49 protein-coding genes and 1 pseudogene (1 of these 50 running past the window's edge) are annotated in these 57,671 nt (G+C 43.2%); 11 read left to right on the forward strand and 39 right to left on the reverse strand.

Features of this window, described 5'->3' with window-relative positions; translation table 11 throughout:
* Nucleotides 1-149: 149 nt before the first annotated feature.
* On the reverse strand, nucleotides 150-419 hold the full coding sequence (rpsO, locus tag IAE45_RS11795; RefSeq protein ID WP_005228072.1) for a 30S ribosomal protein S15: 270 nt from the start codon (nucleotides 417-419) through the stop codon (nucleotides 150-152).
* 216 nt (nucleotides 420-635) lie between these two features.
* Here rpsO and IAE45_RS11800 point away from each other — a divergent pair, with 216 nt between their 5' ends.
* A complete protein-coding gene (locus IAE45_RS11800) occupies nucleotides 636-1,496 on the forward strand; it encodes a MurR/RpiR family transcriptional regulator (protein WP_005228070.1) in 861 nt (286 codons plus the stop codon).
* 72 nt (nucleotides 1,497-1,568) lie between these two features.
* On the opposite strand, the gene IAE45_RS11805 is transcribed toward IAE45_RS11800, so the two are convergent.
* The 7 genes from IAE45_RS11805 to IAE45_RS11835 form a co-directional block, all read right to left on the reverse strand.
* Nucleotides 1,569-2,954 (reverse strand): glycoside hydrolase family 1 protein, encoded by a 1,386-nt coding sequence (locus IAE45_RS11805; RefSeq protein WP_200126409.1) that lies wholly within the window; start codon nucleotides 2,952-2,954, stop codon nucleotides 1,569-1,571.
* On the reverse strand, nucleotides 2,951-5,206 hold the full coding sequence (locus IAE45_RS11810) for a glycoside hydrolase family 3 N-terminal domain-containing protein (RefSeq protein ID WP_200126411.1): 2,256 nt from the start codon (nucleotides 5,204-5,206) through the stop codon (nucleotides 2,951-2,953). The genes IAE45_RS11805 and IAE45_RS11810 overlap by 4 nt, the downstream gene beginning before the upstream one ends.
* Before the next feature lie 6 nt (nucleotides 5,207-5,212).
* Nucleotides 5,213-8,263 carry an alpha-mannosidase gene (locus IAE45_RS11815; RefSeq protein ID WP_200126413.1) on the reverse strand — a complete coding sequence of 1,017 codons (3,051 nt, stop codon included), beginning with the start codon at nucleotides 8,261-8,263 and terminating at the stop codon, nucleotides 5,213-5,215.
* An 84-nt stretch (nucleotides 8,264-8,347) separates the two neighbouring features.
* The gene (locus IAE45_RS11820; protein WP_061053315.1) at nucleotides 8,348-10,000 is read right to left on the reverse strand and encodes an extracellular solute-binding protein; all 1,653 of its coding nucleotides are present in this window, start codon (nucleotides 9,998-10,000) and stop codon (nucleotides 8,348-8,350) included.
* Between the two features lie 21 nt (nucleotides 10,001-10,021).
* On the reverse strand, nucleotides 10,022-10,936 hold the full coding sequence (locus IAE45_RS11825; RefSeq protein WP_008379474.1) for a carbohydrate ABC transporter permease: 915 nt from the start codon (nucleotides 10,934-10,936) through the stop codon (nucleotides 10,022-10,024).
* A gap of 15 nt (nucleotides 10,937-10,951) precedes the next feature.
* The gene (locus IAE45_RS11830) at nucleotides 10,952-11,905 is read right to left on the reverse strand and encodes an ABC transporter permease (RefSeq protein ID WP_008379472.1); all 954 of its coding nucleotides are present in this window, start codon (nucleotides 11,903-11,905) and stop codon (nucleotides 10,952-10,954) included.
* A 55-nt stretch (nucleotides 11,906-11,960) separates the two neighbouring features.
* Nucleotides 11,961-13,319 (reverse strand): alpha-L-fucosidase, encoded by a 1,359-nt coding sequence (locus IAE45_RS11835; RefSeq protein ID WP_200126415.1) that lies wholly within the window; start codon nucleotides 13,317-13,319, stop codon nucleotides 11,961-11,963.
* A gap of 297 nt (nucleotides 13,320-13,616) precedes the next feature.
* Here IAE45_RS11835 and IAE45_RS11840 point away from each other — a divergent pair, with 297 nt between their 5' ends.
* Genes IAE45_RS11840 through IAE45_RS11855 form a run of 4 tightly spaced genes read left to right on the forward strand, consistent with a single transcriptional unit; the run spans nucleotide 13,617 to nucleotide 17,970 of the window.
* Nucleotides 13,617-14,246: a YesL family protein gene (locus IAE45_RS11840; RefSeq protein WP_200126417.1), complete on the forward strand. Its 630-nt coding sequence runs from the start codon at nucleotides 13,617-13,619 to the stop codon at nucleotides 14,244-14,246.
* A gap of 15 nt (nucleotides 14,247-14,261) precedes the next feature.
* Nucleotides 14,262-16,124, forward strand: a complete 1,863-nt coding sequence (locus IAE45_RS11845) for a beta-N-acetylhexosaminidase (RefSeq protein ID WP_200126419.1) — start codon at nucleotides 14,262-14,264, stop codon at nucleotides 16,122-16,124.
* Nucleotides 16,125-16,142: 18 nt separating this feature from the next.
* Nucleotides 16,143-16,640: a hypothetical protein gene (locus IAE45_RS11850; protein ID WP_077452235.1), complete on the forward strand. Its 498-nt coding sequence runs from the start codon at nucleotides 16,143-16,145 to the stop codon at nucleotides 16,638-16,640.
* 25 nt (nucleotides 16,641-16,665) lie between these two features.
* Entirely contained in the window at nucleotides 16,666-17,970 is a 1,305-nt protein-coding gene (locus IAE45_RS11855) for an alpha-L-fucosidase (RefSeq protein ID WP_200126421.1), read from the forward strand.
* A 239-nt stretch (nucleotides 17,971-18,209) separates the two neighbouring features.
* Here IAE45_RS11855 and IAE45_RS11860 read toward each other — a convergent pair whose 3' ends face one another.
* The 8 genes and pseudogenes from IAE45_RS11860 to IAE45_RS11895 all read right to left on the reverse strand — a co-directional run bounded on the left by IAE45_RS11860 (nucleotide 18,210) and on the right by IAE45_RS11895 (nucleotide 27,005).
* A complete protein-coding gene (locus IAE45_RS11860; protein ID WP_081117758.1) occupies nucleotides 18,210-18,710 on the reverse strand; it encodes a GNAT family N-acetyltransferase in 501 nt (166 codons plus the stop codon).
* 152 nt (nucleotides 18,711-18,862) lie between these two features.
* Nucleotides 18,863-20,164: a family 20 glycosylhydrolase gene (locus tag IAE45_RS11865; protein WP_200126423.1), complete on the reverse strand. Its 1,302-nt coding sequence runs from the start codon at nucleotides 20,162-20,164 to the stop codon at nucleotides 18,863-18,865.
* A gap of 19 nt (nucleotides 20,165-20,183) precedes the next feature.
* Complete coding sequence (locus tag IAE45_RS11870) at nucleotides 20,184-22,451, reverse strand: helix-turn-helix domain-containing protein (RefSeq protein ID WP_200126425.1); 2,268 nt, start codon at nucleotides 22,449-22,451, stop codon at nucleotides 20,184-20,186.
* A 129-nt stretch (nucleotides 22,452-22,580) separates the two neighbouring features.
* Nucleotides 22,581-23,471, reverse strand: a pseudogene (locus IAE45_RS11875) (ROK family protein).
* A gap of 563 nt (nucleotides 23,472-24,034) precedes the next feature.
* The gene (locus tag IAE45_RS11880) at nucleotides 24,035-24,571 is read right to left on the reverse strand and encodes a flavodoxin domain-containing protein (RefSeq protein ID WP_200126427.1); all 537 of its coding nucleotides are present in this window, start codon (nucleotides 24,569-24,571) and stop codon (nucleotides 24,035-24,037) included.
* 33 nt (nucleotides 24,572-24,604) lie between these two features.
* Nucleotides 24,605-25,174: a TetR/AcrR family transcriptional regulator gene (locus IAE45_RS11885; protein WP_200126430.1), complete on the reverse strand. Its 570-nt coding sequence runs from the start codon at nucleotides 25,172-25,174 to the stop codon at nucleotides 24,605-24,607.
* 280 nt (nucleotides 25,175-25,454) lie between these two features.
* The gene (locus IAE45_RS11890) at nucleotides 25,455-26,636 is read right to left on the reverse strand and encodes an AI-2E family transporter (protein ID WP_077452243.1); all 1,182 of its coding nucleotides are present in this window, start codon (nucleotides 26,634-26,636) and stop codon (nucleotides 25,455-25,457) included.
* 15 nt (nucleotides 26,637-26,651) lie between these two features.
* Nucleotides 26,652-27,005: a PTS glucitol/sorbitol transporter subunit IIA gene (locus IAE45_RS11895; RefSeq protein WP_086291653.1), complete on the reverse strand. Its 354-nt coding sequence runs from the start codon at nucleotides 27,003-27,005 to the stop codon at nucleotides 26,652-26,654.
* A gap of 118 nt (nucleotides 27,006-27,123) precedes the next feature.
* Here IAE45_RS11895 and IAE45_RS11900 point away from each other — a divergent pair, with 118 nt between their 5' ends.
* The 3 genes from IAE45_RS11900 to IAE45_RS11910 are packed head-to-tail and all read left to right on the forward strand — an operon-like array spanning nucleotide 27,124 to nucleotide 28,711.
* Complete coding sequence (locus IAE45_RS11900; protein WP_200126432.1) at nucleotides 27,124-28,146, forward strand: lactonase family protein; 1,023 nt, start codon at nucleotides 27,124-27,126, stop codon at nucleotides 28,144-28,146.
* Between the two features lie 19 nt (nucleotides 28,147-28,165).
* Complete coding sequence (locus IAE45_RS11905) at nucleotides 28,166-28,516, forward strand: hypothetical protein (protein WP_005233740.1); 351 nt, start codon at nucleotides 28,166-28,168, stop codon at nucleotides 28,514-28,516.
* Between the two features lie 33 nt (nucleotides 28,517-28,549).
* Complete coding sequence (locus IAE45_RS11910; RefSeq protein ID WP_005233739.1) at nucleotides 28,550-28,711, forward strand: hypothetical protein; 162 nt, start codon at nucleotides 28,550-28,552, stop codon at nucleotides 28,709-28,711.
* 43 nt (nucleotides 28,712-28,754) lie between these two features.
* On the opposite strand, the gene IAE45_RS11915 is transcribed toward IAE45_RS11910, so the two are convergent.
* The 10 genes from IAE45_RS11915 to metG form a co-directional block, all read right to left on the reverse strand.
* Nucleotides 28,755-30,302, reverse strand: coding sequence for a bifunctional metallophosphatase/5'-nucleotidase (locus tag IAE45_RS11915; protein ID WP_200126434.1), 1,548 nt, complete (start codon nucleotides 30,300-30,302; stop codon nucleotides 28,755-28,757).
* Between the two features lie 176 nt (nucleotides 30,303-30,478).
* Nucleotides 30,479-31,762: an ABC transporter substrate-binding protein gene (locus IAE45_RS11920; RefSeq protein WP_200126436.1), complete on the reverse strand. Its 1,284-nt coding sequence runs from the start codon at nucleotides 31,760-31,762 to the stop codon at nucleotides 30,479-30,481.
* A gap of 16 nt (nucleotides 31,763-31,778) precedes the next feature.
* Nucleotides 31,779-33,071 carry an MBL fold metallo-hydrolase gene (locus tag IAE45_RS11925; protein ID WP_200126438.1) on the reverse strand — a complete coding sequence of 431 codons (1,293 nt, stop codon included), beginning with the start codon at nucleotides 33,069-33,071 and terminating at the stop codon, nucleotides 31,779-31,781.
* Nucleotides 33,055-33,873: a carbohydrate ABC transporter permease gene (locus IAE45_RS11930; protein WP_005228015.1), complete on the reverse strand. Its 819-nt coding sequence runs from the start codon at nucleotides 33,871-33,873 to the stop codon at nucleotides 33,055-33,057. Before IAE45_RS11930 ends, IAE45_RS11925 begins: the two co-directional genes overlap by 17 nt.
* 4 nt (nucleotides 33,874-33,877) lie before the next feature.
* Nucleotides 33,878-34,759 carry a carbohydrate ABC transporter permease gene (locus IAE45_RS11935; RefSeq protein WP_008379450.1) on the reverse strand — a complete coding sequence of 294 codons (882 nt, stop codon included), beginning with the start codon at nucleotides 34,757-34,759 and terminating at the stop codon, nucleotides 33,878-33,880.
* The gene (locus IAE45_RS11940; protein WP_200126440.1) at nucleotides 34,759-35,832 is read right to left on the reverse strand and encodes an ABC transporter ATP-binding protein; all 1,074 of its coding nucleotides are present in this window, start codon (nucleotides 35,830-35,832) and stop codon (nucleotides 34,759-34,761) included. The genes IAE45_RS11935 and IAE45_RS11940 overlap by 1 nt, the downstream gene beginning before the upstream one ends.
* 469 nt (nucleotides 35,833-36,301) lie before the next feature.
* Nucleotides 36,302-37,804 carry a ribosomal protection-like ABC-F family protein gene (gene abc-f, locus IAE45_RS11945; RefSeq protein WP_140965365.1) on the reverse strand — a complete coding sequence of 501 codons (1,503 nt, stop codon included), beginning with the start codon at nucleotides 37,802-37,804 and terminating at the stop codon, nucleotides 36,302-36,304.
* A 495-nt stretch (nucleotides 37,805-38,299) separates the two neighbouring features.
* Nucleotides 38,300-38,728, reverse strand: a complete 429-nt coding sequence (locus IAE45_RS11950) for a hypothetical protein (RefSeq protein WP_005228008.1) — start codon at nucleotides 38,726-38,728, stop codon at nucleotides 38,300-38,302.
* Between the two features lie 169 nt (nucleotides 38,729-38,897).
* Nucleotides 38,898-41,576, reverse strand: coding sequence for a cation-translocating P-type ATPase (locus tag IAE45_RS11955; protein WP_077452262.1), 2,679 nt, complete (start codon nucleotides 41,574-41,576; stop codon nucleotides 38,898-38,900).
* Nucleotides 41,577-41,838: 262 nt separating this feature from the next.
* A complete protein-coding gene (metG, locus tag IAE45_RS11960) occupies nucleotides 41,839-43,845 on the reverse strand; it encodes a methionine--tRNA ligase (RefSeq protein ID WP_140965366.1) in 2,007 nt (668 codons plus the stop codon).
* A gap of 356 nt (nucleotides 43,846-44,201) precedes the next feature.
* Between metG and IAE45_RS11965 the strand changes: the two genes are divergently transcribed.
* Complete coding sequence (locus IAE45_RS11965) at nucleotides 44,202-44,477, forward strand: hypothetical protein (protein WP_081117773.1); 276 nt, start codon at nucleotides 44,202-44,204, stop codon at nucleotides 44,475-44,477.
* A gap of 50 nt (nucleotides 44,478-44,527) precedes the next feature.
* Nucleotides 44,528-45,358, forward strand: coding sequence for an NUDIX domain-containing protein (locus IAE45_RS11970; protein ID WP_200126442.1), 831 nt, complete (start codon nucleotides 44,528-44,530; stop codon nucleotides 45,356-45,358).
* A gap of 145 nt (nucleotides 45,359-45,503) precedes the next feature.
* Here IAE45_RS11970 and IAE45_RS11975 read toward each other — a convergent pair whose 3' ends face one another.
* Genes IAE45_RS11975 through opp3b form a run of 5 tightly spaced genes read right to left on the reverse strand, consistent with a single transcriptional unit; the run spans nucleotide 45,504 to nucleotide 50,522 of the window.
* A complete protein-coding gene (locus IAE45_RS11975) occupies nucleotides 45,504-46,502 on the reverse strand; it encodes an RNA-guided endonuclease TnpB family protein (protein WP_081117774.1) in 999 nt (332 codons plus the stop codon).
* A 30-nt stretch (nucleotides 46,503-46,532) separates the two neighbouring features.
* Nucleotides 46,533-47,471, reverse strand: a complete 939-nt coding sequence (locus tag IAE45_RS11980) for an ABC transporter ATP-binding protein (RefSeq protein ID WP_010749108.1) — start codon at nucleotides 47,469-47,471, stop codon at nucleotides 46,533-46,535.
* Between the two features lie 14 nt (nucleotides 47,472-47,485).
* Nucleotides 47,486-48,538 carry an ABC transporter ATP-binding protein gene (locus tag IAE45_RS11985; RefSeq protein ID WP_216593164.1) on the reverse strand — a complete coding sequence of 351 codons (1,053 nt, stop codon included), beginning with the start codon at nucleotides 48,536-48,538 and terminating at the stop codon, nucleotides 47,486-47,488.
* Entirely contained in the window at nucleotides 48,538-49,581 is a 1,044-nt protein-coding gene (locus IAE45_RS11990; RefSeq protein WP_005227994.1) for an ABC transporter permease, read from the reverse strand. The genes IAE45_RS11985 and IAE45_RS11990 overlap by 1 nt, the downstream gene beginning before the upstream one ends.
* On the reverse strand, nucleotides 49,581-50,522 hold the full coding sequence (opp3b, locus tag IAE45_RS11995) for an oligopeptide ABC transporter permease (RefSeq protein ID WP_005227991.1): 942 nt from the start codon (nucleotides 50,520-50,522) through the stop codon (nucleotides 49,581-49,583). The genes IAE45_RS11990 and opp3b overlap by 1 nt, the downstream gene beginning before the upstream one ends.
* Nucleotides 50,523-50,606: 84 nt before the next feature.
* Between opp3b and IAE45_RS12000 the strand changes: the two genes are divergently transcribed.
* The gene (locus IAE45_RS12000) at nucleotides 50,607-50,942 is read left to right on the forward strand and encodes a DUF3899 domain-containing protein (protein WP_005227990.1); all 336 of its coding nucleotides are present in this window, start codon (nucleotides 50,607-50,609) and stop codon (nucleotides 50,940-50,942) included.
* Nucleotides 50,943-51,042: 100 nt separating this feature from the next.
* Here the strand turns inward: IAE45_RS12000 and IAE45_RS12005 are convergent, their stop codons facing one another.
* From IAE45_RS12005 to alr, 8 genes are all read right to left on the reverse strand, one after another.
* The gene (locus IAE45_RS12005; protein ID WP_115232830.1) at nucleotides 51,043-52,704 is read right to left on the reverse strand and encodes a peptide ABC transporter substrate-binding protein; all 1,662 of its coding nucleotides are present in this window, start codon (nucleotides 52,702-52,704) and stop codon (nucleotides 51,043-51,045) included.
* A gap of 436 nt (nucleotides 52,705-53,140) precedes the next feature.
* The gene (gene pcp, locus IAE45_RS12010; protein WP_077452270.1) at nucleotides 53,141-53,788 is read right to left on the reverse strand and encodes a pyroglutamyl-peptidase I; all 648 of its coding nucleotides are present in this window, start codon (nucleotides 53,786-53,788) and stop codon (nucleotides 53,141-53,143) included.
* Nucleotides 53,789-53,818: 30 nt separating this feature from the next.
* Nucleotides 53,819-54,739, reverse strand: a complete 921-nt coding sequence (locus IAE45_RS12015; protein WP_200126444.1) for a DUF979 domain-containing protein — start codon at nucleotides 54,737-54,739, stop codon at nucleotides 53,819-53,821.
* Complete coding sequence (locus IAE45_RS12020; protein WP_005233676.1) at nucleotides 54,740-55,423, reverse strand: DUF969 domain-containing protein; 684 nt, start codon at nucleotides 55,421-55,423, stop codon at nucleotides 54,740-54,742.
* 195 nt (nucleotides 55,424-55,618) lie between these two features.
* Nucleotides 55,619-56,686, reverse strand: coding sequence for a 23S rRNA (adenine(2503)-C(2))-methyltransferase RlmN (gene rlmN, locus IAE45_RS12025; protein WP_244353136.1), 1,068 nt, complete (start codon nucleotides 56,684-56,686; stop codon nucleotides 55,619-55,621).
* A gap of 289 nt (nucleotides 56,687-56,975) precedes the next feature.
* The gene (locus IAE45_RS12030; RefSeq protein ID WP_077452272.1) at nucleotides 56,976-57,272 is read right to left on the reverse strand and encodes a hypothetical protein; all 297 of its coding nucleotides are present in this window, start codon (nucleotides 57,270-57,272) and stop codon (nucleotides 56,976-56,978) included.
* Between the two features lie 7 nt (nucleotides 57,273-57,279).
* A complete protein-coding gene (locus tag IAE45_RS12035; protein ID WP_005227961.1) occupies nucleotides 57,280-57,651 on the reverse strand; it encodes a type II toxin-antitoxin system PemK/MazF family toxin in 372 nt (123 codons plus the stop codon).
* A gap of 9 nt (nucleotides 57,652-57,660) precedes the next feature.
* Nucleotides 57,661-57,671 carry the end of an alanine racemase gene (gene alr / locus IAE45_RS12040; RefSeq protein WP_086291642.1) on the reverse strand. 1,111 nt of this gene lie beyond the right edge of the window, so 11 of the gene's 1,122 nt are visible here — the last part of the coding sequence; its start codon lies beyond the right edge, outside the window; it ends in the stop codon at nucleotides 57,661-57,663.

The raw sequence follows: 57,671 nt of genomic DNA on the forward strand, positions 1-57,671 counted from the left end.
GTCGCAGTGATTCCGCTGCTTGGTCACTACGCTCGCTGCTCTCGCCTAGTACTATTCATCATCTGCTCTGTGCGGCTTGCGCCGCCCAGTCGCAGTGATTCATAGCAAAAAAGTGAGATTCGGGTTGAACCTCACTTTTCTTTGTTTGATTAACGACGTAATCCTAAAGCTTGGATTAATTCGCGGTAACGTTGTACGTCTTTTTGACGTAGGTAAGCTAATAAGTTACGACGATGTCCAACTTTTTTCATCAACCCACGGTATGAATGGTGGTCTTTTTTGTGCATACGTGCATGTTCGTTCAAATGGTTGATTTCTTCTGTTAAAACAGCGATTTGAACTTCTGGAGAACCAGTATCTCCTTCATGACGTGCAAATTTGTTGATGATTTCGTTTTTGCGTTCTTTTGAAATTGCCATGTTTTTCACCTCTTTTTCTTTTTCCCCTGCGACTGAGTAAAACGTTGGTGATTCGTTAAACCAAGTAACAGGTACTGTGCTTTTCACACGTAATTACTTTACTTGATTCTAAGTAAAAAAGCAAGTTTATCTACCTATTCTTTTCGTTTCTTTTGAAAGCTCCTCCAAAACTTATGTTATACTTAGGATACTACTCTATCTAAAGGAAGTGTAAGGATGAGCGTTCTTTCCCGAATCGAGAGCATGAAAAATGAATTATCGCTTTCTGAGAAGAAACTCTTCGCATTCATGGAGGCCAATCCTGAAAAAGTGCCGTCGATGACTGCGAGTCAATTAGCAGAAGCCACTGGGATCAGTGCACCAACCGTTGTACGTTTTGCGAAAAAAACCGGCTTTGCTAGTTTGACAGATTTAAAAATACAATTATCTGCCGAATCCGGCTTGCGCCACAATGCCAATGAGCATTTAGGTTATGCCGATGTTGAATTAAACGAGCCCTTTCATGCCATCACCTCAAAATTGAGCCACAATGCCCAGGTGACCATGAATGAGACGGCCCAATTATTAGAAGAACAGCTGATGTTGGCTGCCGCTGAACTGATTGCGACTCGTGAACGCATTTTTGTCTGCGGAATCGGTGCCTCCTCTTTGATCGCACAAGATATCCAACAAAAATGGACTCGTTTAGGCAAGATCGTCGTGTTTGAAAATGACTACAATCTCTTGTTGCCGCAACTTGTCAAAAACGAGAAAAAAAGTCTGGTCTGGGTCATTTCCAACAGTGGACACACGCCTGAGATGGTTCACTTAGCCGAAATCGCTAAAAATCTTGGCGTTCCGATCCTGTCACTCACCCGCTTTGGCAGCAACCCGTTGACGAAGTTGGCGGATGTTCCCCTGCAAGTGTCCCGTTCCAAAGAAGCCAACCAGCGGAGTGCCGCTACCAATTCAATCATCGCCCACCTATTAGCGGTCGATGTCCTTTTCTATGTCTTTTTAAGTAAAAATGAAAAGCTGGCACGCAATATCTACGCGTCACGCCAAGCCATCGCTGATTTTCGTGAGAAGTATTTGTAAAATGTTCATACCCAAAAGAAATCCGCAGGAACATGTTCCTGCGGTATTTTTGCTTCTAATCGGACACTTTGATCAATCAATGGCATTTTTAGCAGCTACTTCTGCCAACCAAAAACTGGACGCTTTGGGATAACGCTCGAAGTTATTCTTCAAATCTACTCGATAAAAACCATAGCGGTTTTTATAAGCGTTCAACCAGCTCCAGCAATCCATAAAGGTCCACATATGGTAGCCGAAACAAGGTGACCCATCTTCGATCGCGCGATGCAGCTGACGCAAATGGTCTTCAACAAAGGTAATCCGATACGTATCATTGACTTGCCCCGTGGCATCCATGAACCGTTCTTCCTCTGACACCCCCATGCCATTTTCGGAAATAAACCATGGCATGTTTTGATAGTCATTCTTCAGACGCATCGCAATATCGTAGATCCCTTCTGGATAGATTTCCCAGCCACGATGAGGATTGATTTTTTTCTCTGGCCAATCGTACCCACGAAACAACTGACGCGGCTCAAAGGGACCGGATGCTGCCTTCTGCGGAAGTGGTGCCTGGATCCGCAACGGTTGATAATAATTGCAACCGATAAAATCTACGGTATTTTCACGAAAAACTTCCGCATCTGCTGCCTCATATTCAGGGGTCAATTGATGCTCCTTGAACAAGCTCGTTAGTTTTTCAGGAAATTGTCCATAAACGACACAGTCCAAAAAACTGCGAATATACAAGAGGTCCGCCCATTCAGCGGCTTCTCGATCAGCCGCTTCTCGGCTTTTTGGATAAACAGGTGACAAATTCAAAATGATACAGATTTCTCCATCAGGAAGTGCGAGTTTACGAAACTCAGCAACCGCCTTCGCATGAGCTAGCAAAGTATGATAACCCACTTGGATCGCCCGCTTGAAATCACGCACTTGCGGCCAATGAGCATCTCCGTAATACCCACATTCAATATGCACCAATGGTTCATTAAAGGTCGCCCATTTTTTCACTAAATCGCCGAATTGTTCAAAAGCAGTTTTTGCATAAAATGCAAAATGGTCAACGGATTCCCTGGCTTCCCAGCCTCCTTTCTCCATCAGCCACCAAGGCATGTCAAAATGAAACAAATTAATGATCGGTTCGATGCCTTGATCCAGCATTTCCTGAAAATATGCCCGATAAAACTTTACTGCCGTCTGATTCAATGTTTTTCCGTCTGGTAATAAGCGGGTCCATGCAATCGATGTCCGATAGGAATTTAAGTTCATGGCCTTCATGTTTGCCACGTCTTCACGGTATTGATAGTAGGTATTTGAAGTGTCGCTTGGTCCGACACCATCGTAAAAGCGTGACGGCTCTAACTCAAACCATTTGTCCCATGTAGAGGGACTTTTGCCGTCAACAGCCGCAGCCCCCTCGGTTTGCGGTGCTGACGCGGCCGCTCCCCATAAAAAGTTTTTTGGAAAGTGAATCATTCTTTTGCTCCTTTCTTAGTTACCTGCCACGTACGGTCAGGGTTGGATCGTTGAAATAAAAATCGATACTGCTGACCTGCTGTTTCGACTTCCAGACAAAACGATGCAGTAACTTTTAAAGAAATTGCCAGCTGCTGCAATGATGCTTCATCGATCACGAGTTGAAAAGCTACTTGCCCTTGATTAGGCACCCATACTTTTTGAAAGCCACACAGGACTTTTTTCCTCGGCACATATGCTTTTGTGTACTCTTTTAGATAACATTGAATGACTTCTTTGCCAGAAACTGCCGAATGATTTTCGAGTGTGCCGCTAACGATAATGCCTTCACCTGCATATTCAGCCGAAACCGCGCTGCAAGTAAAAGAGGCATAACTAAGACCATAACCAAAAGAATATACTGGTGCGCCGTTTTGATCGAGGTAGTCTTTTTGAAACGCTGTGTTGCGATAATTATAACAGACTGGCAGCTGTCCAACCGTATCAGGAATAGAAACTGCTAATTTCCCACTAGGAACCGTTTCGCCAAAAAGAATCCGAGCAATCGCTTCCCCTCCATATTGGCCGGGATAGCCAGCGTAAAGCAGTCCATCGAACAAGTCTTGCAAAGGTGCTAAGCAATGCGGTCGACCGGAAATCACGATCCCAATCAGCGGCTTTTGACTCTTCTTCAACGCAAACAGTAAATCCAACTGGCATTGCGGCAAATCGAGGGTAGCCAAGTCGATGTTTTCTCCACTGGTCATTTCCTGAGATCCCCTTAAGGCGGCACCGTTTTTGTCAAAATCCGTTGTGAAATCACGGGCACTGGAGCCGCCGATCGTCACTAAGATGACATCCGCTGTTTCTGCAATCTGACAGGCTTGCCTTCGTTGAGCCAGTGTGCCACTAGAGATTTCGCAGCCTTTCTCGTAGAAGAAGTCAGCTTGATGCGTACTTAAACTGGTCAAACCTTCCCAAAGGGTCGTACATGTTGTTTCTTCCTTGAATGGCGTATAATCCCCCAGCTGATGATAGAGCTGTTTAACGTGAGGACCGATGACGGCAATCTTTTGTCGCGTTTTCTTCAAAGGCAAAATGCCATTGTTCTCTAGTAAAACAATCGATTCCTCCGCCAATTTCAAGGCAACTTGTTGCGCCTTTTCTTTACGGGGCAATGAAACATGGGGCGTTGCTTCTTTAAACAAGCCAAGTTTTTCTTTCAAAAGAAGCACACGGCGGACTGCATCATCGATCGCCGTTTCCGCAATCAGCCCCTCAAGGACAGCTTCTTCTAACACTGGGAAAACTTCATCCCATAAACTAACATCCACACCGCTGGTCAAGGATTTGGCGGCCGCTTGTGGGCGGCTCCCCAGCCAGTCAGCAATCCGATCCAGCCCGCACCCATCGGCCATCACAATTCCCGTAAAGCCACTTTCTTCTCGTAAAACCTCTTGTAACAAATAAGCATTAGCATGGCAAGGAACACCATCTAGATCATTGTATGCAGCCATACACCCCAAGGCCCCAGCAGCAATCCCCGCTTTCATTGGTGGCAGATGGATCTCGCGGAATTCCCGATCACCGATTGCCACTGGCCCTGCATTGTGTCCCCCCATTCCTGCACCTTGGGCAGCAAAGTGCTTTAACACCGCTAAAACGTTCTGTTTTTCAATCGTTGCTTTTGATCCTTGTAACCCTCTGACGGCTGCTTTGGTAAAGCTACTGGTCAAAAACGGATCTTCACTGAAACATTCTTCTGTTCGCCCCCAACGAGGATCTCTAGCAATGTCCAATGCGGAAACCAAGCCGACATGGGCCCCTTTTGCCCGAATCTCTTGAGCAGTGATGGTTTGGGCCGCTTGATACAGCTCTGGGTTCCAACTAGAACCAACACTAAAATTGACCGGAAACGTCGTCGCTTCCAAACCTTGGTGACCGTGAGGACACTCTTCACTGAGAAGGGCCGGAATCCCCAGCCGAGTGTGCTCCTGCAAATAAGTTTGAATCATAAGGGATAGCTCATAGGACTCCGTGGTCGTCAGGCCGGTTTGCTGATTTCTACCTGACCAAGGATCAGCCCGAAACACGCCGTAGATCCAGCCAAGACTGCCAAAACGAGCTACTTCTTTTTTAAAGGTTTCAGTTAAAATAATTTTTCCATTGTTTTTTTCGTAAACTTCCCAACCATACAGACGCTGATTCAGCTGGCCGATTTTTTCTTTCAATGTCATTTGCCGTAAAAGTGTCTCAATCATATGCTTCTCCATTTCTATTTAGTCTTCTAAATAAAGCATGATGGTCTGGATCTCAAAAGGCTGGAAATGGATTGTGATGCTTTGGGCATCCAGCGGCTCCACCGGCAGTTCAGCGACGGTTTCTTCCAAAAGATTCGTCAAAACCGCTTTTTTGATTCTTTTCTGGCAGCGCATTTGACAGGCGGTGGTTTGATTGTGATATTCATACAACCGCACGATCAGTGCCTCTTCATCTTCGGCTTTTTTCACCGTATCCAGTAAGACATTCTTTTGGTCGACTGCTAGAAAAGCATCCCCTGATAGTTGTGACACCCTTGGAACCGTCAGAACGGGAACATTTAATGCCAATGCTTCTTCCATCGTTTGCGCTTCTTGCCAAGTTCCTTCGTGGGCGTACAAGGAATAGGTAAACTCATGAAGGCCTTGATCTGCTTCAGGATACGGATCGATCGGCGATTTAATCAAAGAAAGCCCGATTTTTTGATAATCCGTATTGAACCCATATTTCGAATCCGTCAAAATACTAACCCCATAATTCCCTTCTGAGAGATCTACCCATTTTTGTCCACAGCTCTCAAAACGCGCTTGGTCCCATGTCGTGTTTTGATGCACAGGCCGTTTTACCTGCCCGAATTGAATATCAAACGTTGCTTCCAATGTGTTAACATCAATCGGCAGCAATGCCTTTAACAGCAGTTGATGCTGATGCCAATCAACCGTTGTTTCAAAATCGATTCTTCCGGTGCCATGGTAAAAATGCAGCCATTGCGTAATAAAAGAATCTTCAAACTGACGTTTGATCTTCAAGGTATCGCGAATCTCCCCTTGCTCAACAACCTCAGCTGAGAGAACTTGCTTCACAGGATAAGGCTTCTTCTGGTAATAAATATCAATGTCCCACGCATCATAATCCATTGGCAGATCTTCGTAAGCCACTAACTGATTCAACCGCTCTCCTTTTGGCACGATTTCTCGCTGCTGCCGTTTGTCAAATAAAGAGATGATGTCAAAGTGTTCGTCAAAAATCACTTTAAAATCAACCGTTTCAAACGATTCCTCCAGCCGCATTGCCACTTGCTTTGATTGAGGCACAGCTGAGACAGGGGTCAGTGTTTTGCAGCTCAATCCAGCCATGGCGGGAATTTTGACTAAGAGCCGGTCATCATAGGTCCGCTGAGTCAGGTAAGCTTCTTTGATCCCTGTCTGATCGTCTAAATAGACCAGACCCGTCCGCTCTTGTCCCAGCGGATTAAAGACATGCCATGACTTAGCTTCGGCTGCTTGCGCCGCTGGAATCAAAGCTTCGATCAGCTTGCAGCCTTTATCAAAGAGCTGTTGATACTCTTGATCCGTCTGATCATAAACTTCTTTGATCGAGCTTCCCGGTAGAATGTCATGGAATTGATTAAATAGCAGCTGTTTCCAAAGTTGTTCTAATTCAGCTTGCGGATAACGATTGATTGCACAAATACTATAAAGTTTTTCAATCGTCTGTAAGAAAAATTCTCCTTGGCGATTGGCCTTCTTGTTTTTGCCAATCGAAGTCAGTGTTCCACGATGGTATTCAAAGTACAATTCGCCGTACCAGACCGGGCCAGTTTTTTCCTTAAAAGAATCTGCCAGTCGATCAAAAAAGCCCCCCACATGATTGCCAGTAATCGTCGGCATATCTGGCAGTGTCTTTTGCAGCCGTTTCTGGACTTCTAGCATCTCTTTCGTCGGGCCTCCGCCACCGTCACCGTACCCATAGGCAATCAAAATTTCGTCGTGCTGATCTTTTTGCTGATAACGTTCAAAACTGCCTTTGATCGTGTAAGGATCTAGCAATCCATTATATGTCGTGTAATAATCTCTGGGACTGTACCCTTCACTGATGGTGGTAATAAAATGCGTCAAAACGCGGCTGCCATCAATTCCTTGCCAGTAGAAAGAATCAAAAGGAATTTGATTGAACTGGTTCCATGACAGCTTCGTCGTCATAAAGTAGGGCGTATTTGTTTTGCGTAAAATTTGCGGTAAGGCGGCTGAATAACCGAAGACATCCGGTAGCCATAAGATGCGGCTATCGACTTGAAATTCCTCTTTCATAAACCGTTTGCCATAAAGGATCTGACGAACCAGCGATTCCCCTGAAGTCAAATTGCAATCAGCTTCCACCCACATCGCCCCGTCAACTTCCCATCTTCCTTCTCGAACTTTTTCTTTGATTGCAGCGTAAAGTTCAGGATAATGTGTTTTCATGGAGAGATACAGTTGTGGTTGGCTTTGAAAAAACGTGTAATCTGGATACTCCTCCATCAATTTCAAGACCGTCTGGAAACTGCGCTCGCCTTTTTCAATAGCTTGCTGTGCCGTCCAAAGCCACGCCAAGTCGATGTGGGTATGGCCGACAGCCGTCACTTTTTGTTTTGGTGTATGCGCTGGTAAGTAACATGACGCAAGCAGTTGCTTGGCTTTTGCGAGACTTTCATAAAATGCCGCTGAGTAGGGCGTACGAAAATCCAAGACATTGGCGACTTGACCAAGGACTTGTTGATAAAATGCTTCGTCACCGCCAAAGGCACGAATGGCACGCCAACTATCAAACAGCGTATAAAAATCAAACCAGAGTTCATTGACGACAGGATCCAATGCCAATAAGTTGATATGCAGTGGGAATGGTTTATCGGAACGGCCCGAGAACAGATCAATCTTCAGTTTGACTGCTTTTTGTTGATATCCTTCAGCCAAAGTGACCTCTCGATGATTGACATCGATAGCTTGGACATAGGTATCGTCCAAATAAATTTTGATTTGGGGATTGGTGGTGTTGTCCCACTCTGAGAGACTTGAATAGACTTGTAAGACGACACAAGGATTCCCTACCCAGTCAGCGGGAACTTGAAAGCTGCCTTTCAACTGATAATAGGTGTTTTTTTCTCCGAAATAACTCCCTTGTTCATACGGTACCCAATCCTCTTGTTTTAAAAAAAGCGGGTCTATTGGCTGTTGATAGCGTACACGGTACTGTTTTAATTTGTAGAAAATTTTTCGGATGCGTTCAAACTCGTAAGGCTGCATAACTCTCATTTTTCTTTTGACTCCTCTATCTATTTTTTGAAAAAAAACGGGTGGAGATTGATTGTCTCGACCCGTTTCCCTTATCGTATGATATTAGTTTGCTTTCCAGCGGTCATAGGCCGTTTGATAGACTTCGACATATTCGTCAATGCCCATTGCTTCGATCGTTTTCACATAATCGTCCCAATTGTCTAATGGCTCGACACCTGTGATAAACTTCGCTTCCATTTGTTCTACATAAGTTGTCAAATCAGTGGCAGTGGCTGCTACTTTGTCATTTTCTTCAATCGTTAAATACAGTAGCGGGAATGGTACTTCAGCGATGTCTTCCATCTTTTCTGCCGTTTCTTGTGCAACCCAATCACTAAAACGAGTATCTGGTTCTTCATCAGCCGTTTTGCGGATATGGTATTCGCCTGTTGTATCAATGACAATGTTTGGTGTAGTCAATCCATACGCCGGCGTGATTTTGCCGCGTTCGTCTTCCGTGTTATCTGTATCAATGCCATCCACATAAACCCGGACTTTTTCGCCATCCGCATTTTCTTGGTACTCCCAAAGAACACCTTCTGGCCCTTGTTCAATATATTTTGTACCTTCTTCCGAATAGAAGTAATCCACCCAACGCATGGAAGCTTCTGGGGAAGGATTGACATTGGTCAATGCAAAAGTTCCGCGGGAGATTCGTGGACTGCCAGGAATCTTGGCTTCTGGTGCCCATTCAGAGGTCAACGGTTGGAACATTGGATCGTTCATTGCCTCTGCCTCACTGCGACCAGTAGTAAAGAAGCTGAAATAGTCGGCAAAAAGCCCTAGTTGATTGTTTTCACCCTTCGCTTTTTTCTGCTCATCGGACTGTCCATAAACTTCTTTATCTAGTAATCCTTCATCGTACAGTGTATTCATGTATTCCAAGAATGCTTTGTAGTTTTCTGATGTCGGTGTGTAGGAGACCACATCATCGTCCACTTGAATCCCGCGAGTCCGTAAGCCAAAGGCGGCCATCAACCAAACACGTGTCGAGTTCATATCGACATCCGTCAATGGAATCTCGTCTGCTTGACCATTTCCGTTAGGATCTTCGTCTTTGAAACGCGTCAACAATTCTTGCAGTTCCTCCGTGGTTTTCGGCAGTTCTGATACGCCTAAATTATCTAGCCACGTGCCGTTGTACCACATCGGGCCTTGCCACCAGATTGAAGTCGCATTCCGCGAGATCATTGGCAAGGAGTAAATGTGCCCATCTGGCGTGGTGATCGATTTTAAAATAGAAGGATCTTCTTGCGTCAGTGCATAAAGATTTGGCATGATTTCTGGCGTGATATACTCCTCTAAGGGAAGTAAAATCCCTTGTGAACCGTAATCGATCTCCATCGAAGCCGTCAGTGCTTGCGAACCAGCACCGTAAACGATATCCGGCAAGTCGCCGGAAGCAAAGGCTAAGTTCAGTTTCGTACTAAAGTCAGCCGATGGCGGTGTCGTATAAGTCAATTTGATACCGGTTTTTTCTTGGTAATCCTGTAGCGTCGGCATGTCTTCCCACTCGGCCATTCCCACACCTGGTGCCATGATATTCAAGGTCAGCTCTTCGCCTTCTTTGATGATTGGAAATTGGCTGTCATGATTGATAGCAACCTCTTTCTTTTCTCCAGTTCCCTCATCTGAAGAATTGCCGCAGGCACCCAAGACGAGGGTACTGCATAAAGCGACACCCGCCATTCCTAAAAGTTTCTTTTTTAATCCCATTTTCTTCCTCCTTTGATTTTTTTATCCTTTAATTGAACCGACCATCATGCCCTTGACAAAATACTTTTGTAAGAACGGATAGACGATGATTACCGGTAACGAAGAAACGATCATGACACCGTACTTGATGACTTGAGCGAGTTGCTGTTTGCTATATAGCATGTTCGCCATTTCTGAAGTCACATTGCTGACGGTATTTGAAGACATATCTTGAAGAATCAAAATTTCTCTTAAAATCATCTGCAGCGGGTACATCGATCGATCAGAAAGATAGATCAATGCGTTAAAGAAGCTGTTCCAATGTCCGACGCCATAGAACAAAGCCATTACCGCAATGATCGGCGTTGATAATGGTAAAACGATCTGCATGAATAGCCGAAAATCGGAACAACCATCCACAATCGCTGCTTCTTCCATCTCTCGCGGAATTGTGGATTGAAAAAACGTTCGTGTAACAACCACATTGTAAACTGAGACGGCCCCCGGAATCACCAATGCCCAAACGGTATTCAGCATGCCTAAGCTGCGAATCAGCAAATAGCTGGGAATCAAGCCACCAGACAGGAACATGGTGACCAGCATAAAATTGGTGAAGGCCCGTCGCCCATAAAAATCTTCTCGCGATAACGCATAGGCACAAGGCAAAGTTACCAATAGATTGATCGATGTTCCTAACACTGTATAGTAGATCGTGTTCAAATAGCCACGCCAGATACTGCTGTTGCCCAATAATGTTCGATAGCCTTCGAAGGTGATTCCTTTTGGCAAAAGCCACATTTCACCTGAGTTTACCAGATGCGGATTTGAGATCGAAGCGCTGACGATATAGATCAGCGGATATAAAACGATCAGCAATGAAATTGCTAAAAACACATAAACAAAGATCAAAAAGATTTTATCAGCACGGGTATCTTTTATTAAAGAAGTTGTTTTCACTTTTGGTCCTCCTTCCTACAATAGACTAGAATTGCTTAAACGTTTGGCAATATGATTGACTACGATCAACAATACGGAATTGATCAGTGAGTTAAACAGGCCGACTGCCGCAGCAAAACTGTACTGCGCATCTAACAGCCCTTGCTGGTATACAAAGGTCGCAATCACATTCGAGGATTGCATATTCAAAGGATTCTGCATCAAGATGATTTTTTCAAACCCAACTGACATCAAGCTGCCGAAGCTCATGATCAATAAGATCACCATCGTGGGCATGATCGTTGGAATATTGATATACCAAACGCGTTGCAGACGAGACGCGCCATCGATCGTTGCCGCTTCGTGCAGTTGCGTATCGACTCCAGATAGAGCTGCCAGATAAATCACCGACCCCCATCCCGTTCCTTGCCAAACCCCGGACAGGACATAAATCGTTTTAAACCAACGGGGATTGGTCATAAAGCTGATCCGCTCGAAACCCAAAAATTCTAATAGGTGATTGATGATCCCTGTTGAGGGAGATAAGAAAGCAATGACCATACCAACCATGACCACCACAGCAATAAAGTTTGGGGCATAAGTGACTGTTTGGGTAATTTTTTTAAACGGGCCGTCTTTGATCTCATTCAAAGCCAATGCCAAGATGATCGGCAGCGGAAAACCGACAACCAATGAATAGATACTGATTCCTAAAGTATTTTTGATAAGTTCCCAAAAATAATAGGAATCGAAGAAACGTTGAAAATGTTTAAATCCAACCCAAGGACTGCCCAAAATCCCTAATGATGGCATATAATCCTTGAATGCAATAATGATTCCATACATCGGTCCATAAGAGAAAATCAAAATAATCAAAAATGCTGGTAACACAAACAAGTACAATTGCCGATTTTTCTTGATCTTCATTTTTATATCTTGTTTCTTTGTTTTAGGTACTGAAACGGTTTGTCTGATTGGCGCTGTTTCCATTCTTCCTTCTCCTTGCTTGGTGTTAGCCTTATCATGAATTGTATTCGTTTTCAAATCAATGTGTATTTTTTTCCCTATGTGTCGAAACGCGAATCCCAACTGCCCCAACGTTCGGGTGGCTGATATCCGACCATAAGAGATACGGTTCATCAGCATTTTTATAGATTGGTAACGGTTTTTTAGTAGCTAGATCAATTAGCTCGTCTTCTTCAGTTGCGCCGATCTCTGTTAAAGGAATCTGTTCGCAAACCACTGCAGCGATACTGCGAAATGCAAAATGAGCCTTGCCGTCTTTTTGATAGGTCAAATGCCATTCATTTGGCCAAGCTGTTGGTCTCGCCCGCGTTTCATAGATGCCTTCACCATATAGCGCCAACCAATGGCCGATTTCTTCTAAGCGTTGGGTCTCTTCGAATGTAAATTCGCCCTCAGGTGTTGGGCCAACACCTAAAATCAAATTTCCCCCTTTGCTGACTACATCAATCAAGGTTTCCAGCAGTTCTTGGCTGCTCTTGAAGGTATCATTCGGCACATAGCCCCAATCATTCCCAATCGGGATATTGCTTTCCCAAACTTTTTTAGGAATTTCCGCTAATGCAGGAATTTTGCGTTCCGGTGTCACATAATTTTCATGACGGCCACCCATCATCCGATCAACGATGATCAATTCCGGCTGTTTCTCACGCGCAATCTCAGCTAAACGATCCATTTGTAGGTCTTCTTTGCCTTGTCCGCACCAACCGGCATCTAACCAAAGAAAATCGACTTTTCCGTAATTGGAAGTAATCTCTGCAATCTGGCGATGCACAAACGACACATAGCGCGCCCAGATTTCTGGATGAAGGTGGGTGTCGTAGCTGGCATGACGGCCTTTGACCGTATCATCATCCAACCAGTAAAAAGGAGAATACCAGTCAGCTTTAGAATAGTAGGCTCCTGTTGCAATCCCTACTTCTCGAAATGCCGTAAACACTTCTTGCAATATATCGCGTTTAAAGGGACTTAATTTCCCACCGATTTTAAACTCTGATTCCATAGTATTGAACATCGAAAACCCGTCATGATGCTTTGTCGTGAACAAACAGTACTTAAATCCTGCATCCTTACAGATCTTGGCCCATTTGCGGGTATCCAGCTTCTTCGGCTCAAATTGATTGATCAACTGCCAATAATCCAAACGTAGTGCTTCGATAGTTTCTCGATAGGGCTGGTTTTCTCTAGCCCATTCATCTTTTTCAGATAATTGCCATGATTCAACGATCCCCGCTTCGGCATACAGCCCATAATGGAAGATCACTCCGAATTTCAAGTCTTGAAACCATTCCAGACGCTGCTTGAGCATTTCTGTTTCTGGGACCCACGCTGCTTGCTCTCTCTCCTTGGCTTCTTCAATATCGCCGCGAATTTTTGTCATGCATTTGCACTCCTTTCTTTGTTCTAAATGTAAGCGAAAAAAAGTCCATCTAACAATATGTAACTTTTTTCACTGTGTTAAACCAAGCAAGAGCGTTTGTAACATTTGTAATGAAGAAAGCTTCCTTCCATAAAAACGTGAGGAGAAATAAAGCGGGTCAAACATATTTGCTGTGTTTTTCCTGTATGAGATGTGTGGTTTTTTTCATCCATACCCACTATCCATGGATCAATGGTACGATAAGAACAATAATTAAAGCGGATACAATATGGTTATCCGTAAGAAAGTGAGGATCTTATGAAACAATCCAATGGTCTTTATCATGTTTCCTATCAAGTCGGTGAATGGCTCCTCCATTGCCTAAAATTGCAGTTTCTTTGGTTCTATTGGGTTTTGCGATACGGGATATTTTTAGGGATTTTTCCTGCCACCGCTACGATCATTCAAGCTTTTTTCGACAGTTTCCAAAAAAAGGGACGACCAGCGGCTTTGAAGTCTTGGTTCAGAACTGTCGTGAAAAAAAATTTCCGTCGCGCCAATCAATTAGGAGCCATGCAAGTGGGTTTGCTGCTTTTCTTATGGCTAGAATTGCGCATCTCTAGTACCTTTATCCAAAATAGCTTGCTTCACTTTTTTTTGCTGCTATTGTTTATCAGTGCCCTTTTGATCAGCTTGTATCTGCTGCCAGTGTATTTGCGTTATGACTTGCCCCTTCTTCACTATTTTAAACAAGCGGTAATACTGATGGTTATCAGTGTTCCCCAAACGATTGCGATGATTTTGGGAATCTTAGTAACTACAATCATTTTGACTTTTTTACCGATTTTATTAGTCATCGGCTTTGTTCCTTTTTTCCTTTTTCCCAATAGTTGGTTCTCTTTTCAAGCGATCCAACGTTCAGAATCATTGCTGATAAAAGAAACTTAAGAAGGGACGTTCGTGATGAAAGACATTTTTATCCAAAGTAATGAAAACCTTGATGATTTTTTTAGTCACATACTACCGGAACTAGCGTTGCGAGAATCACCGCAAGGGCATCCATTACAGCTGATTCAACGGCCCGGTTCTCTGAAAATTTGCCACGGTCCGCTAGAAACAATCATTTACTATCAAGAAAAAGCCCATTTGTTTCGGGCGTTGACCTTGTGGTTGCATGAGGACCGCCCTGTCTATATCCTGGAGGAACACCCTCATTTTGAAGCAATTGGACCAATGATCGATTTGTCCCGCAATGCAGTAATGACCGTTGAAAAACTGCAACGCTTTATTCTATTGACAAGCAAGATGGGGCTTAATCACCTCATGCTTTATATGGAAGACACTTATGAAATTCCAGAGTATCCTTATTTTGGTCATTTACGAGGCCGTTATACACAAGTTGAGTTAAAGAAGCTTGATAGCTATGCGCAATCTATAGGTGTAACTTTGATTCCAGCGATTCAAACATTGGCACACTTAACGAATCCCTTAAAATGGGGATTTGCTAAAAACATTCGGGACACGGAAGATATTTTACTGGTGGGAGAAGAAGAAACGTATACCTTTTTGGAAGCAGCGATCCGTTCGTGTTTTACGACGGATCAGCTACACATTGGCATGGATGAAGCTCACCAATTGGGGAAAGGAAAATATTTGGTATTGCACGGTTTAAAAGACCGTTTCTCAATTATGGCCGAACATCTGCAGCGGGTAGCTATGCTTTGTCAAAACGTGGGTTTTAAGCCGATGATGTGGAGCGATATGTTTTTTAGGATCGGTGCACCTACTGGTGATTATTACGATCCAGACGTGTGTTTTCCAACAGAATTGTTTACTGACCTTCCTGCTGTCAAAATGGTTTACTGGGATTATTACCACCATGATCATGCCTCTTATCAGCGAATGTTTGCGAAACATCGGGAATTAAAACAGCCGATCGTCTTTGCTGGAGGTATCTGGACTTGGAACGGTTTGGCGCCGAACTATGGCAAAAGTTTCGCCACCATGCGTCATGCCTTGCAAGCCGCCAAAGAAAACGATGTTCAGGAAGTCTATGCCACACTTTGGGGCGACGACGGAGCTGAAACACCGTTGATTGCTGCGCTACTAGGTTTGCAATATTTCAGTGAAGCGCAGTTTGGAAACGACCTTTCGTTAGAGAATTTAACTAAAAAATTTCAGCTCTTTCACCAATCAATAGCCAACGACTTTTTACTGCTTGATCGCTTTGATCAAACTGCAGGTGTACCAGAAAATAATCCTCACGGAGAAAACCCCAGCAAGCTGCTGCTCTACCAAGACTTGCTGTATGGTTTGTATCATGAAAACTTAACCGATCTTTCTTTAGCATCCCACTATCAAGCATTGGCTCAAGAGTTGGCCGCTGTGAAAGCAACACGGGACACACAAACGATGTTTGCCTTTTATCAGCAGCTGGCTGATGTTTTGGCACAAAAAGCCTGCATTACCAACCAAATCACCAGTGCCTATAAAAGCAAGGATCGCAGCGGACTGCGCCAAGCAGTCGATGAGCTCAGTGTCTATAAATCCGCCTTGCAATCCCTTTATGAAGCCCATCGTCAAGTCTGGTTTGACTGGAATCGACCTTTCGGTTTTGAGAGTATCGATCTGCGCTACGGCGCCTTGCTGATGCGCTGCGACACGACACTCTGGCGGCTTACTGCCTTCTTGGACGGGGAGCTCGATACTTTGGAAGAATTAACTCAACCGTCCTTACCAATGGTGACCCCTTTCAGCGGCAGTACTTCTGTGGGTCGCAATTTATTTCATGGAATCTATAGTGCGGGGAAAATTTCTGATGTTTAAAAGAAGGAGTGAGAAATTATGAAAACATCCTTGCTGCGCCGAACCATCATCGTGAGTTTACTGGCTGTTGTTAGCCTATTCTTTCTCTATTTTCTAACAACCGATTCTTCTGCTCCAGTTCATGCCCAACCTTCAGAAAAACTGGAGATGACAGGTAATATTACAAATCAAGCAGCGGCGGAGGCTTGTTTGGCAGTGCTGAAAGAAAATTTACAAGCAGCCTCTGACCAAGACGCGACAGCTTATGCCGCCACGCTCGTGGCAGCGGCGCGAGCAGAGACGACCCAAGAATTGGCTGCTTTTTTTGCAGAAGAACAGCTGCAGCACACGCTGCTTTCTTTTGAAGTCGTTAAACAAGAGACAGAATCCATGCTGGTCGCGGCGCAACAGAAAACGATCAGCCCAAAAGATTCTTCCTACCGTGATCACATCACAGAGGCTTACCATACTTTCGTTAAGGAAGCAGATGGCTGGAAAATTCAAGAAACAGTCATGACGAATACAGAATTTCTTTAAGTGAGTGAAAAAGGAGTGATTTTTAATGAGAACGTATAGGAATTGGCCTGCCAACTACCCTGACCCAAACTGGTTTCTCCATGATCGGTTTGGCTTATTCATCCATTTCGGCCTATTCAGTATTGGCGCTCGACACGAATGGTTTATGACGACAGAAAAAATTGAACCTACCACCTATCGCGAGAACTATTTTTCTCAGTTTGATCCTGATCTTTTCAACGCGGAGGAATGGGCTCAAACCGCAAAGAAGGCCGGTTTTCAATACATGGTCTTCACGACGAAACATCATGAAGGCTTTGCCCTTTGGGACACCGCGCTCAGCGACTACAAAGTAACCAACACCCCATTCAAGCGAGACCTCTTAGCAGAACTGCTGCCGGCATTTCGCAAGGTCGGCATTAAGGTCGGACTGTATCATTCGCTGATCGATTGGTATCATCCAGATTTCACGCTCGACGGCCTGCATCCGCAACGAGAGACTATTCAATCCCGTCAAACCAATGACCAGCGGGACATGCGCCGTTATCAAGATTTTTTGGCTGGTCAAGTCACCGAACTATTGACCAATTATGGGACCATTGATTATATGTGGTTTGATTTTCCATATAGTCATAGAGATTGGGGCTGGTCAAAAGGCAAAGGTGCCGCCGATTGGGATAGCGAACGGATCGAAAAAATTTGTCGAAACCTGCAACCGAACATGCTGCTGAATGACCGTTTGGATTTGGGCCGCGGGATTACCACCCCTGAGCAATTCCAACCAGACAAACCATTAGAAGCGGATGGATTGCCTTTAATATGGGAAGCGTGCCAAACGATGTACGAAACGTGGGGCTATGATCGTGATGCTCAGCACTGGAAATCCAGTGAAATGATGACCAAAATGCTGATTGACACAGTAGCAAAAGATGGGAACTTTCTCTTAAATATCGGCCCGACTGCTCGTGGAGAAATCAACTTACCAACTCGCAGCCATTTAGAAGCCATCGGTTCATGGATGCATTATCATCAGCAAGCGATTATCGGCTGTGGTGCCAGCTCTTTTCAACCGCCTATTGACAGTCGCTACACCCAAAACGGGAATAAACTTTACTTGCACCTCTTCTCCTACCCCTACAAATCCTTGCATCTTCCGGGACTTGCAGGATGCGTGAAGCATATCCGTTTCTTACATGATGGTTCCGAGTTGTTTTATCGAGGATTTGATCCCGAGGAAGTTCTCACTTCAACGGAAGCCATCATCAACAAAGAGGACCTTGTTCTCAGCTTACCCGTCTGCCCACCAGATGTGTTGGTACCAGTGGTAGAAATCACTTTAAAAGAAACATAAGCGCCTATTGCACTGTGCTAAATGAATATTTTTATTGATACAAAAACATTGTCCTTACTTTCTTTACAAAAAAATGACTAGAAACTGATCGTTTCTAGTCATTTTTTATGGCTATTTTTTCAAGAACTCCCCAAATTCGCTTATACGAAAGTAGCAAACTAGCTTGTTGAACAGGTGATGAGAACATCCAGACGAGTTGCTTGCTTAATCCTTCCTTAAAGGTACTTACCACGGGAGGGTCAAAGTTTCTTGGACAAATAAAGAACAAGATCGTCATTGTTGCAACAAGGCGCATTCATCGCACAATTCTGATTATTGAACCAAACACCAGACCCATCTGGAATATAGCCTTGTTTTACATACAGTCTCTGGGCCGATCCATAACCAGTGTGTAAACCTACCCCCAAAGTCACCACGGCAGCTATTTCTCGTGCCTTTTCTTCGGCTGCTTTTAAAAGCTGACTGCCTACCCCTTGTTTTTGATAGGATTCAAAAACATTAAAATCCGCAATTTCTGGATACAAGCCTTTAAATGGCCCGTGCTTTGCTAGAGGGACCAAAGTCAAATACCCGGCTGTTTTGTTGTTTATTTTGGCAAGCAAAACGTATCTCTCCCCCGCTTCTTGCTCATTTAAATACTCCATCAAGAGCTGCTGGCGAGAAGGCCACCCTTGCTTTAAAAACATTTGATCCATTTCAAGAATATCTTTTCTCTTCAACGGTTGAATATCTATGATCACTTATTTGCTCCATTTCTCCCCTCACTCGGAGTTACGTTCATTTTATCAAAAATACTATTGGCTGTTGTTTCACTTGTCGCTATACTTATTCAGCATAAAGAAAGCAACAGGGATTGTTAGCGATGCGCCCTTTCACCCAATTCCTCTAACAATCAGCTGAAGGTCGCTTCCCACCCATCATAAAGCTTTTGAAATGTCTCTTTTGGTCGGTTTGGCTCATTATAAACTTTTTGGCTAATGGCCGCTTGGAGCCAAAAAATCGCTTGGATCACTTCACGGCTAGTCTGAGCCTCAGGTACATCCGCCCAGACGGATAAGGCGATCGCCTGTGTTTGGGCAAGCTGTTCCTGTGCAACTTGTTGTCCATTGGCAAACGTCGTCAACTGGAATTCATTGCTGATTTTTTCGTAAGTTGGATAGGTATACCCTGCCGCTTCTCCTAAGACATAATAGAAAAAATTATCATTGTGATTGATCATGGTATAGCCCTTTTCAAAAAAGACTTCCGCCGGCGCCATATTTTGGTTCCAACGGGTCCAATAGGAGATTTGGCAATTCTCCGTCAACGTTGTCTGCTCTTGGCGATTCAAGCGGTAAAAACCATCATTCCAGACCCGCACAACAAAGCCGAGACTTTCAACAAAGGCCGCCAGCTCATTGACATAATCAATAAAAACTTCGATTCCGCTGGCTTTTTCCCCATAGCGCTCGCGGGCTGCTTCGATCATTTGTGGAAAGTTTTCTAACTGGTCAAAATCAATAAACTCATCAGCCCCGATGTGAAAATAGGTACTGTCTTCAAACAGTTGCGCATATTCCCGATAAACTTCCTGAATAAAGGCTACCGCTTCTGAATCCAAAATGTTCAGTGCTCGATCATCACGCGTGCCATCGGCTGTCGGTAATTGCCACTCGGGTTTTTGAGCCAATACTTGCCGCAAATGACCAGGAGAATCAAAATCAGGGATGATGGCAATTTCATAGTTTTGGGCATACGCAATCAATTCACGAATCTCCTGCTTGGTCAAATATTCTTCCGAAACAATTTCTGGAAATTGCTGGGATTCAATCCGAAAGCCTTCGTTTTCCGAAAAATGAAGTTGCAGATGCGTGAATTGGAAGCAAGCCATGCTGCGGATGATTGCTTTCAAATCTGCTAGCGAATAGAATTTGCGCCCGATATCGATCATCAGACAGCGTTCTTTAAGCGCTGCTAGATAGCTTTTCTGTGCTAATTGACCCGTCGCCTGATCTCGGCCATATTTGGTTAACGCGTAAAAGGCATGTTCTGGCGAGGACACACTGATTGTTTGGTTTTCAAATCGAAAATCAGCATCCAGCTGCGGATCGACCACTATTTTCGGTAACGGATCTTTCGCCGACTGCCAACCTATTTCCTCAAAAAAGACGGCTGCTCGTTGCTGAGCTTCTGTTAAATCAACTTGTTTGTTCATCTCATTTCCCCTCATACTTTCAATAATTTCTCATTTTTTGGTTCATTTCACGGTATTGCCCTGGTGTCACACCTACTATTTTTCGGAACTTTCTCGTATAATTGGAAACATCATAATACCCATTGTTGCGAATAATTTCTTTGATCGGCAAATCTGTTTCAATCAGTTCCTCTTTGATTTTTTTCAGCCGTAGTTCTTGAATATATTTGGAGAAGGTTTTGCCGCTTTCTTTTTTTACAAAACGGCTGACATAAGAAACAGAAACACCAACCTCTTCTGCCACCGATTCTAGTGATAGCTGAGAGGAATGGTAATTTTCTTGGATAAAACTGAAGATTTTCTCATTCATTTCCGACTCATCATCCAGCGGCAGTTTCTGCACCTTCGTGCAAATCTGCTGGGCAATCGTTAACAGGGCAGACTGCAATTGATTCAAGCTGTTGAAATCAGCACTTTCAGAAGCGGTATGCAGTACTTCTGCCCCCACCAATTCACCGCCGACTTGTGCGATCGTATTCAACAAGTAGTAACCATACATTTTTTGGACACGCGGCGAAGTCTGTTTACTCTCGCCTTCTTCGATCAACCGCTGGATCGTTTCACTGGCAATCTCAATATTTCCTTGATTCAAGGCTTGGATCAATTTTAATTTTTGATTGTCTGGATAATTGATTGGCAAATGATTGGTCTCTTTGGAAAGCTCCGCATAGTAGCTGATTTGTTTCCCTTGACTTCCTTGATTTTCCAGTGCCGCCAATCCTTCGATATACGATTCATTAATAGCCGTTAGTTGATCCACCGTCATACCGACACCCATTGTGGGTGTTAGGGAGATCGCATGGGTAATTTTTTCCGCGATGGCATCCACAATTTCTTTTTGTTCTTTGCCATCAACAAACCCTACGGTCAACGCTAGCATTTCTTTGGATAAAATTTCCGTCGCATACGCTGTATAATCCGCCTCTTTGATTTCCTCGATATAATCGATCAGAAATTTTTTATCTCCTTGCTTGGCTTTGGAATCCACAGTTTTCGTATCGATGGCGATCACAAAGTAATTTGACTTAGGAAAGCAGACATGAACTGCTTCTAAAAGCAAAGCCAGTTCTTGCTCGGACCGAAAACGTCCGCTCATTAATTTGCGCAACACTTGCTCTCTGGCATGAGGTGTTTGCAGGCGGACTTCCTGATGCAGTTCTTGGTGCTCAACCAAAAATGCCGCCAAGGTATTATGGACATCATCCATCGAATGAAGGGTCATTTTTGGATCACGATGAAACTCCTGAACCAGATTCTCTATTTTGCGAATCGGCCGATAACTACGTAAACCAAGCATCACGACTGCGGTGATCCCCGTAAACAATATGGCGATAAATACTAGGACGAACTGCTCTTGTACACGGTTGACCGATGCCAGCGCTTGATTCGGATTAGCAACGGCTACCACTGAAATATTCAATTCATTATTGGCAATCGCTTGAACAAAATACGTTGATTGTTCAAACCGCATTCGTCCTGTTTGAATGCCTTTTTTCATGCGTTCGGGATGATTTAAAAAGCGCGCTAACTCATCATTGGTGGTACTGGCTAATAACTGGTACTCATCATTGATAATATAGGTGTTACTGATCCCATCGTTATTGCTGAGATCAAGAATTCTCTTCAAATTGTTCTCTTTGATTTCGTAGATCGCTGAGCCATAGACAGTCATCTCTTCACTTTGAATGGGAACGATATAAAAGAAACGGGAATAGCGCTGCTCCTCACCGGCGCCTTCTAATGTCAACAGTGTAGGCGCTGAGGAATCCAATTGTGCGGCTAACTGTTCCTGGCCCATTTCATTTTTCGGCAGTACTTTTTTCAAAAATGTGTCAAAAGAGAATGATCCTACAGTTGAATACAAGGTTGCTGGGGACTCTTTATAATATAAATAGACTTCTTCGACTAAGTCGTTGGTGATTTTGTATGTTTGCATGGCCTCTCTTGCTTCTTTGGTCAAGTAAGGATGCTGCAAATATGTCAATGAGACAACATGATCATTGGTCATTTTTTGCGTCAGATAATTCAATTGAATAAACGTATTTTCTAAAGAATATTTCAACTGAATCAATTGGTTTCTAGCGGTCAGCATCACCTGTTCATTGATACTTTTGACAGAGGTATCATACCAAATCCATGACACGGCTAAAAAAGGCACTAAAAATACGATTAAATAAGAGCTGATGGCACGAATGATTCCCCTAAATAGTTTTTGACGATTCAGTTCCGTGTACTTTCCCATTTGCATCACCTATTCTCTGTTATTTCGAAAGCTCAAAAACGCTTTCATTTATCGGTACTTATTTAGGAGAAAAGAATGTATGATACTCTAATAAAATACGCTTTATTTCAATAAAAAACAATGCTTTTTTACAAGTCAGCTATCAGGCTTGTATATTCTTAACCAGTTATAACAAGCCCCCAACAAATTAGATTCATTGCCGAAACGACAGGCACAAATTTTTGGCACGATAACAGTACTGGGAATCTGCTCAGCAATCATAGCTAATCGTGCGTTTACATGTGGGATCAAGAAACGGCTCGCACTGATTCCACCGCCAATCAAGATGATTTCCGGATCAATCATATATTGCAGGCTATAGCAAGCTGCCGCCAGCTTATCGACAAAATCAGCTACTACTGGCAGACATCGCGGATCTTGTTCTTGAACCAGTGTATCAATACGCTGACCATTGATTGTTGGGTCTCCGATGCGTTTTGCTGTTTTCTCTACTAAGGTTCTGGTTGACCCTGCGATGCTCCAAAGTTCCCAATCCTTCCTTTCGGTCGGAAAAAGCATATAACCAAACTCTCCTGCTAGTAAGTGTTTGCCGCGAACCAGTTGATGATCGATCATCAAGCCACCGCCAACGGATGTACCTAGAACAATTGTCGCAAAGGACGCACAATTTTGAGTGTGACCCAACCACTTTTCTGCCAATAACGCACAGTTACCGTCATTTTCGGCAGCCACTGGACATTGGTATGTACTGCGCAAATGCTTAACCAGTCTTTTACCAAATCCTTCATATAAAGGGGATGTCATGCCGATTTCTTGGCTTCAGGGATCAACCAGTCCCGTTGAGCTAATAGCAATGCCATCAAATGCTGCTGCATAACATGCATCGATCTGTCGACATATACGTTGCGTGACTGTGGAATATTCCTTGTTCATGGGAAATTGAGTCAATTGTTTACGTTCCCCCTGACTATTCACTAACCCACATTTAATAGCAGTACCGCCAATATCAATTGCTAAAATCCACATTTTGTTGACCTCACAAGGTTTTCTTTTGTCTTAGATTCAGTATACGCAACCGATGTTTTTCTCGACCATATGTATTTCTTGCAGCAATGTGTCAAATCCTTTAAAGCATTGAAAAAGCGCGAAATAGAAGATTTTTGGCATTTAAAAAGAGGACCTTTAAGAAGCCAGCGATAGCTTCGGAACTTATTTTTCTAGCACTTGAAAGAGCTGATGTCCCCCTCAGCTTCACAAAAATTTGCCTCATTCAAAGCAAAAAAACGACCTCATTGGATGTAGTTAACTGAGAAACTAAAAAGGGAAGCCGTTGCATCTCTTTTTCTAATGGGATAAGCGATGTGGGTAAAAACAAAAAAAGCGATCACACATAAGACATCAGCCCATGCGTGATCGGTATTCGATTTAATCATTGATTTTTAGAAATAGATTGAAAACTTTCTAAGAACATATTGGCAAATTCTTGGTAGCAAACAGAACATAAATGCGTAGTAAGAACACTTCATTTTTTTCTCTGACTTATCATTGTTCCTTTGATTCATAAAACCTCAAAAAACTTGTTTGCTCTTTCAAAACAGTTCCTGTTCCAAATAATTCACCAACGGAACCAAGTACTTTTTATCCGTCCAATCACAATCTTGTCCATTGGCTTCCATGAGCGCCTTCGTCTGTGGGTCATAGGTATGTGGCTCTTTTTTAACGGCAGCTTTTCTTAACATCTTCACTAAGGTCCGATCAAAAAAGGTCATTTTGCTTTCCTGCCATTGCCCTCTTCCGTAAAAAAGGGGAATGTCCTTTAGCGGACCCGTGAGATTCTGTTCTCTGAGTTTTTTCACAACATCTTCTTCAGGAGCAGAGGCTCCCGCACAAAAGATAAGTATCTCTTTGTCTTTTAGCTGGTTGCTATTCTTTTTTAAAAAGGACAGTCCAGCAATGCCGGAAGCATAGATTCCCCCACAGAAGATAATTGTGTCATAATCCATTACTTCAGCTATTTTCGCTTTTGGAGTTTCTACGCTAGAAAAACCTGTTGCTTCTTGAAGCCAGTGAACATACTTTTTGACAGCGCCGTATTTCGATTGGTAAACAATAATGCCGTTTTTCATGGGGGAACTCCTCCCTGCAGTTAGGACTGCGACTTATTTTTCTGTGGAATTTATTGCCTGTTTCAAAAACATTTCGTACGCTTTTTCCTGTTGTGCATAGATTTCATCTAGTGGAATACCGGGTGTCGTTACTGAGAAAATCGTGCCGATTCCGATGGTGTAAATCAGCATATGCAAGTGTAGCTGTTTGGCGGTTTCTATGCTAATGTTCAAATCGGCGGCAATCCTTTTTGCTACTTGAGGATTCGTTTCCAACTGATACAGCTCTTCTAATGAAGAAACATTCGTTCTTTTTTGCAATACAAATAGCTTCAAAATATATGGTTCTTCTTTGGCAAGTTGCACATACGCATGTCCGGTACTACGAAACAAATCACGCTTGTCAATATGGGCTGCTAAATACTCTTGTAAAAATTGCCGTGCTCTCTGTTCTACCTCGGTCCGCAGCCCCTCCATATTGGTGCAGTAACTATAAATCGGCTGGACTGAACAGCCTAACTTCTCGGCAATGTTCTTGACGATCACTTGCTCCATACCGCCTTTTCGCGCAATCTCAAAGGCAGCATCAACCACCATTTCCTTTGTTATTCGTTGTTTTGGCATCCATCATACTCCTATACCTTAGTTATATAAACAATTTATATAACTCAATTATATTTATTTGATCCTTAGAAGTCAATCCGTTTCGAGACACCTTTCGATCCTCTTTCTGGAAATAAGTGGGCAGCGTTTCTGTCAGCCCCACCTCTCATAGTCTACTCAAATTTATACGCTATTCAGTTTATAACGATACTGGTTGTTTTATCCGCACAAAAAAGATACAGCCCACAGAAAAAGGCTGTACCGTTGATAATACGTATTGACTCTTTTACATTCGAAGTTGCTAGACTTCGGGTGTCTCCTCTGATGGTGCTTCGGGGATCGGTTCTTCGTCTTCATACAAGGAGGAAACCCGCGTATACCATTCAAATACATGGGTAATGATCACCTTGGCAGCTGCATAGACAGGAATCCCTAAAATGACCCCAACAAGGCCAAATAGTTTTCCTGAAGTCAAGAGGACTAAAAGAATCGTGACAGGATGGATCGACAATTCGTTTCCTAAAACTAACGGTGAGATCAAGCGTCCTTCAATGGTCTGCTCAATGACAAAGACGATCAGGACTTGGATCAGCAATACCGGCCCACCAACAATTCCTAAAAAGACCGCTGGAATCATGGCCAAAAAAGATCCTAAATAAGGGATCAAATTTAAAAAGCCAGCTGCAATGCCTAGTGTGATGGCATAATCTAAGCCAATAATACTAAAGCCGATCATAAACATCACTGCGACCGCAAACGCCACTGTCAGCTGTCCCCGAATATAGGAGGATACCTGGTCATTCATTTCTTTTAAAACGATCAGTGACGGCTGGCGCATTTTGGTTGGTAAAAATTTGACAAAATAAGGGGCTAGTTTGCGGCCATCTTTCAGTAGGTAGAACAAAATAAACGGCATGGTAATGACCGCTAAAACGATCGTCGCAACAGCCCCGAAGAAACTACCTAGATTTTGAATCGTGCTGCGGGAAAGGTTTTGGACGATATCCGTCAGAGAAGAAATCAACTTCTCATTGGAAGCTTCGATCTGCTCTTGGACTTGCGAGAAGATTGGATCAGACAAGATTTCATTCACCTTATTCTCAATAATCGTCAAGTAGCCTGGCAAATTATCCGCAAAACTCATGGATTGCTCTTGAATCTTAGGGATGATCACCACCACACCCCAGACGATCAGACCAACCACTAAAATAAAGAGACCGAAAATACTGTAGATTCGCTTGATCCCTTTGCGTTCTAAGTAGTCAACAGTTGGATTCATCAAGTAATATAAAATGCCCGCCAAAATGATTGGCAATCCGACGATAGCTAAAAATTGCCAGACAGGTTCAAACAAATACGACACTTTCGTAAAGAGCAGCAAAATCAAGAGAATCAATAAAATGACCAGCAAGCTGGTCACTGCTTGATTGTTTAAAAACCATTTCCAAAACCAGGAATGCGGCTTTTTCTGCGTTTCTTTCATGACATTCTTTGCCTCCTAGTTGTACGTCACTTGCATGCCGACTTCGAGGTTCGGCAAAACAGTTGGCGTTAAATAAATCGCACTTGAAAGCGGATCTTCAGCCGGCTCTTCGTCAAAGACAAAGGTCACATGCTGGATCGTTTGCAGGATTTGGTTAGCCACCGTTCCTACATATTGGACTTGATAGGTCTGATCACCAAAAGTGATCTGATCCCCTTTTTTGACGACTAACGCTTGCGAATCAGGAATCGTTTGAATGACTGAATATTCTCGCAGTGTGTCGGTCGCTTCTTCCCCAAAGAAGATGATCATTCTTTCTTGTGAATCGATCGCTTGTGGACCAATTTCTTTGATCGTCCCTTTTTTCATATGACAAACTCCCCTTTCTATCTTCTCGTTTATTATAACATAAAGAGTTTTTCTACCCGCCCAAAACCGCATTCTATGGTAGAATTAAAGAGGAATGAAACTATTAGGAGGTTTTTTTATGTTGCAAACGATTTATTTAGGTACGTACACTCGTCGCGAAAGTAAAGGGATCTATTCGATCGCTTTAGATACGGAAAAAGGAACACTGACCGATTTGACCTTATGTGCGGAAGAAAAAAGTCCGACTTATCTTGCCCGCAGTAAAAAAGAAGCAGTTTACAGCGTCACAGAAGTAGCTGGCAACGGCGGCGCCGCTGCTTATACTCCAGACTTTACCTTGCTGAATACCGCAACGGAAGAAGGCGCACCCCTTTGCTATGTAGCAGTTGATGAAAACCGTCAGCTTTTATATGGTGCCAACTACCACAAAGGTGAAGTGAATGTTTATAAAATTCTAGAAGATGGCAGCATCGAAGCAACGGACAGCATCTACCATGATGAACCCGTCGGCTCTCATGAAAACCAAGACAAACCTCATGTCCATTATACTGACTTAACACCAGACCAACGTTTAGCAGTTTGTGACCTTGGAACAGACCGGGTCTATACTTATGATATTTCAGAAGATGGCAAACTGACAGAAGTTGCCGTTTACGTGGCAGAAGACGGAACTGGTCCACGTCACTTGGTCTTCCATCCAAATAACCAATACGCTTACTTAGTGGGCGAATTAGACAGCTCATTGACTGTTTTACGCTACAATGAAACAGATGGCAGTTTTGAGAAAATCCAAAAGGTGCCAACGATCCCTGCGGACTTTACGGATTTCAACAGTGGCGCTGCGGTACGTATCTCGAACAATGGCCGTTTTGTTTACAGCTCAAATCGCGGCCATAATTCAATCGCTGTTTTTGAAGTAACCGATGAAGGCGCTGGCCTGACTTTTGTTCAATCAATCTCGACTGAAGGCGACTTCCCTCGCGATTTCGATTTGGACCCGACAAACGATTATCTCGTTTGTGCCAACCAAAATTCTGATAACCTAACGTTATACAAACGCGATGAAGCCACTGGCAAATTGACTGTCTTAGAAAAAGACATCTACGCACCAGAATGTGTCTGCGTCTTATTCAAAAAATAAAGTTTTGGAGGATTCCCCCATGTTTGATAAAACACCAAAGGAACTCGTGCTCAAAGATTTTTCTAATATCTACAATAAATGTCAATCAACCTTTGAACTAGTGACGAGCCGCAAATACAATGAATCATTGGTCCTATTAACGACTGCGGAAACGTATGCGATCGCTGAAAAAGCCTATATTCGCTGCGATACTGCCAAAGAGCTGCAAACAGCGGAAGTCATTGCTTTCTTTGATGCTTTTGAGATCTATTATTTTGAATTAAAACAAGTCCTTTTTCATGATGACGATGATTTTGTTTCTTTAAAAAATCGTTTAGAAAAAATGAAAGACACTTACGAAGCATTGACAGCCTCATTTCATTTGTTATGATGAAATCAAATCAAAAGTGAAAAAGGTGACGTTATGAACCAAGAACAAGTGTTGGATCGTTTACGAGAAGAATTGGCGATGCCATTTTTCGAAGCAAAACTAGAAGACAAAGACTATTCCGAAGAAGACTATCAACAAGTCAAAGCGGATTTGGTAAAATACTTTGATGATTATGTACGTAATGTAGAAAATTAAGAAACAGCCTGCGATGATTCCTTCATCGCAGGCTGTTTTGCTATTATAACGTCACTAGAAAGTTTTGATTCGTCGTAGCTTCGATCTGAGGATGCTGTTTTAAATAGTCAGCAATCAGTTCTGTCATATCGACTTGGATCTCACGAACGATTTTTTCGGCAGAAAACATGGCGTAGTTGCCACCACCTACAGCACGGTATTGGTTGATGACGATCTCTAATTCTTGGTCCATCGCAATGGCTTTTTCTTCAAAGTCCAAGCGGGTGATTCGCTGACCGACGGGTTGACTAAGATCGATCGTATACTCGATGCCTTCATACATATCGTAGTTATAATATTGCGGCTTTGGCTCAATAAAAGCAGGATTGAAGACGATCTGACCGTCAACAACGGCTAAATAATCCGCCGTTTGTTCTAAAGCGGCTTTTAATTCGGCACCTGTTATTTTGACTACAGCTAACGTATTTGGGTAAATATAATTAGTGATCACATCTCGCATCGTGATTGTTGCGCCAAAGCCTTTGCCCTCATTGTTGAAAAGAGCAGTACCAGAAATTTTGGCGCCGCTGGCAGCCATCTGAACACGATTGATAAATTCAATATAAGGGTGCTCTTTCAAGCGTGCCCCCATCGGATCGGTGATTCGCATATCCCCACTGACTTTGCCTAACGGCTGATCTAGCCAGGTTTGTAATTCTTCTTCGATGGGTGCTAACAAAGCCAACGCCTCTTGATCTGGGAAAGCATCTGCAACAGGGATCAACGCAGCCGTACTGTTTGTGACATGAACCCCTGTCTGATTTTTTTCAACCGTCAATTCGATGGCGCCGATAAAGCTTCCACGATAACCGGGCTGTACAACGGGGACACCATTGATTTTTGTGGCGATCTCACGGTGCTGGTGTCCTGTGAAGAACGCATCGATTCCTGAGACTTCCTGCAATAATTGGTAGCCCTCATTTTCACCAGTCAATAATTCGGTCGGTTCTCCAGTGACTAAATCACGCTCGAAGCCGCCATGGTAGCTGACGACAACAATATCGGCTTGTTCTCGTAAGTAAGGTACATAGTTTTTCGCTGTCTCAACGATGCTGACAAACTGCATCCCGCGAATCGTCGCAGGCTGTTCCCAGTGAGGAATATACGGCGTCACCATTCCTAAGATCGCGATCTTTACCCCTTCTTTTTCAATGATGGTGTAGGCTTGTCCAAAAAATGGTTCTCCCGCTTCATTTAAAATATTCGCTGCCAGTACTGGTGTTTGGTAGCTGGCGATCGCTTCTTGCAAATAAGGCAGACCGTAGTTGAACTCATGATTGCCTAAGACATGAACATCAACGTCTAGGTGGTTGACGACAGCGGTCAATGCGGCAACGGAATGCTGGCTCTTGGCGATGTAATAGCTTAAGGGCGAGCCTTGGATAAAGTCGCCATTTTCGATCGTTACGACCGGCCCGGAGGCTGCTTGACGTAGCTCTTTCATTTTGGTGGCAACTTTTGCCACGCCGAATCCTTGTTCCGTATCATCGGCAAAATTGGTTGGATAGACATAGCCATGCATATCGCTCGTTTCTAAAAACGTGATTTTCATTCAAAAGACTCCTTTTCCCCTCAATAGACCAAAAGGGCATGCGCATAAGTCGAAAACCCTCGAAAGCCAGCATTTTCTGCTTCCTTGTGTCTTCAAACCTTATGGCACAAACCCTTTAGTGTTTCATTCTCAGGTGTTTCCCTGATTATACCCTATTTTGACGAAGAAATTCAGAATTATTGGTTCCAAGCATCTTCTAATTGTGGTTTTGCATTTTCAATCAATTGATCGACATCTTGATCTGTATTAGACAAAATGTTTTCCATGATTGAACGCATTTCATTGTAAGCAGGATCAGCATTTTCAATCACTGGGATCGAGAACAATTCTTTGGTTGCATCTTCTAATTTGGCAGCTACTTTTGTTTCAGGATTGTTTTTGTATTCATCGCTTTCCAAAACAGATTCAACAACTGGCATGTAGCCGGTATCGATTGCCCATGTTTTTTGCGCTTCTGGAGAAGTCAAGAATTTCATGTATTCAAAAGCAGCAGTACGTTGCTCTGGTGTTGCGCTGTTGAACATGTACAAGTCAGTTCCTTGTTGCAAGTTGATGGCTTCTGGACGAGCTGCTACGTCATATTCGAATTTGCCTTCAGTATCTTTTTTAACAAAGCCTTCCCCTGCGATGGAGCCGACATACATTGCGATTTGCTCGTTGGCAAATGGCCCAGACAAGTATTTGTCAGAACCAGCGATTCGGAAGTAGCCGTCTTTGACACCATCTAGGTAGTAGTTGATGACTTCTTTTGATTCATCGCTGTCTAATTGCAAGTCTTTGTCAAAATCAACGCCTTGATTTTTCATTGCGATGGCATAGTAGTTGTTCAATGAGTCAAAACCAGCACCGACTACTTCACCGTTTGATTTTTCATAGATTTCTTGAGAAGCTTCTTTTAATTCTTCCAGGTTTGTTGGTACGTCAATACCATACTCATCTAACATGTCTGCATTGTAAAACAGCATTTCTGTAGATTTGTTGAAAGGAATCCCGTATTGCACGCCGTCGATTTGTGCACCATCTAAAAGGGCACTGCGGATCTCTTCTTGGTCACCCCAACCGATAGTATCATCGTTGATGTATTCGCCAAGGTCAACTAACATGTCATCTTGGGCAGCATTCCATAACCAACCAGGATATGCTTGGGTGATAGTTGGCAGATCTTTTGGTGAAGGCAAGGTTGAATTCACCTTTGCTTGCAAATCAGGATAGCTTGATTGGTTCTGCAATTCGATCTTGATGTTTGGATTTTCGTCCATGAATTGCTCGGTCAATTTCGTCAATGATTCTTCTTGCGCACCATTCATTGCATGCCAAAAGGTGACAGTCGTATCTTCGCTTAGTTCTGTAACGATTTCATCACTTTCCGTAGAACCAGATGAATCGTTGTTGTTTCCACAAGCCCCTAATACCAATGTCGCGGCTGCAGCTGCTGCAAATGCAAGTTTCTTTGTTTTCATTTTTTCCTCTCCTCTATCACTCTAAAATAATTTTTTCACCGCGTTGCGGCAATATTCTTTCACCGTACGGATTCACCAGATTTTCTGGTTTCAGCGTATGGATTGGAACCAATCGTTGGGGCTCGATCCAGGCAATGATCTGATCTAAATCAGCTGGTTTTGCATGTCCCGAGTTTGGCAAACGGACAAATTCGATCTCCAGTGCTGCCAGTTGATCCAAAAAGACTTGATAAGCTGGATCAAAATCGCCTAACGGCTGTGCATCACTGTGGATATACAATCCACCTGTTTGCAAGTTTTCAAAATGCGCGACTGCTTGCCAAAGGTACTGGCTCGTGTCGTCACATAATGCCTGATATGAAATAGCAAAGGCTGGATCGAGGGTCGCTGGTACTTGATCATCGATCGTATAGAACGGTACATCTTTATCGAAAATTTCTTTCAGCAATGCGGCTTGGGTCGCCTCTAGAACAACCGTCCGTGGTGCGGCTTCGACAAGCGCCATAAAGCGCTCGACATTGGCTGGATAGCCATTGAAGGTAATTTGTCGTTGGGGATTTTCTTTGACCAAACGCACAAACGTCTCGATCAATTCTTTTTCACTTTCCACCGTGATCGCATTGGGATCCGGTTCTCTTTCTGGGAAGCTGATGCTGACCCCTTCCATCATCAATAGATCCGTGTGTTTGGCTAATTGACAGAATTCTTTGGTACGCTCTGGATGATAGCCATGCAAACGTAAATCACCGGTATAAGCAATAAAATGATCCGGCGTGCGAATTAACAAGGCCGCCGCACCGTACGCATCATGATCGACTGGAATGATCTCGACTTCGATTTCCCCGATCCGAATCACATCATGGGGTTCTAAGCCGATCAATTCACGGACAAAGCTTTTTTCCTCATGAGGAACGGGCAGCAAGAAGTCCCCTTTTTGATTCAACACTTCAAGGATCGCTTTGGTTTCCTTCAAGGTGTACATAGGAATATTTGGGTCTAAAAAGTTGATCATTTTTGAGTGATCCAGATGGGCATGGGAAAGGAAGACTGCTGTTTCTTGGTATTCTTTCGTTTCACTGCCTTGATACGTGTAGTCTAAGCGTGGATCGTAGACATTTTTCAGTTCTGGTATCCAACGGTGGGAGACTAGAGTTTGTATTTCTTCATCTGGTAAAGGTGTTTCTGGGTGGTATTCCGAACCGAAGTCAAAAAAGATATGGGCATCTTTATACGCAACTTCGATGACGGTCCCTCCAATCGTTAAGATCCCGCTATGGAAGGTGATCGTTGTTTTATCCTTTGATGCCATCTTTAGCCACTCCTTTGATAATTTCTTTTCTAAAGATCAAGTAAATGATCAGAATTGGAATGACGGTCAAGGTCGCTGCCGCCATTTGTAAATGAACGTCACTGCCGCTTTCTGTGGTAAAGGCAGCCAACCCATTATTTAAGAGGCGGTATTTTTTCTCATTGGTCACTAACAACGGCCATAAGAAGGAATTCCAGCTAGAGATGAACGTCAGAATCCCGACTGTCACTAAGGCTGGTTTTGACATGGGGATCAAAATCCGGCGGATATAAGCTAGGTCGCTGGCACCGTCAATTTTGGCTGCCTTATAAAAGGTATTAGAAATACTTTGTAAATAACCATTTAAATAATAGATGTAAAAAATACTGGTCAAAAAGGGAATGATCAAGGCACTATACGTATTCAATAAGCCCATTCGCGCAATCGTATTGTAATTGGTGAAAATGATCGATTCATAAGGAACCATCAATAACGAGATCATCAAGCCAATCACGAGACGTTTGTATTTGAATTCAAGACTTGTTAATGCAAAGGCAGCTAGAATCGCCGTGATCAGCGTCGCGATAGTCGTCACCGCAGAAACGAAGACCGTATTAAAGAAGTAGCGTAAAAACGGTGCTCGGGTAAAGACTTCCCCGTAGTTGCTCCACTGGAAAGACTCCGGCATAATCGTTGGGGGAATACTGGTTGCTTCACTGTAGGTCATTAGCCCAGCCAAGATCATATAGACAAAGGGAAACAGCGTGATCACTGCTAAAATTGCTAAAAACAACATCGAAACAATCGTCACAATTTTTTTCATTCGTTTATTCGCCCACTTTCTTCAAAAGTTTATTTTGGATAAAGGTGACGAGCAAAATAATGATGAACAAGATCACGGTTGCCGCCATTGCAATCCCCGGACGTCCGGCAATATGGAATTTGTCATAAATATAAAAGACTGCTGTCGTTGCACTACGAGCGATCCCTGGCTGGCCGCCAAACAAAGCATATACTTGAGTATAAACTTTAAAGGCACTGATCAGATTGACCGTCAACAAGAAAGCAAAGGTCGGGATCAACTGCGGAAAGGTGATTTTCCGAAAAATCTCGCCATCGGTAGCGCCAAACATTTTTGCGATTTTATAGTGTTCTTTGTCGATGTTGCGCATTCCTGCCAACAAGATAATAATGTTGAAGGCGAGGCTCGTCCAAACGCCGAAGATGATCAAAGTCGTCATACTCATGTTGACGTTATCTAGCCAGTTGACTGGCGCAATGCCGACAAGACCTAGCAGATAATTAATGATCCCGTAAGAGCCATTGAAAAAGTAACGAAACACGATCCCGATCGCAATCGTACTTGTGACATAGGGCATAAAGAAGATCGTTTCAAAAAAACTTTTGTATTTGACTTTTTCAAAAATGATCCAAGCAATCGCTAATGAAAGAATCAGCGAGATCGGCACGACCGCAAAAGCAAACAGTGCTGTGTTTTGCAGTGCTCGAAAGAAGACGGGGTCCGTTAAAACCCTTTGATAGTTCTCAAGCCCAGCATACTGTTGGTTAATCAAGGTTCCTTTTTGGAAACTCATGATGAAGGAACGAAACAGCGGATACACACTGAATAAGAAAATAATGACCAATGAAGGCAGTAAAAACAGCCACGCCTTTGGTTGATTCTCAGGGTTATAATTTTTTTTGAACATTAGTAGAGCCGCTCTCCTTTTTCATCAAAGATAAAGGCTTTTTTGTAATGAAAATCAAATGACACTTGCGCGCCTTCTTCAATGATCTCTTCAATACTAACGATCGATTTCATATGTTTTTCAGCCAGATCAAAGTTCAAGATTCGTTCTCGTCCGATCAGCTCCACACTCTTGATTTCTGTTTGGAACAAACCTGCTTGCAAGGTGGTCAGCACATCTTCTGGACGAATACCTAACGTATATTGGCCGTCTGTCAATGGTTTTTTGAAGCGAATGTCAGTAAAGCGGTCAACTGGGATCGTAAACGCTGGATGGATCATTTGTCCCTCTTTGACTTCTACTGGCAAGATGTTGATGATTGGATTACCAATAAATTTCGCTACGAAAAGATTGTTTGGTTCTAAGTAAAGGTTTTGCGGATCATCATTTTGCTGAATGATCCCTTCGTTCATCAAAATGATCTTATCACTGATAGAAAGAGCTTCTTCCTGGTCATGAGTCACGAAGATCGTGGTGATACCTACTTCTTTGACTAACCGACGGATCTCTTCACGGATCTTCAAGCGCAAACGGGCATCTAGGTTACTCAATGGTTCATCTAGCAGTAACACTTCTGGACTTTGTACCAAAGCACGAGTAATAGCGACCCGTTGCTGCTGTCCACCGGAAAGGGTTCCAGGTTTTTTCTGACTTAATTCTTCAATATTGGTCAGTTTCATGAACTTCTCAGCAATTTTTTGTGCTTCATTTTTCTTGATTTTTTTCTCTCCGACTGTCAAGGGAAACATGACATTTTCTAACACAGTCATATGGGGATAAAGGGCATAATTCTGAAAAACAAACCCGATATTGCGGTCTTTCGGCTCCGTCTTAACAACGGAAGTACCATTAAAGCGGATATCTCCATCGGTGGGACTTAACAACCCCGCGATCAAATTCAATATCGTCGATTTCCCGCAACCACTCGGTCCCAACAAACAAACCAAATCGCCTTTTTCTATTGTAAAATCTACTGCTTTCAAGGCTTCAAACTTATTATCGAAAACCTTCTTCAACCCGACTACTTCTATCAAAACTGCCCCTCCATTTTCTCTTTTTCCTCCGAATAGTTGACTGGCATTTCAAGTCACAAAAAAAACGAACTCTTGATGTTTCGGACAAACGCTCAAAGAAATTCGATTTTAATCATAACAAACGAATGTTTTTATTCGATACTATTATTGTAAATGTTTTGTAAAAATCATTGGGAATTATGAAAGAATTTTTAATTAATTTACCTAATAATGAGAAAACGATGAGTGGCTCAAAGAGGATTATCCCCACTAAACACGAACATTTCGTCATTTTTCGAAAATTTTCATGAAAAAATGAATGAATTTTATCAAATATATGCAGCTGTGTATAATAACACTATTTTTACACTTCTTTTTTATCAAAAGCACCCTTAGTATTTATTTACTAAACCTGTCAGTAAATTCCCGTTTAAAATAACAAAAAAAGAACGATTTTTTTAAGAAAACAATCGTCCTTTTTTCTCTTTATTCATTCTTTTTCATCGATCGTCAACGTCAGCAATTTCGTTGAGACTTGCTCAAGAAAATAACGGTCGTGTTCAATGATCAGCATAGAAGGCTCCACCAAATGGATCACTTCCTCTAATTGCTTCTGATTGAAGACGTCCAAATAATTCAGCGGTTCATCCCAGATAAACAATTCCGCTGGTGTTGCTAATGATTTGGCTAGCTCCACGCGTTTACGTTGCCCCATACTCATTTGCTGGATCGGGGTTTGAAAGACAGTTCTTTCCAAGCCAAGTTTTTTTAAATTATTTAGCAGATCTTGATAATTCAAGCCATGCTCTTGGGCAAACTCTGTCAGCATCCCACGGTTGTCCTCATAATTTTGCCGGACGTAACTAATAGTGATCCCGTGGGCTGTTTTGATTGTCCCTGTCTGCTGTCCATCGAAAGTACCTAAAATACTCGCAATCAAACTGGACTTGCCAGATCCGTTGGCCCCTTGAATCCCCAAGCGCTCTTTTTGGCGGATCGCAAACGTCAGCGGTTTAAACAAAGGCTGCTCATAGCCGAGCTGAAAATGCTCTGCTTCCAGCAACACGTCATGATGGCTAACCAGTGGGGTCATTTTCAGCGGATCGATCCACTCAATGTCTTTTAACAACGCAGACTTGTCTTGAATTTGATCTTCCATCCGTTTAACGATCGCTTTCGAGCGCTTCATGGTCCGTGCCGCTCGGGCACCGATCGCCCCCGTATCATAGACTGCCCCGCTGCCTTTTTTGGTCGGCGACCCTAATTTGTCCCGTTCGCGTCCTCGGGACCACTCCGCTTTTTCGGCTGCTGTCTGCTTCAAACGCCCGATTTCTTTTTTCAACTTGCTGTTTTGTTCTTGCTCATAGGCATCTTTTTGCTGCTTTTGCAGCTCATAGACTGAATAATTCCCTTTGTACAACACCAAGCGGCTTTTTTCGATCGCCAATACATGATCGACGACTTCATCGACAAACTGTCGATCATGGCTCACAACGATAAACCCGGTTTTTTGCTGCAAATAGCGGGCAACATGTTGGCGAGCGGTCACATCCAAATGGTTGGTCGGTTCATCGATCAAAGGAAAATTCTCTTCATCAACGAACAACCGCGCCAATAGGACTTTCGTTTGCTCGCCGCCAGATAAAGTCGCAAAGGGACGCCAAAGCACTTCTGGATCAAGTTGCAGCAGGTTCAATTCCCGCTCCAAACGCCACTGCTCAAATTCGCCAGATTCCTGTAAAACAAAAAGCGTCAATTGCTGATCATCAGCGACGGTTAAGGGAAAATAAACAAATTGTTGCTCATGGGTGATCGAGCCGCTATAAGGCAATTCATTGAGTAGCAGACGCAGCAAGGTCGTTTTGCCGCGACCATTTCTGCCAATCAACCCTAATTTCCATTGTGTATCAAGGTTCAAGTTGGCATCCTCAAAAAGCAACCGTTCCTGGCTATCAAAGCCAAAAGTTAAATGATTAATACTGATATTCGACATAAATATACCTCGTCTCTATTCACGGAATAGAGTAGACCTAAAGCTATTTTCAGAATCAGTTTTTAGAGGTACACAAAAAGATCCCCCATTGAAAAAGTCAACCAATCCTGAAAATCTGCAGACTATCCCCTTGGAGGAACAGTTTCATGCAGCTTTCAACAAATTGGTTAATTTTTCAATGGAGGATCCCTCATTTCGTTTAATAGTGCCCTAAGTATAGCATTGATCGACAAAAAAGCGCAAGTTCGGTACTCACTGCTGCTTTATCTTTCTATTTTATTCACAAACTAAACCCGTTATCGCTGGAAACGTTTCATTAAAAAACACTTGAAAAACAAAAAAACCATCAGGTTGGTTAGTCCTGATGGCAAAAGGAGTAAAATGAAAAATAAAAAGGTTGTTGGTTGTGAATTCATTATACCTCCGATAAAAAAAATTTACATGTGAAAAACATAACAGTTAAATTAAATAACTCTTGTTTAACTGGAATGTTTATCATTTTTTTAACAATAAAGCGGTCATCCGTTGGATAGCAAAAGAAATTTCATCCGTTGCTTCATCTTGCTTAGCTTCTGCCGCATCAAAGGCTTCTTGGTCGATTTTGTTATCCAGACTCAAAATCATCTCATCACAGCCGGCAACATATTTCATATACGCCCGCTCGAATTTTTTATGGATCCCCATCACATTTGCTGGTGGGCGCAATTTGCTGATTTTTTCCAGCATCAAGCGGTATTTGTCCGTGCCTTCTTTAAAAATTCTGGTAATCTCAGCTAGCCGCTCAGGTGTTACCTCGGCTTCTTTTTTCTCGTCGATCGCTTTGCGGATCTCTTCATAATTGGGATTCATTTTCTCCCCGATTGCTTCTGTTTCTTTGACAAGATCGTTGATTGTTTGTACATAAAAACCTAAGTTTGGTCGCACAGTGGGTTCCCTACTTTCTTTGTTATTATCTTCTATTTTACCGTTTCTTACTGCAAATGAAAAGGTCAAGAAACAGACAAAAGGTTTATCGAAAATAAGTCAGCAAAAAAAGGCCTGCTGCCCATGGAGAAGGACAGCAGACCATTGATTGTTTTTCCGTTTATTTGGCTTATTTGCGTCCCATTGCTCGTTGGATCGCTTTGACGATCTCAACGACTGGAATAATCGCAAAGGAGGCGCCTAAAACGATGCCCCATTGATACAAGTCAAGGTGTGCAACACGGAAGATGTCATTTAATCCTGGCACGATGAAGATCACTAGCATCAACGCAAAGGACAACAGAATCGCCCAGTTGAAGGCTTTGTTTCTAAATGCCCCTACTTTAAAGAGCGACTGATGGATCGATTTGACGTTGAAGGCATGGAACAACTGCATCAATCCTAACGTGGCAAAAGCCATCGTTAAGGCATCGGCATGGATCGCATCGTACGTATTGTGGACTGGCCATTGGATCGCTGACCAATAAACGAACAGCACAGTTGCCGCTTCTAAGATCCCTTGGTAGATGATACTACTCATCACACCACCTGAGAAGAAGTTGGAACTGCGTCCCCGCGGTGCATGTTTCATTAAATCTTTTTCAGCAGGCTCCATTCCTAGGGCAATTGCTGGGAAGGTATCCGTTACTAGGTTGATCCAAAGCAAGTGGATCGGCAATAGCGAGTCCCAACCCCACAAGGTTGCTAAGAACAAGGTCAAAACTTCCCCTAGGTTAGCGGCTAGCAAGTATTGAATCGCTTTTTGAATATTGGAGAAGACTTTTCGTCCTTCTTCCACTGCTACGACAATCGTAGCAAAGTTGTCATCGGCTAGGACCATATCGGAAGCACCTTTAGAAACTTCGGTACCTGTGATCCCCATGCCGACACCAATATCGGCTTGCTTCAGTGATGGTGCATCGTTGACCCCGTCGCCGGTCATGGCAACGACTTTGCCTTCTTGTTGCCAAGCTTTGACGATGCGGACTTTATGTTCCGGTGATACCCGCGCATAGACTGAATAGTGGGCTACTTTTTGAGCGAACTCTTCATCGCTCATTTTATTGAGTTCAGCACCAGTCAAGACAGCATCATCATCGCCCGGTTTGATAATCCCTAAACGTCCCGCAATGGCTTCAGCTGTATCGCGGTGGTCTCCGGTGATCATGATTGGACGAATTCCAGCTTCTTTGGCTAAACGTACCGCATCGGCTGCTTCTGCCCGTTCTGGATCGATCATTCCGACTAAGCCAGCAAAGACGAGGTCATTTTCGACAATTTCTGATTCTAAATTTTCTGGTACTTGGTCTACGTATTTGTAGGCCATCCCCAATACCCGTAACGCTTGTTTTGCCAGATCGGTATTGTTGAATAAGATTTTTTCTTTTTCCTCATCGGTCATTGGCAGCTCTTGGCCATCCAATAGCACTTTGGAGGTTCTGCCTAGCAAGACATCCGGTGCACCTTTGACAGCAACTAAATAGCGACCGTCTTCTTGTTGGTGGATCGTACTCATAAGTTTTCGGTCAGAATCAAATGGCAGATCCGCTATCCGTGGTTCTTGATTGACAAGATCCCGAACATGGAATCCTTGATCCATCCCAAATTGTACCAAGGCAGTTTCGGTCGGATCACCGATCAAGTTGCCTTCTTCACCAAATTTTGTATCATTGGCAAAGTTCATGACTTTTAATGCCATGTTGTCTAACGGAATATCTTCTGAAGCAGCATGTTGTTTGTTATTGACATACAATTTTTCCACGGTCATTTGATTCAACGTCAAAGTACCGGTTTTATCAGAAGCGATAATGTCCGTTGCCCCAAGGGTTTCAACCGCAGGCAATTTACGGATCACTGCATTTCGTTTCGCCATGACTTGCGTACCTAAGGCTAAGATGATCGTTACGATCGCTGGCAGCCCTTCTGGGATCGCCGCTACTGCTAATGAGATCGAAGTCAATAGCATGTCGACCCATGACGTATTGTTAAAGATCGTTCCAACAAAGAACATGATCACTGCAATGATAATGATGGCGATCGTCAGGAATTTTCCTAGTTCATTTAAGTTACGTTTCAATGGTGTTTCGGTTTCTTGGGCGCTAGCTAGCATGCCAGCGATTTTCCCAACTTCGGTTCCCATTCCTGTATTGACCACGACCCCTTTTCCACGGCCATAGGTCACATTACTGTTTGAATAGGCCATATTGACGCGATCGCCGATCCCCACATCAGTCCCTTCGATGACAGTCAATTCTTTTTCGACTGGTACGGATTCACCGGTCAAAGCGGCTTCTTCAATTTTTAACGAACTTGCTTCTAAGAGGCGTAAATCCGCCGGTACGACATCGCCAGCTTCTAATAAGACAATATCTCCCGGAACCAATTCATCACTCTTAATCGTGACGGTATGACCATTACGCAAGACATTGGCATTTGGGGTGGACATTTCCCTTAGCGCTTCAATCGCCTGCTCTGCCTTTGCCTCTTGAACAACACCCATGATCGCGTTTATAATGACAACTGCTAAAATAATAATTGAGTCCACGACTTCATGGGAAACGACTGCTGAGATAATCGCCGCCGCTAGCAAAACGATGATCATCAAATCTTTGAATTGCTCAAAGAATTTTTGTGCCATCGATTTCTTTTTGCCTTCTTCTAATTCGTTGGGACCATACTCAGATAAGCGTTTTTGTGCTTCATCGTTCGTTAATCCATTGGCATCTGTTTGCATTTCTTCCAGAACATGCTGCGCTTCTTGCGCATAAAACGCCTGCGAAAGCTGTTCCTTTTTGTTTTCTTCTGACATGTTTCTCCTCCTTTTATAGTTACTCTTCCTTTATTGTACATGATATGAAAAAAAATAGACTTATGTATGCACTGTCTAAGCATACATAAGTCTCACTGTTTAAGACAGCACCAGAAATTTCTTTCAGGATGGTGATACTGCCGCAGATAAAATCCGCCAATTACTCCCTCATGTTCATATCAATAACCTACATTATACAAAAACTTTTCGGGTCTGGCAATTTTATTTTCGCTGAAATTCAACAAAGGATTTCTCCTAAAAATCAAGCGATGATCGAGCCGTTTGGCATGCCTTTTGGTGCCTCCACGATTTGCAGACGACCATCATTGTCTTCTGCCGAAAGGATCATTCCTTGGCTGACTTGCCCCCGCATTTTCCGTGGTTTTAAGTTGGAAACGATCACGACTTTTTTGCCGATCAAATCTTGTGGTTCTGGATAAAATTCAGCGATCCCCGATAAAATTTGACGATCTTGATCATCCCCAGCAGCTAAGCGGAATTGCAGCAGCTTGTCGGCGCCTTTGACTTTTTGACAGTCAACGACTTCTGCCACTTTTAATTCGATCTTATCGAAGTCTTCGTATTTGATTTCGGCTTTCTCTGATTGCAGTGTGGTTTCTTCTGGGTCCCATTTCACCGTTTCTTCTGGACTTTGTGTCCCTTCAGCCATTTTCTTTTGGATGTAGGCTACTTCTGTTTCAAGTTCCAAACGAGGGAAAATCGGTGTGCCTTTAGCAACGACTTTCGTACCACTTGGAAATTCACCGAAGCGCAAATCTTTCAGATCCATGGCAACAGAAGCTAACCCTAGTTGTTGGAAAATATTGGCTGGTGTTTCTGTCATCACCGGTTGCAATAAGATTGCGACGATGCGTAAGCTTTCCGCCAAATGAACCATCACACTATTTAATTCTGCGCGCTTTTCTTCTTCTTTGGCTAGCACCCATGGTTGGGTTTCGTCAATGTATTTATTGGCGCGAGAAATCAATGTCCAAACTTCGGATAATGCCGTACTGAATTCCATTTTGTCCATGGCTTCATGGTAACGACCGACCACATTGGCAGCAGTCGTTGACAACTCGCTATCAAAAGGTGTCACTTTTGAGGCATAGTCCGGCACTAAACCATCACAATATTTATTGATCATGGCGATCGTCCGATTCAGCAAGTTTCCTAAGTCGTTGGCTAGATCGTAGTTCAAACGAGAGACGAAATCTTCTGGTGTAAATACACCATCGCTACCAAAAGGAACCGCCCGTAATAGATAGTAACGCAACGCATCTAAGCTATAGCGTTCCACTAACATTTCTGGATAAACGACATTGCCTTTTGATTTCGACATCTTGCCGTCTTTCATCATCAACCAGCCATGGCCAAAGATTTTTTTCGGTAATGGCAAGTCTAAGGCCATCAGCATGATTGGCCAATAGATCGTATGGAAACGCACGATTTCTTTCCCAACCATATGCACGTCAGCTGGCCAGTATTTTTGGAACAAGGAATCGTCGTCTGAGCCATAGCCTAATGCCGTAATATAGTTGGATAACGCATCGATCCACACATATACCACGTGTTCAGGACTAGCAGTGACTGGGATGCCCCATTTAAAGGTCGTTCTGGAAACAGCCAAGTCTTCTAAGCCGGGTTTGATGAAATTATTCAGCATTTCATTTTTACGTGATTCTGGTTGAATGAACTCTGGGTGTTCATCATAGTATTCAACCAAACGATCGGCATATTTGCTCATGCGGAAGAAATAAGAAGATTCCTTCACCAATTCTACCTCATGACCACTTGGCGCTTTACCGCCGATGACTTTGCCCTCTTCATCGCGGTAAACTTCTGCTAGTTGCGTTTCGGTAAAGTACTCTTCATCAGAAACGGAATACCAGCCTTCGTATTCTCCAAGATAGATATCGCCTTGATCAAGCAATTGCTGGAAGATTTTTTGAACGGCTGTTTTATGGTAGTCATCCGTTGTACGGATAAATTTGTCATAACTGATGTCTAGTGTGTTCCATAATTTCTTGACGTCAGCTGCCATTTTGTCGACATATTCTTGCGGATCTACGCCAAGTTCTTCTGCTTTTTTCTCGATTTTTTGACCGTGCTCATCGACACCCGTCAAATAAAAGACATCAAAGCCCATCAATCGTTTGTATCGTGCTACCGCATCACAAGCGATCGTCGTGTAAGAATTCCCGATATGCAGCTTGCCGCTTGGATAATAAATTGGCGTCGTAATATAGAATGTTTCTTTTTCAGCCATGGACGCAAGTCCTCCTTTTCACTAGTAAAGTGTATACTTAGGTAGTATACAGTTCGCAACCCAAAAATGCTATAAATTTAATCAAAAAAGCGGACAACCTAAGACCTTTCTTCATGCTCTAAAAGAAGCAAAGGAATCGTTTTGGTCCTTAAAACGCAGCAAATAAACCAGCAGATTTGAGTATTTCTTTTCTACTAGTTATCATAGCGCAGATAGCCGTTCACTTCAATGTTCTAGGGGAAGAATCTGATCCTGACAACAAATCTCATAGGAAATAAAGCTGTTTTATCTCTCTTTGATTAACAGGTACTTCTTTTGCTATAATGAGGAAGACTTCACTTATAGAAAGGAACGCTATGACCCGAAAAAACAAACAGCATTTTTTGCTTTTAACCGTGCTTTCTGTGGGGCACTTGCTCTTTTCAACCACAGGTTACCCCTTTTTGTTTGCTTACTTCAACAGCCATGATTACGCGGCGCTTTTTGCGACAGCGCTGGCAATCCTACGGGTAGCTTTTCTGCTCTGGATCGCTCTTTGGGGTTATTCAGCGCTCAAAGAACACCCTCGGTCTTCTTGGCTTTATCTCGCATTGTTTTTCATTAATTTGATCGTTCCTTATTTTTTCCGTTAAGGAAAACCATCGCGCTCAGTTACTTACTTTATCTAAGGCAGGAGAAACCAATGAAAGAATTTACCTCAAAATCAGCTGAAAAGCACTACTATGAAAAAGAAGCTTCTGAAGCAGACTTTCTTACGTGGTATCAGGCACAAGATCAGCCAAAATACGAGAAACCCTCCGTAACCGTCGATATGGTGTTGATGTGTTACAACAAAGAAGAAGAACAACTCAAAATTGCGCTGATCCAAAGAAAAGGGCATCCTTTCCGTAATTCTTGGGCATTGCCAGGGGGCTTCGTCAATCCCAATGAATCGACAGGCCAAAGTGTGATCCGTGAGACCCAAGAAGAGATTGGGGTCACCATCTCCAAACAAAACATCGAACAGCTGCATACCTTCAGCACCCCTGGTCGTGATCCGCGTGGGTGGGTAATCACCGTCAGCTATTTGGCATTTATTGGTGAAGAGCCCTTGAGTGCTGGGGACGATGCGAATCAAGTGCGCTGGTTCTCTCTGGAAAGAAAAGCCAATCAAATCTATTTGATCAGCGGTGAGATCGAGATCATTCTTGACTTGGTGACTGGCGCCTCTGTTGGAAAAGATACGTTGGCTTTTGACCACAGCGCGATCATTCTCAAAGCCTTCAAACGGGTTGCCAATAAGATGGAGCACGAGCCGCAAGTGCTTCTTGTGTTAGGCAAAGACTTTACGATCACGGAAGCCCGTAAAGTATTCGCCAAGTTTTTAGGGATCGATTTTAAAATGATCGATCATTCCAACTTCAAAAAATCCATGCTCCAATATTTTACGGAAGTTGGCGAAAAGCCCGTCGGCATCGGGCGTCCCTCAAAGATCTATCGCTTAAATGACGCATTTTTAGGTGATAAAATGTAAAAAAATACAACCCCCTGTCAGACCTTAGTTTGGCAGGGGGTTGCTGGTTAATCATAATTAGTGAACGTGGTTCCTAGAAACAAAAATCTTAAAGATTTTTTCTATACCCTAGGCGATCCCTGGCGTTCCTTCCAGTTCAAGTGGCTCAGCTACTCATTTCGCCTGATAGCCGTTCTAGCTTCTGTTGGTCCTGCGTATCCAACGTGACAAAACGCAGTTCTTTACCGTACCACTGCGCTTTGTACTGGATTTTACGAACGAATTGATGCCAATCACTGATGCTGTAATGACCAGCTTTTAAAACCGTATCTTCTGCGATTTGTTCCAAATAGATCGTATCATACTGTTTTACGAGATGGTAGCTGACTTGATCGATGAATTCCCGCTTTTGACAGCAGTGAAAACGATAAAGGCGAGCGACCTTTCCTTTTAGCTTCTGATAATTTCGTGCCTGAGTCAAAAGGATTTTTTTCCGTTTGACCGCCGTAGCTTTCACCTGAAGTTTGCGTTCTGCTCGTGTCAGCTTTTGCTTCGTTTGGATGGCATGTTCACAGGTGATGGGTACCGGCTGGTTGGCTTTGACCAACTGCTGTGGATCATAAACAACCGCGATAGACGCTTGCTGTTTCGGGAGTGGCGTGATCTCTTCCAAACAAAGGATCGAGATGTAAAACTCTTCGTTGTTTTTTGCTGAGATCGTTGCCGATTTGATTTTCCCTTTGATCTCCCGATGCTTTTTTACGGGAACCAGTGTTTTAAGCTTTGGCAGCTTGATTTGATCCTCTTCAAAATAAATGGTGTGCTGCTGATTATTGGTGGTATACGATTGCCAGATACTTTTTTTGGTTTTCATTTTTGGAAAGCCAGCCCGCTTTTGAAAGTAATTTCGAAACGCTCGGTCCAGATTCCGTTGTGCATTCGCCAATGCCAAACTATCGGTCTCCTTCAAAAAAGGATACTCCTTTTTTAGTTTGGCTGGCGTCAACCCTTGCTTTGCTTCATTGTTGGCCAGCTCTTCCATCTTCGCCTCCAGCAGTTGATTGTAAGTAAACCGTACACAGCCGAAGGTTTCGATGAAAAACTGTTTTTGCTGTCCATTAGGATAGATCCGAAATTTGTATGCTTTTAAAACACCCAGTTTCATCTCCTCCTAACACTCCCTATACCTTTGACGCTAGTTCCCCTTTTTTTGTGCTAACTTTTCTTGATAGATCTTGGCTTCTTTTTTCGTGGCATAAACGAAATGTCCTGGTGCGATCTCTTCCATTACTCGTTCTTGGTTATCGTTTGGTTCGCTGACGTATTTGATCCGTTTGCGTTGACGCTCATGGTCAGGATCTGGCAGCGGAATCGCTGATAAAAGACTTTCAGTATACGGATGGACCCCGTAATGATAGATTTCATCGCTGGTGCCTACTTCTAGCAGTTTGCCGTTGTGCATCACGCCGATCCGATCGCTGATGTGTTTGACCATCGATAAATCATGGGCGATAAACAAGTACGTCAATTTATGTTCTTCTTGCAGATCTTGCAGCAAGTTAACGACTTGGGCTTGGATCGAAACATCCAATGCCGAGATCGGTTCATCACAGATAATGAATTTTGGATCGACGGCTAACGCGCGGGCGATCCCGATCCGTTGACGTTGTCCCCCTGAAAATTCATGGGGATAACGGGTCCCGTGACTTGGGTTGAGTCCGACCGTTCGCAAAAGTTCATCCACCCGATCATTGCGTTCTTTTTCATTTTTGGCTAATCCGTTGATATCGATCCCTTCAGCAATAATGTCCCGAACTTTCATCCGGGGATTCAAGGAGGCATAAGGATCTTGGAAGACCATTTGGACTTCCCGGCGAAAATCAGCCAGCGGTTTCTTGCCTTTGATTTTCATAACATCTTGTCCATCAAAAAGAACTTCGCCTCCGGTAGGGTTATTCAAACGAATCACCGTCCGTCCAGTGGTCGATTTTCCACTTCCGGATTCGCCTACTAGACCAAAGGTTTCTCCTTCATAGATTTGGAAGGAGATATCATCGACGGCTTTGACTTCGTCTTTGCGGCCAACGTTAAAATATTGTTTAAGATTCTTTACTTCAAGTAAAACTTTTTCCAACCGTTTCTCCTCCTTTAGACAGATGCCTGAGTATTTTTTTCTTGGAATTTTTTCCAGCGAATCAAGATCTCATCCGGCGGAGTTACCTTCGGTGCTTGCGGCGCTAACAGCCACGTTGCTGCTTTGTGAGTCGGTGAAACATCAAAGAACGGTGGTTGCTGTTCTGCATCGATCTGCAAAGCAAATTCGTTTCGTGGATAAAAAGCGTCCCCTGTTGGCGGGTCCAACAGATCCGGTGGTGAACCAGGAATCGCGTACAACCGATCGCCTGTCCCTTCTAACGTCGGCATCGAGCCTAACAAACCCCAAGTATACGGATGTTGCGGGTTGTAGAAGATTTCTTCTGCGGTCCCCACTTCGACGATTTTCCCACCATACATCACGGCTACTCGGTCAGCCACATTGGCAACGACCCCTAAGTCATGGGTAATAAAGACGATGGACGAATTGATTTTCTTCTGAATATCTTTTAATAACTCTAAGATCTGTGCTTGGATCGTTACATCCAATGCAGTCGTCGGTTCATCTGCAATCAAGATCTGTGGGTAGCAGATCAACGCGATCGCAATAACGATCCGCTGCCGCTGACCACCGGAAAATTGATGCGGATAATTTTTCAAGCGTTTCTCAGCATTCGGGATACCGACAAGGTTCAGTAATTCCAACGCTTGTCGCAAGCCTTCTTTTTTACTGATTTTGTTGTGCTTCATCAATGACTCTGCCACTTGCTTACCAATCGGCATCGTTGGGTCTAGTGAAGTCATTGGATCTTGGAAAATCATGGCGATTTCCTTGCCACGGATTTTTTGCAGTTCTTTTTCGGATTTTTTCAAAATGTCCGTCCCATTGAAGAGGATCTGGCCATTATCGACATTGGCATTGCTGGCTAACAGCCCCATAATACTACGGGTTGTCACGGACTTGCCGCTCCCGGATTCGCCCACGATCGCCAAGGTTTCTCCTTTGTATAGATCGAAACTGACATCACGGATCGCTTGGACTTTCCCAGCAAAGGTGTCAAAAGAAATTTCTAAGTTTTTCACTTCTAAGACTTTTTTCATCGCAATCACTCTTTCATTTTCGGATCAAAGGCATCACGCAAACCGTCTGCCAGCAAGTTGAACCCAATCATAATCACAGACAAGGTCACAGCCGGCACCCACATTTGGTAAGGCAGGAACAAGAAGGTTTTGTAGCCATCGCTTAGTAACATCCCTAAAGATGCTGAAGGTGGTTTTAGTCCTAGCCCGATAAAGCTTAGGAAGGCCTCGAAGAAAATCGCCGAGGGAATACTGAACATCATTTGTACGATGATCACGCTGGAAATATTTGGTAATACGTGTTTCATCGCAATCTTGAGACGACTTTCCCCCAGTGTCGTTGCGGCTAAAACGAATTCCTGATCTTTTAGTTTCATTGTTTGGGCCCGTACGATCCGCGCCATTGGAATCCAGTTAGTGATCGCCATTGCTGCCACGATCGAGAAGATCCCTGGTTCGAAAACTACCAGCATCAAGATCATTACCACTAAGTTGGGAATACCAGATAAGATCTCTAAGAAACGTTGCATCACATTATCGATCCGTCCACCTAAAAGACCAGAGATCAAGCCATAGGTTACACCAAAGATGATATCTAGCATCGCTGCGATAAACGCAATCAATAAGGAGATACGTGTTCCTACAAATAAACGACTCAATAAGTCACGACCTAATCCATCCGTTCCTAAAAGGAAATACGTCCCGTCAGGAACATTGGCAGCTGCATACTTATCTACTAGCTCGCCTCCCACCATCGCATAGCCGTTTAAGCCATTGATGTTGATACCGGGAATTTTCGGCGGCAGATTCGTAAAGGTCACATTTTGTGCAGTTGGATCATGTGGCGAGACAAAAATCGTAATGATTGAGATCGCAATAATGATCAGCAACAAAATGATTGAGAAAACCGCGGCTTTGTTCTTTTTCAAACGACGCCATGAATCTTGGAAAAACGTTAATGAAGGGGTTGCGATCGCTTCACGCTCTTCATTGGTATTTTTTTGTAACGGTTGAAATTTGGCTGCATCGATGGCAGCAACATCATTTGCTGTGTAAGGTTTCTCTGCCATTAGCCACGACTCCCTTCTGAAACTCGGATCCGCGGATCAACGATTCCATATAAAATATCAACAACAAGAATCACAAAGACCAACATTGCGGAATAAAGGATCGTTACCGCCATGATCGTTGGATAGTCATTGGTCATGATTGATTTTACGAACTGTTCACCGATACCCGGGATCGCAAAAATATTTTCTACGACAAGGGAACCAGTCATCAAACCGACAGCTAGCGGTCCTAACAGCGTCAATAACGGAATCAAACTATTCCGCAAACCATGCTTGAAGGCAATTTCCCAGCGGCTCAACCCTTTTGCTCGTGCCAACTCGACATAATCACTATGCAGCACTTCCACCATCTCGGTTCGAATAAACCTGGCGGAATCCGCTAACGGCGACATCGCCAAGGCGACGGTCGGTAGGATCGTGCTGGCAAAGGTCTCCCACTTAGCAATCGGCAAGATCCCTAGTTTGATGGCAAAAATGTATTGCAGCAACACGGCAAAGACAAAGTTAGGGATCGAACGCCCTAAGATCGCCACTAAAGTAGACGTTGTATCGATCCAAGTATTTTGCTTCATCGCAGAGATCGTTCCTAAAATGATCCCAAAGAAGGTACCAAAGATGATCGCTTGTAGCCCTAGTTGCAGTGAAGGTCCGATTCTTCCTGATAGTAAATTCGCTACTGGCTGGTTTTTAAATTGGAAAGAGATCCCAAAGTCACCTTTTAGTAGATTGGTCAGATAAAGCCAATATTGGGTAATGATCGGTTTGTCCAATCCTGCTTGCTCATTTAGCAAGGCAATTTGTTCTGGACTTAATTTTTCAGCATTCGTATATGGTGTTCCTGGCAAAAATTGCATCAAGAAAAAGGTGATCGTGGCAATCAGCCATAACGTTAAGACCATGTAGAACACTCGTTTCAATAAATATTTCAAAAAGCTGTTCACGCAGTTTCCCCCTTAAGTATTTTGACTTCTATTCAATAATTATGTAAATTAACATAGTACGAATCATTAAAAAGGAGTCAGATCATGAAAATAAAAAAAAGTAGTGGGCTCATACCCCTCCTATGCCTCGCAATTTCTGGCGGATGGTTAGCCATAAAAAATGAATTTTCCATAGCAGCTCTTTCAGATGCCCTTTTCTTGTGGGCGCTGTTCTTTTTGATCATTGGCGGTTTTTTATGGGTATTTGCTTCTGGTTTCTTTGACCATTTTCAATACTCCATGAAGAAAGCTTTTTCCAAAAATAAAACAGATTATCTGAAATTATCCCAAGTCGGCAAACAGAGCTACGCCTTTTGGTTATGGCCTGGTGTCTTCTTGTTATTCCTTTCATTGCTCTTTTTAATGATTGCTACTAGTTAATTTCATTCTTATAGTTTTACTCATTGAAATGAGAAGCAAAAGGCTGAGACAAGAAATTGTCCCAGCCTTTTCTTCGGCATTTCAAGTCAACTACTCGTGATTATTCGATTGATGTCCACTTGTAGTCGTATTGTGCGCCCGCTGCGTGAGCAACAACACCTTTGACTTTTGTTGCACGTAAGTGTGCTTCCGCTTTTTGATAAACTGGAATGACACCTTGTTCATTCATAATGATTTTTTCTGCATTGACTAGGTCTTCCCAACGTTTGTCAGGGTCATTGGCATTGGTTGTACCCGCTGCTTCAACGGCTGCATCGTATTCTTCGTTGCTCCATTGTCCACGGTTGTATGAGTTGCCTGTCGTAAACAAGTCAGTAAAGCTACTTGCATCGGCATAGTCAGCACCCCAACCGCCCATTACTGTATCAAAATCACCAGCGTTTGAACGATCCAAACGAACAGAGAATGGTACTGGACTTAACGTGACTTTCACACCGTCCAATGTTTTTTCGATCGTATCTTGCAAGTACTCAATGATTTTCTTGGTTGAGTCTGTATCAGAAGCTAAGATATCAAATTCTAATGAATCGATTCCTAATTCTTCTTTGGCTTTTTCCCAATGTTCTTTGGCTTGCTCTTCATTGTATTCAATGACACTGCCAGCTGCTTCCGTGAAGTCCGTATGATCGCCAGGGCTGAAGGTCATACCTTCTGGTACCAACCCAGTTGAAGCAATCGAACCATCCCCTAAGATCGATGTCACTAAGGCATCACGGTCGATCGCATAAGAGATCGCTTTACGTAAGTTTTCGTTACGGAAAGGTGAATCTTCATCACGTTGGTTCAATTCTAGGTAAGAAGTCGTTGCTTCTGGTTGAGAAACGAAGGCTTCATCGTTAGCCATTTGTTGCGCTAATTCACCTGTTAGGATGACATCATCTGCTTGTCCATCTTGGAAAAGGTTCAAGGCAGTTGAGGATTCTTTCACGACGCTTACGTTGATCGTTTGTAATTTAACAGTATCTTTGTCCCAATATTGGTCGTTCTTTTCATAAGCCCATTCCGTATCCGTTCCTGGTCCATCAAAACCAGTCAAGACAAACGGTCCATTATAGACAGCATTGTCGCTAGTTGACGCATATTGATCGCCATTTTCTTCTACCACTTTTTGATTTTGTGGGAAGAAGGATGGGAATGCTAATAAGTAGTCAAAGTAAGGTGTTGCTTTTGCTAGGGTGATTTCTAATTCATAATCCCCCACTGCTTTGATGCCTAGCTCTGATGGATCCGTATCGCCTGCTGTGATGGCATCTGCGTTCTTAACTGGTGAAAATAGATACGCGTATTCTGATGCTGTTTCAGGTTTGACTGTCCGTTGCCAACCATAGACGTAATCTGCTGCTGTAACAGGGTCACCATTTGACCATTTCGCATCTTCACGTAATTTGATCTTGTAAGTCAGTCCATCCTCGCTGACTTCAGCTGCTTCAGCTGCACCAGCAGGTTGTGGTGTACTGTCAGCATCCAAACGATAAAGTCCTTCATATACATTGTTCAATGCACTGAAGCTGATCGTATCGGTTGCTAATGAGAGATCCGCACTTGGCATTTCTTGTGAAACCACTACGTTAAATACTTGTTCTGCGTTGCTATCGCCGCTAGTTGCTGTGTCATTGCTTGAACTATTTGTTCCGCCTGTTGTACAGCCGGCTAACACCACGCCACACACAGCTACTAAACCATAGGCCCATTTATTTTTCATCCTGTCCTACCCCTTAATTGAATTAATTTTCAGAATAATCATTCGATTTCTGAAGTTAGATAAGATTTTAATTAATAATTATTAAAAAAGCAATCCTTTTTTCGATAAAAAACACCTTTGGAAGAAAGTTTTCTTGGTATTTACTTACCTTGCTCTCATCAAACACTCGTTAAATGCTATTTTTCCTTTCTTTATTTATAAGAAATAAAGCAAAAATAATAATAAAAAAACATGGTTAAATGTAACTTACATTCGTTTTCTGTCTTTCTTTTTCATTTGATCCGTCAAAATGAGAAACCCCTGATAGAAGTGTAAATATACAGCAATCACCAATGATTTTTATCAAAACAGTCCAAAAAAAGACCTGATCGCATAGGATCAGGTCTTCTCGCTTTAAGGACACTTGTCGCCTCCGCGAAAGGATGCCCTTCAATGATTAATGGATCGCGCCGCCAATCGCTTTTAAATCTTCTTTGTCGGCATAATCAACGATGGCTTCCACTGCTGCAGTTAATCCTTTGGCGATGTCTTCGATGCTCATTGCAGGCTGACCTGCTTTATCGACGACTTGCTGAGGAATAAACGGCACGTGGATAAAACCGCCTTTCATTTCCGGGTATTTTGTATCGATCATGTATTGTACTTGATACATGATGTGGTTGCAGACGAAGGTTCCAGCAGTATTAGAAACGGCTGCAGGTATTCCTGCTTTTTTCATGTTTTCTACCATTGCTTTGATCGGCAGTTGTGTGAAGTAGGCAGGCTTTCCTTCTGTTTGGATCGCTTCATCGACGGGTTGATTGCCTTCATTATCAGGAATCCGGGCATCATCCACATTGATTGCCACTCGTTCTGGTGAGATGGCAAACCGGCCGCCCGCTTGACCGATGTTTAAGACGACATCTGGGTGGATCTCTTCAATTTTCTCTTCGACGATCGCCGCTGATTTCCCAAATACAGTGGGGATCTCTGCTTTCACGATCTGTGCACCATGAATTGTATCTGGCAGTAATTTCACTGCTTCTAAGGCAGGATTGATTGCTTCTCCGCCAAATGGATCAAATCCGGTAATTAATAATTTCATTTCCATCATCCTTCCATCTCTGTTTTACCACTAAAATGCCCAAAAGTACATTAAAGCGATGTGAATCACTAACAATATTAAAGCAATTGGAGCTTGTGCTTTAATGACACCATTAGGGTCTTTCATCTCTAACAAGGCCACTGGCAGTGCATTGAAATTGGCTGCCATCGGGGTCAACAACGTGCCGCAAAAACCAGCGGTCATTGCCAACGCACCAGCAACGACGGGGTCGCCACCTTGCGCCATCACGAAAGGTACACCGATACCGGCAGTTATAACGGTAAAGGCTGCAAAGCCATTTCCCATGATCATAGTAAAGATCATCATTCCTAAACAGTAAGCCACGACACCGATAAAACGATTGCCTTCTGGCACGACGCCAGAGATTCCTTGAGAAATCACGTCACCAACACCAGCAGCGTTAAAAATGACACCTAGTGCTGCTAATAACTGTGGCAAGATACCGGCAGTTCCGACTTGACGAAGCATCCGATCAGAATCGTCCAGCACTGTTTTGGGTTTAGCGGAAGTCAACACGACTGCCAACAAGAGTGCTAAGATCGATGCGATCCCGATCCCCACTTGGCCCCCTAATGGTGTATAAGAAATCACCACAGCGATCAATGCTAAGCTGATACATGGTACGAAGATCGTACTACCGATCCGTTTTGCTGACGCTTCTGCTTTTTCATCATCAACGTCCACGATTTTACCAATCTGCACTTGTTTGAAGAAGGTCAAACAGCCCATCAAAACGATCAAAATCCCGTCCACAAGATACGGCAAAAAATTTCCGAAAGCAAAGACGCCCCCTAGCAGTAACCAAAAGGCAGAGGTGCCCAATCGTGTAGGATGGTCTGCTTCACGAAAAACCCGGACAGCCGTCATGATCGACAGCAGCCCAATCAAGATATAAAAGAATTCTAGTAATCCGTTAACGATTCCTTCCATCTATTTCTCCTCCTTCTTGCCATATTTTTTTGCTAATTTGCGATCAAAGAGCAAGTTCGATAACGTGGCAATAACTAAGACGATCAATGCGATCGGCAATGATGCTTGCGCGATTGAACTAGCTGCCACATCATATCCAAGTGATTGCAACGTTCCTACGATCAACAGCACACCAGAAGCAGCCACGAAGGTATTTTGCGCAAAGAAATTCCCGAAATTTTCATTAGCGGCAGCCCGAGCTTTGATTTTTTCCTGATCTTTTTCATCCAGTTCCCCAAATTTATTTTCCCCAGCAGCTTGCGCCATTGGGTTAACGATTGGGCGGATAAATTGCGTATGTCCTTGGATCCGAATAGAGAAAAAGCCAGCAAGTTCCCGAATAAATAAGTACAAACTCAAAAACTTCCCTGGTGTCAAGCCTTTGATTTTTTCAATCAATATGACGGCCTGCTGTTTCAAGCCAAAACGTTCCGACAAGCCGACCATTGGTAGCGTCAGCAAGAACAGTGTCACGAGTCGATTATTGACAAACGCTTCTCCTAACATTGTTAAAAAATCAACAACAGAAATCCCCGACACAAGCGCGGTGACAAAACCAGCAACGATTACGACAGCAATAGTATCTAGCTTCAGCAAAAAGCCGACTAAAATAACTAGAATACCAATTAATTTAATCCATTCCATCAAATCATCCTTTCACGATAAGTTATTTTTAATGAATACCAGCCTTTAGTATAATCTATTTTTTTCTTGTAAAACAATATTTTTTGAATTTTCTTTGCGGGAATACGCTTTCTTTAAGGCGTTTTTTTAATGTTTAGATAATAAAAAACAAAAAGAAGAACTGCGCTTGTGCAGTCCTTCTTTTATTTTACGTATTTAAGAAGCAGAGGCTTCTTTTTTCATTTGTTTGCTTCGCAGCTGTCCGCAAGCTGCGTCAATATCTGTCCCATGTTCTTTACGAATCACACAGTTGATGCCGTTTTTCTTTAAAATGTCATAAAAAGCTAACACATCGGCTTTTTTACTTCGAGCATATTGGTCATGTTCACTCACTGGGTTATAAGGAATCAAGTTGACGTAAGACAATTTCTTTTTATCCTTCAATAATGCTGCCAACTGACGGGCATGTTCCGGTCGGTCGTTGACATGATCCAGCATGATATACTCAAACGTGATGCGGCGATTGGTTTTTTCTAAATAATAATCGACCGCTGCCATCAGTTTTTCAATTGGGAAGCTCCGATTGATCCGCATCATAGAGGTTCTGACTTCGTTATTTGGGGCATGCAGCGAAATGGCCAAGTTCACTTGCAAGCCGTTTTCCGCAAACTCTCTGATTTTATGCGCTAAGCCGCTGGTTGACACGGTAATATGCCGCGCGCCGATCGCTAAGCCTTTCGGGTCGTTGATAATCTGTAAGAAATGCATCACATTGTCATAGTTATCAAAAGGTTCGCCGATCCCCATGACGACTACGTGAGAGACTCGTTCTCCCTCGTTGCGTTCATCAAAATAGTGTTGCACTAACATGATTTGAGCCACGATCTCGCCTGCCGTTAAGTCTCGTTGTTTCTTTAATAACCCACTAGCACAAAAGGTACAGCCGATGTTGCAGCCGACTTGGGTCGTCACACAAACGGACATGCCATATTCTTGACGCATCAAGACCGTTTCAATCATGTGATTGTCTGGCAATTGGAATAAATATTTGACGGTCCCGTCACTGGCTTCTTGTACCACCATCTGTTTCAGGGGATTGATCACAAAGGCTGCCGACAGTTTCTCAATCAAAGGCTTCGGTAGATTGGTCATTTCTTCAAAGGTAGTTACTCGTTTTTCATAGAGCCACTCCCACACTTGGTTGGCCCGGAATTTCTTTTCATTTTGTTCAGTTATCCACAAAGATAAATCTGATTTGGTAAGTCCATAAATCGATGGGTTCACTTTTTTCCCTCTTTTCAAACTAGTCGCTACATACTATAACTGAATTCTTTGTGAAAAGCAACCGTGCCTTGTCCCTTCTTCTCAGTCTTTCAGCAGCAATTTTTTGTTGCATTGCTCTTTTTTAAAGGTCTCCTTTATTCCGTTTAACGGTTCATTTATCCATAGAAACACTCTCACAAAGACATGCACAAAAAAAGCAGGAGCCGAACCTACTCCTATGAACAAAATAGAGCGGTTCTTTCCTGCTTATTTCGGCTCTTTCCCCATGAGCGTTGCTTTATTGACAAGATCACCCTTCAAAAGAAAGGACTCGGCCTTCTTTTGCGGTCAACATCCCCCGTTGCGGTGGCTGTAGCTGTAAATAAAGCTGGAGTGACATTTCTAATATTAGTTCTTTGTCTCCTTGTTGAAAAACGCCATAATAATAGGTCTGTTCCCGTTTCTCTTCATATGTATGACTCACAAGGTAATACCCTTGTTCCATGGTTTCATTGCGCTTTTTGGTTTCTGAAAGAAAACGGCGAATATGTTTATAAGTAAAGAGAATCAATAAAATGACAACTGCTATTAAAAATAAATACCCCATTGCTGTTTTACACCTCGATCGTTGATGTGGCAAAGGTCGGCTCCACACCAATACTGATCATCAAAGCAGCATCGACTTCACACATCACTTTATCGTCTAAATGACAAACCTTTTCTTTCAACCGACTTTTGTCGATCGTGCGGATCTGTTCCATCAAAATGACGGAGTCTTTGCCAATCCCTGTGCAAGAAGCGGAAATCCCAATGTGGGTTGGTAATTTCGGCTTCGCCATTTTTGCCGTGATCGCCGCAATGATCACAGTGGGACTGAAGTGATTGCCCAAGTCATTTTGAATGATCAAGACCGGCCGTATTCCGCCTTGCTCCGATCCAACGACTGGTGAAAGATCGGCAAAATAAATATCTCCCCTTTTTACCATAGGACCACCCTAACTTTTAT

Source organism: Enterococcus sp. S53, from assembly GCF_016516865.1.
Taxonomy (GTDB): Bacteria; Bacillota; Bacilli; order Lactobacillales; family Enterococcaceae; genus Enterococcus_D; species Enterococcus_D innesii.

Bases quoted from the DNA above. Each gene is read 5' to 3' on its own strand.
- rpsO (WP_005228072.1), bottom strand. From the start codon at position 419: ATGGCAATTTCAAAAGAACGCAAAAACGAAATCATCAACAAATTTGCA.
- IAE45_RS11800 (WP_005228070.1), top strand. From the start codon at position 636: ATGAGCGTTCTTTCCCGAATCGAGAGCATGAAAAATGAATTATCGCTT.
- IAE45_RS11805 (WP_200126409.1), bottom strand. From the start codon at position 2,954: ATGATTCACTTTCCAAAAAACTTTTTATGGGGAGCGGCCGCGTCAGCA.
- IAE45_RS11810 (WP_200126411.1), bottom strand. From the start codon at position 5,206: ATGGAGAAGCATATGATTGAGACACTTTTACGGCAAATGACATTGAAA.
- IAE45_RS11815 (WP_200126413.1), bottom strand. From the start codon at position 8,263: ATGAGAGTTATGCAGCCTTACGAGTTTGAACGCATCCGAAAAATTTTC.
- IAE45_RS11820 (WP_061053315.1), bottom strand. From the start codon at position 10,000: ATGGGATTAAAAAAGAAACTTTTAGGAATGGCGGGTGTCGCTTTATGC.
- IAE45_RS11830 (WP_008379472.1), bottom strand. From the start codon at position 11,905: ATGGAAACAGCGCCAATCAGACAAACCGTTTCAGTACCTAAAACAAAG.
- IAE45_RS11835 (WP_200126415.1), bottom strand. From the start codon at position 13,319: ATGACAAAAATTCGCGGCGATATTGAAGAAGCCAAGGAGAGAGAGCAA.
- IAE45_RS11840 (WP_200126417.1), top strand. From the start codon at position 13,617: ATGAAACAATCCAATGGTCTTTATCATGTTTCCTATCAAGTCGGTGAA.
- IAE45_RS11845 (WP_200126419.1), top strand. From the start codon at position 14,262: ATGAAAGACATTTTTATCCAAAGTAATGAAAACCTTGATGATTTTTTT.
- IAE45_RS11850 (WP_077452235.1), top strand. From the start codon at position 16,143: ATGAAAACATCCTTGCTGCGCCGAACCATCATCGTGAGTTTACTGGCT.
- IAE45_RS11855 (WP_200126421.1), top strand. From the start codon at position 16,666: ATGAGAACGTATAGGAATTGGCCTGCCAACTACCCTGACCCAAACTGG.
- IAE45_RS11865 (WP_200126423.1), bottom strand. From the start codon at position 20,164: ATGAACAAACAAGTTGATTTAACAGAAGCTCAGCAACGAGCAGCCGTC.
- IAE45_RS11870 (WP_200126425.1), bottom strand. From the start codon at position 22,451: ATGCAAATGGGAAAGTACACGGAACTGAATCGTCAAAAACTATTTAGG.
- IAE45_RS11880 (WP_200126427.1), bottom strand. From the start codon at position 24,571: ATGAAAAACGGCATTATTGTTTACCAATCGAAATACGGCGCTGTCAAA.
- IAE45_RS11885 (WP_200126430.1), bottom strand. From the start codon at position 25,174: ATGCCAAAACAACGAATAACAAAGGAAATGGTGGTTGATGCTGCCTTT.
- IAE45_RS11890 (WP_077452243.1), bottom strand. From the start codon at position 26,636: ATGAAAGAAACGCAGAAAAAGCCGCATTCCTGGTTTTGGAAATGGTTT.
- IAE45_RS11895 (WP_086291653.1), bottom strand. From the start codon at position 27,005: ATGAAAAAAGGGACGATCAAAGAAATTGGTCCACAAGCGATCGATTCA.
- IAE45_RS11900 (WP_200126432.1), top strand. From the start codon at position 27,124: ATGTTGCAAACGATTTATTTAGGTACGTACACTCGTCGCGAAAGTAAA.
- IAE45_RS11905 (WP_005233740.1), top strand. From the start codon at position 28,166: ATGTTTGATAAAACACCAAAGGAACTCGTGCTCAAAGATTTTTCTAAT.
- IAE45_RS11910 (WP_005233739.1), top strand. From the start codon at position 28,550: ATGAACCAAGAACAAGTGTTGGATCGTTTACGAGAAGAATTGGCGATG.
- IAE45_RS11915 (WP_200126434.1), bottom strand. From the start codon at position 30,302: ATGAAAATCACGTTTTTAGAAACGAGCGATATGCATGGCTATGTCTAT.
- IAE45_RS11920 (WP_200126436.1), bottom strand. From the start codon at position 31,762: ATGAAAACAAAGAAACTTGCATTTGCAGCAGCTGCAGCCGCGACATTG.
- IAE45_RS11925 (WP_200126438.1), bottom strand. From the start codon at position 33,071: ATGGCATCAAAGGATAAAACAACGATCACCTTCCATAGCGGGATCTTA.
- IAE45_RS11930 (WP_005228015.1), bottom strand. From the start codon at position 33,873: ATGAAAAAAATTGTGACGATTGTTTCGATGTTGTTTTTAGCAATTTTA.
- IAE45_RS11935 (WP_008379450.1), bottom strand. From the start codon at position 34,759: ATGTTCAAAAAAAATTATAACCCTGAGAATCAACCAAAGGCGTGGCTG.
- abc-f (WP_140965365.1), bottom strand. From the start codon at position 37,804: ATGTCGAATATCAGTATTAATCATTTAACTTTTGGCTTTGATAGCCAG.
- IAE45_RS11955 (WP_077452262.1), bottom strand. From the start codon at position 41,576: ATGTCAGAAGAAAACAAAAAGGAACAGCTTTCGCAGGCGTTTTATGCG.
- metG (WP_140965366.1), bottom strand. From the start codon at position 43,845: ATGGCTGAAAAAGAAACATTCTATATTACGACGCCAATTTATTATCCA.
- IAE45_RS11965 (WP_081117773.1), top strand. From the start codon at position 44,202: ATGACCCGAAAAAACAAACAGCATTTTTTGCTTTTAACCGTGCTTTCT.
- IAE45_RS11970 (WP_200126442.1), top strand. From the start codon at position 44,528: ATGAAAGAATTTACCTCAAAATCAGCTGAAAAGCACTACTATGAAAAA.
- IAE45_RS11975 (WP_081117774.1), bottom strand. From the start codon at position 46,502: ATGAAACTGGGTGTTTTAAAAGCATACAAATTTCGGATCTATCCTAAT.
- IAE45_RS11990 (WP_005227994.1), bottom strand. From the start codon at position 49,581: ATGGCAGAGAAACCTTACACAGCAAATGATGTTGCTGCCATCGATGCA.
- IAE45_RS12000 (WP_005227990.1), top strand. From the start codon at position 50,607: ATGAAAATAAAAAAAAGTAGTGGGCTCATACCCCTCCTATGCCTCGCA.
- IAE45_RS12005 (WP_115232830.1), bottom strand. From the start codon at position 52,704: ATGAAAAATAAATGGGCCTATGGTTTAGTAGCTGTGTGTGGCGTGGTG.
- pcp (WP_077452270.1), bottom strand. From the start codon at position 53,788: ATGAAATTATTAATTACCGGATTTGATCCATTTGGCGGAGAAGCAATC.
- IAE45_RS12015 (WP_200126444.1), bottom strand. From the start codon at position 54,739: ATGGAAGGAATCGTTAACGGATTACTAGAATTCTTTTATATCTTGATT.
- IAE45_RS12020 (WP_005233676.1), bottom strand. From the start codon at position 55,423: ATGGAATGGATTAAATTAATTGGTATTCTAGTTATTTTAGTCGGCTTT.
- IAE45_RS12030 (WP_077452272.1), bottom strand. From the start codon at position 57,272: ATGGGGTATTTATTTTTAATAGCAGTTGTCATTTTATTGATTCTCTTT.
- IAE45_RS12035 (WP_005227961.1), bottom strand. From the start codon at position 57,651: ATGGTAAAAAGGGGAGATATTTATTTTGCCGATCTTTCACCAGTCGTT.